Raw genomic sequence first — 57671 nt, forward strand, 5'->3', positions numbered from 1 at the left:
ACCCGCTCGGGACTGGAAGGGTTCGGCCGCAGTTTGCGACGGACGGATGAGGTTGTCGTCGAGGCCACGGGCAACGCCATGGCGGTGGTGCGGGTTCTGTCGCTCTATGTCGGCCGGGTGATTGTCGCCAACCCGAGGCAGGTGAAGGCGATCGCTCATGCCAGGATCAAGACCGACAAGATCGATGCCGGCGTTCTGGCGCAGCTCCATGCCAGCGGCTTTCTGCTGGAGGTCTGGGTACCTGACGAGCGGACCGAGCGGCTTCGCCGCCTCGTCGCGCGGCGCAACCAGGTCGTTCGGCATCGCACGCGCGTGAAGAACGAGGTGCATGGCATCCTGCAGGCGCACCTCGTGCCGAAGTGCCCGCATGCCGATCTGTTCAACCGTCGGGGTCGCGCCTGGCTCGAGCGGCAGGTGCTTCCCGACCACGAGCGGGCCGCCATCGCCCGCCACATCCGCGAGATCGACCGCCTGGCCGAGGATCCGGCCGACCTCGATCGCGACATCGCCCGGGAAGCGGTTGATGATGTGCAAGTCCGGCGGCTTCAGACGATCACCGGCGTCAATGCCATCGTCGCGAGCGGTATCATCGCCGCCGTCGGCGATATCCACCGCTTCGGCGAACCGCAGAAGCTGGTGAGCTACTTCGGCCTCAACCGCGTGTGCGCCAATCCGGTCTTGGCTTGGCGCAATATGGCCGGATCAGCAAACATGGGCGTTCCCATGCCCGCGCCATGCTGGTCGAGGCCGCCTGGGCGGCGGCGAAGGCGCCCGGACCGCTCAGAGCCTTCTTCCTACGCATCCGCAACAAGCGTGGTCATCAGGTCGCAGCCGTGGCGGTCGCCCGTAAGCTCGCGGTGTTGATCTGGCATCTGCTGACAAAGGAGCAGGACTACTTCTGGGCTCGCCCGGCGCTGGTGGCGGCAAAGCAGGGGCGGCTCGCTCTCAAGGCCGGCGCGCCGGGCGAGCGCGGTGTCGGTCGCCGCGGTTCGGCTTACGCCTACAACGTGAAGGAGTTGCGAAACAGCGAGAAAGCCGCGGCCGAGAATGCCGAACGTGCCTACGAGCTAATGGTTCGGCATTGGCGGTCACGCGGGCCGAAGCGGCGCACGGACGCCACAAACGAGGAACGACTATAACGGCTGCGTGGCGGCACTCTCATCCTCTCGCACCACTCTTTGCCACGTGGTCGTCCGTGCCGGACAAATATAGCACAAGGAAATCTGGCGGCACGACCTACGCCCTCGGTCCGCTCCAGAACGGCGCCGTGCTCGACGCCTCGCAGCCGGCCGTGGCGCCATCGCACCGGCCAGCCTTGACTGCGTCTCGACACGCTCGCATGGGAAATCCTGTGGGCCGGGACGAAGAAACAGGCTCACCTGAGCCGAACAAAGAAACGCAACAGGAATCGAAAAAGTCGAAATCAGGGTTGTCGATGTCATCCGTCGTGTAGATGATGCGGCGCACGCCCTCGGGAAATGCGAAGAACGGCACGACATGGAGCCAGTTGCGCCGCCAGCTTTGCGTTATCGCCGGATATTTCTGCCCCCAGTAGCCGGCTTCGAAGTCCTCAACGGCCTTCATGCCGGCTTGGGCGTCCTTGGCCCGGTAGATCGCGCGCAGCGCCGGCATGCGGTCCTTCCACGACACGAACTCCAGGGAATGACGGATCAGGTGCACGATGCAGGTTTGGACGACGGTCTGGGGAAAGACGGCGTTGATCGCCTCGGGAAAGCCTTTACAACCGGCACAGTAGCTTGGCGCGGACATCGGCCTCGGCCGCCGCGACCGCCGCAGCCTCATCGAGGAAATCACGAACCCCTCCGCCAGAGGCAAGCCGGAGTGCCCGGTTGCGCTGCGAGCGCGAATCCGTAGTTGTCGTGTAGCCCGCCGGCTCCCATGGTTGCTGACCCTGGAAAGGAGCCGGGAATGAGAGACAGCCACCGGGAGAACAGACTTCTGGTATTTAACAATGCCGACGGCAAAAAGGGCGCACGAGGCGCCCTTCGATCCAGCTCGGCAAGCCGCTTCGCGCTCGTTTTCAGAAGCGGTAGGTGACACCTGCCCCTATCAACCAGGGATCGAGCGCGGCCTTGCCTGTGAGCTTCGCGCCGGCCACCGTGACGTCGAAGTCTGGCTTCAGGAAAAGCTTCTTCACGTCGAAGTTGACGCCCCAGTGCTGATCCACCATGTAGTCGAACCCGACCTGGAGCGCGGTGCCGAACGTGTTCTTAACCTTGAGAGCATCGGCGCTGCCGGCATCCTGGTTATAGAAGATCGTGTAGTTCACGCCGGCGCCGATATAGGGCTTGAAGGCGCCGAAATTGGTAAAATGATACTGCAATGTGAGCGTGGGCGGTAGCAGCCAAACCTTGCCGATATTGCCCAGCCCGCCGATCGTTCCCTGGCCCTCGATGTTGGCATAGGTGGTGCCGAGGATAAGCTCGGCGGCGATGTTGTCCGTGAAGAAATACGAGATATCGAGTTCCGGCGTCACCGTGTCCGAATAGGAAAGACCTGAGCCGGGCACCGCATTGACGTAGCCAGAATCCTCAGTGATGACTCCCAGCGCACGCAGGCGGATTTGCCAAGGGCTTGGCCATTCCGTGACCGAGGCTCCTGCCTGCGGGACGCTCGCCGCTTGCGCAAGGTCCGCCGCGACGGCCTGCTGTCCCATCACGATGAGGACAACGGCCGCTGTTACTCCCCGTGCCGCGCGCATTTGGTTTCTCGCCATGATATTTTCTCCTTGCTGTTTAGAAATGATGCACTGAACAACGAAAAGTCTTGCTCGAATTGCATGAGATTGGCGGAGCGCTCAGCGCAGTTTGCGTGGGACCGCGCACACATTATTTGCGCCGTGCTCGCAATCATCGACCTGTACTCACTGATTGAAACGTTGCTCTTTGTCTGGGTCCCGCCCACCTATCGAACGCCATCAGCTTGCCAGCCGATCGCACTGCGAGGGAAATTGGTGCCCAAGGCAATGAATGCGGCCCGCTCCCGATTGTTCTTGCCGTAGCCGTGCCCGCCCGCGCCGGGCTCATAGAAGTAAGCGGAATAGCCAAGAGCCTGCAGCTTTGCGGCCATCTTACGCGCGTGGCCCGGGTGGACGCGGTAGTCCCGCTTCGTGGTGGCGAGCAGGACCGGCGGATAGGGCTGTCCCGGCGTTGCGGCGTGATAGGCGGAGATTTCCTTTAGGAAAATCCATTCCTCCGGCTTGTCGGGATCGCCATATTCGTCAATCCAGCTCGCGCCCGCCAAAAGCTTGGTGTAGCGGCGCATGTCGACAAGCGGCATTGTGCAGAACAGCGCGCCGCAACGCTCTGGATAGCGGGTAAGCATATTGGCGATCAGAAGGTCGCCATTTGAGCCACCCTCGGCGGCAATCCGCCTCGGCAGCGTAATGCCCCTTCGCACGAGGTCGGCGGCAACTGCGGCGAAATCGTCATGGGCGAGACGCTTGCCCGCCCTGCGCCCCGCCTCGTGCCAACGGGTGCCGAACTCGCCGCCGCCCCGTTCGAGGCACAGCTTGCCGAGCGAGGAGTTGTAGTGGGGCATGACCGATTTGCCGCACCCGCCGTAGGCGGTGAGGTGAACCGGGGCATCCCCGTTCCCGTTCGCCGGACCGACCTGCGTATAGGGGATCATCTCACGACCGGTCGAGACTGCCTCGTGGCGCGTGACCACCAGCCCGGATGCGTCGAAATTCTCCGAGTTGCGCTTAAGGATTACTGGAGCGCCGAGAGGCGGCGCGGCATTGAGGTCTAATAGGAGAAGCTTCCGCGGCGTGATCGGGTCCTGAGCCGAAATGAGGACCTCTCCATTGGTCTCGTGACGTTCCGCATTGAGCGACCGAAGGTGAACAGTCCCTTCGGCGGGCACGGTGTCCAGCGCTGGGCGCGTCCATTCCTGGCGGTCGGGGGTGAACATCTCGAAACGCGGATCGAGGTTGACGAGGTAGGAGATAATGCGCTTCCCGTTATTCCAGAAGAATGACTGCAGGGAGCGCCTGTCGCCTGGTTCAAAGAGGATGGCAAAACTGCGCTCGCCGGCGATGAAGGAGGAAAGCGAGATGCCGATCAGCGCGTCCGCGGCATGGGTCATCCCTCCCACTGCCCATGGCTTGCGCGGCTTTTCCGCCAGCCAGTCGCCGAAGCCGCTCCATGAAGCGTCCGGAGGAAGGTCGATCCGCATCTTCGGCCCGCTCCTGTCACCGATTCGGCCGATCTTCTCAAAGAAGGTCGACTGCTCGATGAACCAGAGGCGCTCGCTCTCGGCGGTGCGGTCCAGACGGCCGGACACGCCGAGGGATTCGGAACCGGTCTCGAAGATTACCGGCGCGGTGAGCGGATCCGCGCCACGCTTCCACAGCCGCACGGTGCGCGCGTAGCCGGAGCGGGTGGCCATGCCATCACCAAACGCACTGGAAAGCAGAAGCGTGTCAGGGTTGAGCCAATTAACCCCGCCCTTGGCCTCGGCGAGGTTGAAACCGTCGGCGACGAAGCTAAGAGACTCCAGATCGAATTCGCGATGCACGACCGCCTCGCTGCCGCCGCGCGACAGGCCCAGAACGGCTCTTTCCCGTCTCTCCGGCTCAAGGGATGCGCCGCGCCAGATCCAGTCCTCTCCGTCGCTAGCGGCGAGGGCGCCCAGATCGAGCAGTAGCTCCCAATGGGGATCCTTCTTCATGTAGGCGGCAAGGGTGGTCCGGCGCCACAGTCCGCGCGGATTTCCGGCATCTTGCCAGAAATTGTAGAGGTACGGGCCGCGGCGGGTGATCAAGGGAATCTTGTCAGGACGGTCGAACATCGCTGTCAGCGCGTCGCGGTCGCGATCGAACTGCGTTACACCGAAGTGCCCCAGGGTTCTGGCCGACTGGCTGGCGGCCCAGTCAAGTGCCCGTTCGCCCTCTACATCTTCGAGCCACAGATAGGGATCATCGTCGGGAGCATTCAGCGTTGGCCGGAAATCGAATACGGTCATGTTCGGATAACGTGAAGAATGATGTCGACTGGAAACAGCCGCAACGTCCTGTCGGCTCGGAAAGGCCCAGTTTTCGCGGCTGCGACCGCATGTTCGGCGAGCTTGATCATGGCATGATTTCTCCTCAGTCCTTGCCGCAGCGCGTTTGCAGATAGCCTCGCACGTGTCGTGCCAAACGAGAAAATCATTTCACAACAATGACATGGCTCTGATTGCGGTGTGTCTCATGTCCGACTTTGTCGAAGACCCGACAACGAATGCAGCCGTGACCGCCTGATAGAACCTCCTGTGCCAGCTCGGTGGGCACTGCGGAATAAGCAGTGAAGCTCACCGCGAAACTGGCCGAGCTTCGGACCGACATCGGCGACGGGGCGATCGACGACCGCTACGTCGCCGGTGTCGGGCGCGGCACAGCCTGAGGACCCGCGGCGGCGATCATCGAATAACTGTGTTTACGATGGCTACATCCTGGCCCACCGGTCGGCGGGCAAAAGACTGCTTTGCGGCCTTATCCCTCCGCCTGGATTGAGTCGCAGGGACCGAATGGCGCACGTGCTTTTGGAACCGGCAGAGTGGTCATAACGCAATTCTCTTCCGGCTATCTTTACAGAGGTTCGACAATCCAGTTGGTGAAGGTCCCAGATCGCGCAATCAATTGAGCGCTCAGGTCTGGGCATGCGCCCATCCGCAACCATTTCATCAAGAGCATCGATCCGACACCAACATAGAGAATTGCTTCCCCATGAGAGAGGCGTCGCGGCGGACATGAGATTGCGTCACTCTTCATGGTCGCGGCCTCCGACGATGTCGGGATCGAGCCGGTGCAACGGCACGATAGGGCGAAGAATCTGGCAGCTCTTGAAACTGCCGACCTCGATGGGAGAAGGCATATCGCGATCTGGCCGGCAGAGACACCAGGTTCTGCACTGTCCGTTCATGAAGACTTCGTGCTGGTCTCCATAAGAGAAGTATTCTGGTGCAGAAGGTGCCCGATTAGCTAAAAGGCGACATCGACGTGCAAATCGGGCGCCGACGTGAGGCGTCCCCCTCAATGTCGGATTTCCGACCGGATCGCAAATCCGCCAACCCATTATTTAGTAAGACATTCCTTCTCTGGCACGGCACATGCATGGGATTCTGCGAACGCATCAGCGAGAGGTCCTCCATGATCATGCGCACCGAAAATGCCGTCGCCGCAGTGAAAACCGCGCTCTCGCATGCCATCAAGCCGCCCAAAGGCCGGCGCGTCATGGTCGAGACGGGCGACTCGGCCGGCTTCAAACACCTAATGGCCTGGAAAGCGTCTCGCGTAATGGCGACGCGGTCATCGAGGCGGGCGGAAAGGATATACGTTGATGCCCCCAACCCACGTCGCCGGCATGACCCGTCGATTGTCACCGCTCTGGAATGCTCGGGTCTACATTCGACAACCCGAACGCGCAGGACAATTCTCGCAAATCCGGTCGGCACCGGGGCTCGAAAACGCCCGCGAGGGGGAGCCCAATCGCTGTGGCCGATATTCGCCGCGAACAACCCGCCGAGTGGGAAAAAACCTAAAGGAGCAAAGCAAGTGGAGCTATCTTGCATTGGAGTCGGTGCTGGGCCGTCTAATTTGAGTCTTGCGTGTCAGATACACGAGCAAATTGGGCAAGGGGCGCTGTTCCTGGATCGGCAAGTCGCCTTCCGTTGGCATCCAGGCATCGCTTTTGATTTCTCAGAGCTCCAGGTGAGCCACTTCAAGGATCTGGTCACGCTGGTGAATCCGCGATCAGCCTACACTTTCGTAAACTACCTGTACGAGAACGGACGTCTGTACCACTTCCTGAACGCACAGTTCGAGGCTGTGTTCAGAGCTGAGTTTGAGCAGTACCTGAACTGGGCCTTCCACAGGAACCCACTTGTCCGTGGCGGCGAGACCGTGCACGAAATCCGCTTTGACGGCGAGTTTCGGGTGCGGACGGATAAGGCGGTTCTCGGCGCCAGAAACGTCGTGGTCGGCATTGGCAAGCAGGCGCAAATTCCGCCTCAGTTTCAGGGCTGGACTGGACGCAACCTGTTCCACTCATCTGTTTTACTGCACATCCATCCCGAGGTGCGGAGAAAGCATGTCTGCGTGGTTGGCGGAGGCCAGTCGGGAGCCGAGGTGATGTTGCACCTTGTCGGCCTGCCGAAAGAACGGCGGCCTGCCTCGATCACTTGGGTCTCGCAGCGTGAGAACTACCTGCCTCTCGACAACAGCCCGTTCACAAACGAGTTGTTCATGCCCTGCTTTTCGGATCGTTTCGCGGCGATGAGCGAGTCGCAGCGCAAGCTGCTCCTGCGGCGTTTCGTGCTTGCCTCGGACGGCATTTCGGAAAGCACGTTGCGCGCGATCTATCAGGCGCTATACCGCCACGCATTTTTCGAGCTAAACCGATGCGACATCACACTGCGGCCAGGCTGCACCGTCTCGCACTGCATCAACGCCGGCGCGGGTCACAGGCTGACCCTGCAGCACAGCATGGACGAAGTCGAAGAAGTCACGGCTGACATCGTCATCCTGGCCACCGGCTACGAGAACGCGGTGCCAGACTTCTTGGAACCCATCGCACACCGGCTGGAGCAGATCGACAATGAATTAGCTATTCGCGAAGATTTTTCGGTGAGCTGGGACGGACCGCGTGACAGACGCATCTTCGTACAAAACGCGAGCCTCGGGCAGCGCGGCCTGGCCGATCCGAACCTAAGCCTGCTGGCCTGGCGCGCGCGCCGCATCCTCGATAGCCTTCTTGGGCGCGCGCCATGCGCGAACCCCGAGCATCCTGGCTTCATCAGCCATACCTCGATCGAGAGCTGGCCCGCCTCCGCAGCCGAAGAAATGGGCAGCGGGATATGACTCGTAGACTTTTGATCATCGGCGGTGGCATCCTAGGAATGATGTCCGCCTCCGCTGCGGCGAAGGCCGGAGGCTTCTCCGAAATCATCGTGACCGAACAAGCCCTTGGACCAAGCGGCGCATCGCATTATTCTGGGGGCGTGCATTTCCCCTACGGTTGTCAAGACCGTACCAGGTCGCTCACTCGAAAGAGCGCCGTGGTCTTGGCGGCCATGGCTGGGTCGGCGGTCAGCGGATGGTGCCGGCCTTTAGCGATGCGTGTCGTGGCTGGACCGGGTGAAGCGATTGATCCGGCCCAGTTTACGGAACCCCTGGACCCGGCTGAGCCTGACATAGGCAGTCTCGCGCCGAGCTTCTGCGGACAATATCCGCCGGAGCGGAACGCACTTAGCATCGCCCTCCCACATGACGTGAGTCCGTATCCGTGGACCCGCAACTTGACCAGCGCCCGACTGCCCTAATCGGGATGTCCGACCAACCAGTCTTTCCAACAGGAGGCTTTTCGCATGTTGACTGATGCACAAAGAGAAAAGTGGCAGAAAGACGGATACGTCAGGCTCGAAAGGTTCTTCGCTCCAGCGGCTCAGGAAGATATCTCTAGTTTTGTCGAAGATATGTCACGCTGGGATGTCAGCGATGATAAATGGCTCATGTGGTTCGAGAAGACGACGGACAATCGAAAGATCATCTCCAAGATCGAGAATTTTCTCGACTTCCATGATCCATTGCGTCGTTTGCTCTTAGAAGATCAGCGCATAAAGTCAGCGGTCGAGGATTTGCTTGGCGAAGATTCGCGCAGGCTCAAGGAGTTGCTGATTTTCCACTACCCCGACAGCGGCGGCTATCTCCCGCATCAGGACATTTATCACATTCCACACAAACTCCCCGACCGGATGGTCCATGCGGTGGTTGCCATAGGCATCGACGACTCCGACCCGGAAAACGGCGGGCTTTTCTTCAGCCCCGGCAACCACAAAAAGGGGGTGTTTCCCATGGATGCCGGTGGGGTGATCGATCCTCAAGTCGCCGAAATGTTCTCGTGGGAACCCGTAGTATGGAAGGCTGGCGACATCTTCATCTTCGACGATTACGCACCGCACTACTCACGACCGAACAAAAGCAATCGTTCGCGGCGGACACTCTACTTGGTATTCCAGCGTGCTTCAACCGGTGGACCGACCCGCGCTGAATATAACGTGCTTAAGCGTGCCCTTAACCCGCCCGAGGGCAAAGTGGCCGATCTCGACAAACTCAAGCCCCCAAATGGCATTTTCTATCGCGATTGAGCTCACGCAGCCAGGCGGAGGCATGCCACACGAAACTGATCGACCGCTCAAAAATGCGCGGAGAGTATGGCGTTCTGATTTGCGGGCTCGCGGAGCATCGACCGCAGCCCGTTACGACGCTTCGGCACGTGGATTGTGGAGGTGGTCGCAGGGCGGTCCTCTATGACGCCTACAGCCCGACTGGCGCCCCCCTCGTCGCCCGCCTGGCGGCCCAGAGCCGCATTATTCTGGCCGAGGCCGCCAACGGGTTGGGCTGCCGCTTCTCTGCGCAACTTGCACAAGAGGCTGTTGCGTTGGCAGCCGAAGATCCCACGGCTTCAACAGCTTAGGTTCGTTGTCATGCGCAAATACACGTTTTCTCGAACGGAGCTGTCGCGGGCGTTCGGTATCGACATGGCCACGTTTGGAACGGGAAGCGTCGGCACGGGTTTTTCGTTCGGTAGGCTGGCACCGGGCGTTACATCCGAGCCCCATCGGCACGACGAAATCGAGGCCTTCGTGGTCCTGTCTGGCGCGGGCAAGGTCACGACCGACCGTGGGGAAATCTCGGTCGAGGCGGGCGATGTCGTTCTGTTCCACCCTTTTGAAGCGCATGTGCTGCGCAACGACGGAAACGAAGACCTAGATTTCGTCGATGTCTACTGGCGAGACGGCGAGGCCGCCCTTGATGCCGCTGCAAAGACCACGGCTCCACGCGGGCCGATCTTCGTCTTCTCCACGCCGCCGACGCCTAATGGCGATCTGCATTTAGGGCATCTTTCTGGCCCTTATTTTGGCGCTGATGTCTACACGCGTTTCCTGCGCATGAAAGGGGTCGAGGCCTACCACCTGACAGGAAGCGACGATTACCAGAGTTACGTCGCCACTCGTGCCGACGCCGATCAATCGACGCCCGCAGAGGTAGCGCGCCACTACGCGGACGAGATTCGCGCCACGCTTGCACTTTTTGACTGCGAGATCCACAGCTTCCTACACACGATGGGTGATGCCGCTTATTGCGAATTTCAAGCCGCGTGTTTCCGTAGTCTTCTGAGCAGCACGGCGGTAGATCTGCGCCAGAGCCCTGCACTTTTCGATGCTGTGACAGGCCACTATCTTTACGAGCCGGATGTTAGCGGCCTCTGCCCCGATTGCGGCGGCTCCGCCGGTGGCAACATCTGCGAGGAATGCGGCGCCCCAAACCTTTGCCACGACTTGGGTGCAGCCCGGTCACGGCAGTCTGCCGAGGCGCCGCTGGTCGGCTCCGTCCGCCGCCCGGAACTTGCCTTGGACCGATGCTACGACAATATCGACCGGCATCTAAGGGCGTCGGGCGTCCCGCTACGGATCTTGGATCTCTTCGCGCGCCTACGCCGACGCGGCAACTTTTCAGTGCCCATTATTCACCCCTCGGACTGGGGCCTGCCGGCCAAAGGGTTCCCGGGGCAAGTGATCTGGGTGTGGCCGGAGATGGCATTCGGTTTTCTTTATCACATCCAGGCGCTCGGCCGCTCGCTGGGCTGCGACTGGAAGGCGGCCATGCCCGGCAACGACTGGCAGATTGTCCATTTCTTCGGCTTCGACAATTCCTTCTACCACGCGCTACTCTATCCCGCTCTTTACGCCGAGGTCTTCTCCCACTGGACGCCACGCATCCACTATCACGTCAACGAGTTCTACCTGCTCGACGGCAAGAAGTTCTCAACCAGCTGCCGCCATGCGGTGTGGGGCAAGGAGGTTCTTAGCCCAAAGACAGTCGACGTCGTGCGCCTCCATTTGGGCCTGACACGCCCGGAAGGTGAGCGGACGAATTTCACGCTGGACGCGCTGCGCCGCACCGAGAACGAGGTGTTCCAAGGGATTTGGCTGAACTGGCTTGATGCGTTGAACCAGGAAATCAAGCAGGATTTTGCCGGCCGTGTACCCGATGCAGGCGACTGGAGCCCGGTCGACCGCGCCTTCTTTGCTCGGATAGAGATCTATCGCGCGGCGATGGAGCGCGCCTATTCGGACGAAGGCTTCTCGGTCCGGCGCGCGGCCGCTCAGGTCTGCGATTTCGTGCGCGATTGCGTGATCTACCGTCGGGCGCAAGACTATGCAGCGGCGCGACGTTTCTATCCCGCCCGCAATCGGACTTCGCTAGCCCTTCAGACGACGGCCGCTGCGATCCTGGCACCGACACTCGCTCCGCTGATGCCCCGATTCGCCAGAACGCTGGCGCGAGGCATCGATGGCGTCTCAACCGAAACATGGCCCCGGTCCGTCCAGCGCCTTGCGCCCGGGACGCGCTTTGATCTCGGACCCGTGTTGGTGTTCTACGCCAAATCCGACAATCCTCATCTCGATGAGGAGGAAGCACTATGAGCCCAAAGGTGCACCAGTGAGCTATCCCAATCTCGACCAGATCTGCGCGGCAATCAAAGCCGATGATGCCAAATATCTTTACTCGCTGTCACTGGCGACCGAAGCCGCTATCAGACGGTAGAGACCAGATTGGCGGACCTGAACCGACGCATCGTCGACACCCTGGCCCGCGCCTTCGAGGACCGCTCGGCCGATCGCTTCCCAGCCCTTGCTGTTTCGTGCCGCAAATGCCGTGTGGGCTCGACTGCGCTGACCAACCTCTTCGGCATCGCGGGATTTCCGTCCTCCAGCCGGTCAAGACTGTCATGCGGTTCGAGGCGCTTGGTCAACATGGCGCGCCCTGGATCGTGCGCCGATCACCGGAATGTCGAATGCGAATGCCTGCCTGATGGTATCTTCGATTCTGGCCGAGCCTGTACCGGCGCGGCAGTCGGCCGAAGAACAACTGAGCTACTGACAATCGGAAGGTAGCAGGTTCAAAATTCTGCCCCAGAAACCGGATATTGCGCACAGCCAGCGTTCACGATCGCGATGGTGAACAAGCTTCCAACCAGACCCGCGCAACGACAGCCCGTCGCCTGAAGATAGTCGGCGAGGGCCGGCAAATCCCTCGCAAGCGTATCCTCCGTCACATGCACGCCGTCTTCGCCGACAAAGCAGACGCTTGTCTCGTCGAGAGATAAGTCCAGCCCGGGTGCTCCTTCAGGATTGCGTGTTTGCTCGGGTACGGAGCCGCCCCTCAGTTCCCAATCGAGGAGCGATCCTACAATTCACATATTTGGAGATCGCTCGCTAGGTTACCCGGCTGTGAACCCTGCAAGCCGAAAATTCAGATGCCGCCCATGCAGAGATATTTCATTTCGAGGTAGTCCTCGAGGCCATGGCGGGATCCCTCCCGCCCGATGCCGGACTGTTTTATCCCACCGAACGGCGCCGCTTCTGAAGACATCCGGCCGGTATTTACCCCGACCATTCCATATTCCAAGGCCTCGGCCACACGCCAGACACGCTTCAGGTTGGAGGCATAAAAGTAGGCCGCGAGGCCGTAGATCGTGTCGTTGGCCTCACGCACGACCTGATCCGCATCTTTGAAGCGAATAATCGGGGCTAGCGGCCCGAATGTCTCTTCTTGCGCGACGGTCATCTCGCTGGAGACACCGGTCAGGACTGTCGGTTGGAAAAACGTGCCATTCGTGCCGATGCGTTTGCCCCCGCAGCGAATTGCGCCGCCTTTGGCGACGGCATCGGCAATATGGGATTCGATCTTGGCCAATGCGTGCTTGTCGATGAGCGGTCCGATGTCCACTCCGGGAGCGAAACCATCACCAACTTGAAGTTGGCGAGCCCGTTGCACGAATTTCTCGACGAACTCGTCGTGAACGCCCGACTGGACGTAAAGGCGGTTCGCCGAAACGCAGGTCTGGCCGGCATTGCGGAACTTCGCCTGGATCGCACCGTCAACCGCGGCATCGATATCGGCATCATCGAAGACGATGAAAGGTGCATTGCCGCCGAGCTCAAGGCTGACTTTTTTGATCTGGTCCGAGCACTGGCGCATGAGCAGGCGCCCGATCTCAGTCGACCCGGTGAAGCTGATCTTGCGGACCTTGGGATTGGTACAAAGTTCGCGGCCGACCGCGTCACCTTCGGACGCATAGATCAGGTTGACGACGCCTTCGGGAAAGCCAGCCTGATGGGCGAGGGCGAACATTGCTCCCGCCACGAGCGGCGTCTGTTCAGCGGGCTTGAGGACGATCGTGCAGCCCGCCGCCAAGGCTGGCGAGATTTTGCGCGCCACCATCGAGGCCGGGAAATTCCATGGCGTTATCGTGCCAACAACTCCGATGGGCTGCTTGATTACCAGCATTCGGCGGTCCATCGATGGTGCGGAGATCGTCTCGCCATAGACGCGATTGGCCTCCTCGGCGTACCATTGCAGATACGCCGCAGCATGCGATATCTCCGACTTGGCTTCTGCAAGCGGCTTGCCCATCTCCGCGGTGAGAATCTCGGCGAGATCGTCGGCGTGGTCGATGATCAACTGATGCCATCGCCATAGAACGTCGCTGCGCTCACGTGCGGTCAACCCTGCCCATCCAGGCTGAGCGACATAGGCCTTGTCGATCGCAGCGCATGTCTCCTCGACACCCATGTCGGGTAGTTCTGCCAGCACTTCGCCAGTCGACGGGTTGAGGACCTCGAATGTCCGCTCGCTAGTCCGCATGCCAAGTGCCGGCAGGCGATCAATGGGTCCAAACAGGTCAGGGGATCTCAGGTGACGGATCATCGGCAGGCACAGGGGCAATACCGGATTCCTCCTCAACGCAGCAGGTATATATAGCAGGTGCGGTGTGTACTCCGCGACGTCCGGGTTCCTTATAGGGCCTCGGCCAGACAGCTGATAGACCACGGTACCCAACTGGAAAGGGAGAATACCTGAATACGCTAGAAGATGCCTCGCGGTTCTACTAGTCGAACGATTGAACAACGGACATCGGCTTCGCCAGCCGCGCGGAGTGGATGCTGGTGGCCTGCGCCTAAAATCTGCGGACCACGAATCGGCGACTCGATCGACTCGAAGAGAGGCTGGCCTGAGGAGGAGCGCACCCCAATAATGACGCCTGAACCGGCAAATGCCTGGCAAGGCCCGCGAAAACCGCTTCTCGCGGCTTTAGACAGATCCCGTTTACCCGGCGAGCGCCCGCAAGATGAGAAAGAGGATGGAGAGGAACAGGGTGGCGAAGGCGCGCCGAGGGAAGACCGGCCGGCGCATTTGCATGGGGATGGAGCTCATGATCAATTCCCCGCCTGTTGCTGCGGCAAAAGATAGCCTGTCGTCGAATGGTCGAGCACCAGATAACGCGCGGCGACCGCCTTGACCTCGTCGGTGGTGACCTTGCGGACGCGGTCCGGCCTCTCGAGCACGTCCTTCACACTGCCACCGGTGGTGAGCGTCTTGCCATAAATGTTGGCGATGTGGTCCAGCTCGTCGTGCGCAAAAATCACCGAGCGGATATAGCGGTCTTTGGCCTTGTCCAGCTCGTCGCTGGTGACGCCATCCTTGGCGATCCGGGCGACTTCGGCAACGGCCGCCGCTTCGAGATCGACGAGCTTTGCATCGCCGCGCGGCGAGCCGGAGATGATGAAATTGGTGTCGTCTAGCATGGTGCCCTGGAAGGAGGCGCCGGCCGCCGAGGCTATGCCTTGCTTGACGACAAGCTCCTGATATAGCCGGCTACGGTTACCGCCGCCGAGGATCTCGGCCAGCAGGTCGAGCGCCTCGGCCTCGCCGGGCTCTGCCGTATGATAGGACGGCACCACCCATTGAGTGGAAAAGCTCGGCACCGATACGCGCGCATCGGTCATCGTCACTGTGCGCCTGGTGTTCTGCTCCGGCTCGACCGGGCGGTTGCGCGGGGGCAGGTCCGGCCCGCGCACAACCTTGCCATAGGTTGTCTCGGCCAGCGCCTTCACCGTCTCAGGCTCTACGTCGCCGGCCACCACCAGCACGGCGTTGTTCGGTCGGTAGTATTTGTTGTAGATGGTGAATGCGTCGGTGCCGTTCAGCTTCTCCATCTCCTGCATCCAGCCGATGACCGGAATGCGGTAGGGCTGGTTCTGCCGCAACGTCGCGTTGACCTGCTCGTCCAGCAGAGCATGCGGGTTCGTCTCTCTGCGCCAACGGCGCTCCTCCAGGATCACGTCGCGCTCGGTCTTGATATCATCCTCGTTGAGGATGAGGTTGAACATGCGATCGGCCTCGAAGCCCATCATCTCACCCAACGCCGAGGGCGCCACCGTCTCGAGGAAGGTGGTGTAGTCATAGGCGGTGAAGGCGTTATTATAGCCGCCGATGGCTGAGACGGCTCGGTCGAACTCGCCGGCGGCGTGGTTGGTCGTCGCCTTGAACATCAGATGCTTGAGGAAATGGGCAAGGCCTGATTTGCCGGGTGGCTCGTCGGCGCTGCCGATCTTGTACCAGACCATATGAGTGACGATCGGCGCGCGGTGATCGGGGATGACCACCACTTCCATGCCGTTGTCGAGCAGGAAATCCGTCACCTCGCCGCCGGCGGTGGCGGCCAGAGCCGGAGCGGTCGTCACCAGGGCCAGCGCGGTGGCAATGAACGCGTTGCGCAGCCAGGCGGACGATCGATGGCTCCGGTTGTGGTGGCTGGTCGAAAGGCAAGGTTCGAGGCAAAGTGATTTGTTCCTCATTTTGATGAAGGCGCCGCGTCCCCGTCTCCCCGCGTGGGAGGATCGGCGGGCAGCGCCGAGCCAGATGAATAAGCCCTTCATGGGGCCAGGCCTTACTCGAGCCTCATCTTTGGATGGACCCAGGAGACCTGCGGCGGTATTTCTTGGTGAGGTGATCATGGGACGGATTCTCCTTGGTCCGCGACGCCTTGCGGATGACCAAGCATGCACCGTGCCAGATCAGAAAACCGTTCGAGGCAGTGGGCAAATCGGGCTCTGCCATGTTGCGCATCCGACATTGTCGGACATCGGACAGGGCCGAACGCGACTCGCGCGGCTGAGAATATCTTCTTCGTTCGGAACACGATTGGGCGCGCTGCCGGGGAGGGGTATAGGATGCGCTTCGAATGGCCGCTGCGCTGCCGGTGAGAATGGAGATGTTGGTCGCCCCAGCGGAACCCTGTCCTCGACAGCCAGACCGGGTCGATGCTGAACGGCATAGGCGCGAGGAGCGTAGCGAACTCGAGCGCGGAGCCTGCTCGCGCGCGAAGACGGATCTGATCAAAGATCGACGAGTTGGACGATATCCGCTAGGCGCTGGAAAACGAAGATCGTAGGACTCGGGCGGGAAAAAACGATGCGGTCGCGCGCTTCTGGCGTAATGCGCCTGCCGCGAGGCCGTTGAGCCTGATGAGTTGCTGCGGGAAAGGGGAGTGTTTGCGCGGGACCTTGGTCAAACGTAAGAAACAACCGTCGAGCTCGCCGTGGATGGGGGCATGCAGGCACGTTTGTCGCTGGAGGACAGCAGCACGGAAGCTGTCTGCGCTTGCCGTCGTCGCTGGGTACCAAACAGGAGAATTTGGCGGTCGCGATCGAATTCATCTGCGTAAATACCGCCTGGCTGTGCTCGGTTTGCCGGCGAACAGATTTTGCCTTCTTTGCGGCTGCAAACGCATCCCTGGCGGCGTGGTCCCTAAGGTCAAGAGCATCGGGTGAGTTGCAGCCTGATCCTGCTCAATCTGATGCGCGCCAACCGCCTCGCCGGATTGTGGAACCGCTCGCGGGTAGCTTCTACCACAAACAGCAAGGTCATGAAATCAAGTAGGAAGTCGTCGATCGCCTTGGGCGATTGTTTCTGACTTGCCCTTGAACTGGTCCAGCAAAACGCGCGCGTTATCGATCGCTTCCACGCTGGTGGCATCGATCAACCCCTCGACCCTCTTGAAACAATCCAATTCGAAACTCCTGCAAGCGCTTTCCAAGCCGTTATGCACGAAGGTAGCTCCGTGAACTACCCGGCCTTTGACCTGGCGGCACGAGCAGCGGTCGGCCTTACGTCCCGTGCCTCCAAGCACCAGCCGTAGACGTGGGGCTGAGGAGCGTTGGAAGGATCGGGCGCTTCCGGCCATGCTCGAGCGGTAGTGTAGGACAGTGCTTGCTGGCGACTTCGGCCAAAATGGAGTGCGCCAGCTGATCGGGGTTTAACAATTTTTCGCTTTTTGCTGCGCCCAAGTCTCGGCTATGAGTCGGGCAGGCCTGATGGCCTGCCCACGTTGCAATTGTTAAGGAGGAACACGTATATGCCGACTGGAACGGTAAAGTGGTTCAACAGCACCAAGGGGTTTGGATTTATCCAGCCCGACAATGGCGGTCCGGATGTTTTCGTCCACATTTCCGCTGTCGAACGCGCGGGCCTCTCGACCCTCGCTGACGGCCAGAAGATCAACTATGAGATCGAGCAGGATCGCCGCACCGGCAAATCCTCCGCTGGCAGCCTCAGCAAAGCTGGTTGAAATTTCTCCTGCGTCCTGGCAAGAGTGGGCGCGTAGGTCCGGAGGTCCTCACGGCCGCTCGATAGGAGCGAGCAAAACTGAGGGCAGCAGATTGCTGCAGGCGTCGCGAATTCCTCATGAAACAAAGTTTTTTGAAAGGAAGGCGGGGTTGGCCCCGCCTTTTTATATGACGAGCAGATTAAGCCGATGGCTGCAACGCTCCAGAACGAATCTCGATTGCCGAAATCAAGCCGCGACCTTCTTGCGGGTTCGCTTCGTCGGCGCCGGCTCCGGCGCTTCCGGCGCTTTCGGTTTGCGGCCGAGCCCCATCGTCTTGGCCAATGAAGAGCGCGCCGCGGCGTAGTTCGGCGCGACCATCGGATAATCCGCCGGCAGGCCCCATTTGGCCCGATATCCATCTGGCGTCAGCCCATAGTGGGTCGACAGATGGCGCTTTAGCGATTTGAATTTCTTCCCGTCCTCAAGGGAGATGAGGTAGTCCGGTGTCACCGACTTCCTGATCGGGACTGCAGGCGTAAGGGCAACCGGCTCTTCTGTAGAGACACCTCGGGCCGTCCCTTTCAGAGCCGCGTGCACTTGGCCGATGAGGGCAGGGAGATCCCCCACCGGGATCGGATTGTTGGAGACATAGGCTGAGACGACATCGGCCGTGAGCTCGATGAGGGTGTCGATGTTTTTTTCGGCTTCTTCTGTCATGAAACTCTCCAGGCGGCGTGAAACACAGTCGGCGAAGCGTCGCTTCATAGTGGCGGTCGCCGCTGAAAGCAACAAAGGTCTCGACAGGATTGTTGCGATGTTCGTCCAGCAAGATCTACGGCGCGGTATCCCGCCGTCGTGACCGTTGATCCGTCCGTTGTTGGCGAGCTGCCGCGGTGCTTGCGCATTTTCAGGCGCGTCTCGGCCGTAAGCTTTGCGCCGAAATGACCAGTAATCTCGAAACGAAGCGGGCTATTTCTGTTTCGCCATCCTCTCTTTGGCTGTGAAATCGGTGGCAGAGCAGTGGCCGCTTCCTGATGGCGCGTGGAGGAACTATCAAGCGTTGATTCGCAATGGTCGAAACGATGTAGATTCATCCGGTGAGCCGCTCTCGCAGCAGGATATTAGGGTTTGGCCCGCTGGTAAACCGAGGACATCACGCCGCTGCTTTGCTATTGAACCGCTATCGCTGTGACAACACATTCCGCAATGGTGGCGGGTGTAGAGGAGGCGCCTGTTCAACAAACTAGCGGTTCAGCAGGTCGGGAGGAACGAATGAGCTCAGGGACTTTCAGCAGCCCACTTTCGTAAGGCGGGCAGCGCACATCGTGCAAGAGATTGCCAGTCCTGCGGCGCGCAAGACTTTTTTCCGCTTTGGGGAACAGGTCGCCATATTACAAGATGCAACGTCCGCGATGCAATGGCTCGCTGCCTGCATGTCGGGCAGTGGAACAGCGCAAGTATAGGCGTCGCAGTCGTATCTGAAGCCGGAGCGGGAACGCCGACGAGGTTATTGTATCGAGATTTCGCCGGCATCTGGAGCGTACTATAGCGAACAAACAATATTTTGCGCGCTATGGCGATGTTAATCATCTTGTTGTAAACCAGCTTCTCGCGACAGGACTGCAACGCTTCCGGTGTGAAAATCACTGCGTGGGACTTGGTTCTCTCGAATTCATGACGGTAAATTGCCCTGTAATTATAGCAAGCAGTTGGCCCATTGAAGCTGATAAAACGAAGCCAAAATTGTGCTCCGTCGTCTGCCAATATTCGCTCGATGGAGGCTATAGGCCTCACAAGCCAATCAAAACAGCTACTCGGGCGCCCTTTGAAATTCGTGTAATTTTGCTCACCCCAAACGGCCCTCTACAGTCGAAATAAGATCGTCCCGCAAAGGTGCTACAAGACACTATCGCGGATCGATTTGGGCCAAGGTCGATCTGGCGAAGGCAGGCGGAAGTCGAGCAGGACCTGCTGCGGAACAGATAACCGGCCCCAAACCGAATCCGACACGGTGGCCCCGATTTCTTCATAGTTGAAGGCGCAGAGAGAACCGGAGCACGGCTCCGGCGCCGCCGCTTGCCGAGCAGCGATCCTCCGCCTCCCAAAATCCAATCGAGAAGAGCGTTCAATTCCGGGACGGTCCAAGCTCTGCCGCAAAAACAGGTGTCAGACCCCCGGTCCTCTCCCGCAACTGATCTAGCGCAGGGCGTTCATGAGCCGCATATCCCAGAGTGGCTGCGTGCACGACGCAGCGAGATCATTTATGAAAATCCTATTCAGTACGATGGCTGTCCCCTTGCTGACGGCCACCGCCTTTGCTGCGGATTCGATCCCCGCAGACCTCAGAGAAACGGCAATGGCCACTTTCAAGGCTTTGCCATCCACCACGCCGGCAGTCGCCAACAACCCGATCACCCCGGAAAAGATCGCTCTCGGCAAGGCACTGTTCTTCGATCCACGCGTCTCTGCGTCAGGCGTCTTGTCGTGCAACTCGTGCCACAACCTGGCCACCGGCGGCGACGACAATCACGAAACCTCGATCGGCCATGGTTGGCAGAAGGGACAGCGCAACGCGCCGACTGTACTGAACGCTGTCTTCAACATCGCCCAGTTCTGGGATGGTCGTGCCGAAGACCTGAAGGCTCAGGCGAAGGGACCGGTCCAAGCCGGGATCGAAATGGCCAATACACCGGGCCAAGTCATCACCACGCTCAAGTCCATGCCGCAGTATGTCGAGTGGTTCGATGCAGCTTTTCCGGCTGAAGCCGATCGGGTCACCTTCGACAACCTCGCCAAGGCAATCGAAGCCTTCGAGGCGACACTGGTCACGCCGGCCCCCTTCGACAGTTTCCTGAATGGCGATGACGCCGCCATGACTTCCGAACAGAAACAGGGCCTGGCGCTTTTCATGGACAAAGGCTGCTCGTCCTGCCATGGCGGTATCAACGTTGGTGGGCAAGCCTATTACCCATTCGGCCTCGTGGAACAGCCCAGCGCCGAGGTCCTGCCGGAAAAAGACAAGGGCCGATTTGCGGTCACCAATGCAGCCGACGATTCCTATGTTTTCCGCGTGGCGCCGCTGCGCAACGTTGCACTCACCGCGCCATACTTTCATTCGGGCAAGGTTTGGGATCTGAAACAGGCCGTTGCCATCATGGGAACCACCCAGCTTGGCGTGGTACTGGCGGACGAAGAAGTCGACCTGCTTGTTGCCTTCCTCAACTCGCTGACCGGAAAGGCACCCGAGGTCGCCTATCCCATCTTACCCGCCGAAACGGCGACAACACCCCGGCCTATAACGCAGATCTTAGGAAAATAGACGGCCAGCTGACTGCGGAACATCGCAATTGACAATGATTGCGACTTTTACTGGACGAGACGAGTCGCGACGTCCATGAGAACGCAAATGGCTCGTTTCCAAAGTGCAGACACTGCTTCCGTCACCAGCTCGTTGCGATGGAATCATGTTTGGGATCTGGCGTGCGACATGCCAAGGAAGGCGTCTGACGCATGAGGCTTGCGCGCTGTCGATACCGCGCGGCGGCCGGCCATCGCGCTGGCGGCCGAATTGCCGCGCGCCGAAGTGATCGGCCCCCTTAGGGCGAAGGGGCAGCCACTCCGTCCTCCATGTCCAGCGATTCTTCGACTGCTTCCGGATTCCGGGCGATGGTCCAAAGGAGAGTATTCGCCGCTGCATCCGGTTTCGAGCGACCTTGCTCCCAGTTTCGAAGCGTTGCCAGATCGAGGCCATACCTCACGGAGAATGCCTCCTGAGAGAGCTTCGTGCGATCCCGGACTTCGCGAACACTTATCGGCCGCGGCGCATGAACCTTCGCGATCACGCCTGCGGACGACAGTGCATTCTTCAGTGCCAATAGGTCGTCGACGCAAGGAACCGTCACGAACGCCTTGCCGTGATCGACCATCTCCGTGAGTATCGCGTGGGCCGTCCTGAGCGGCAGCTGTCTCTTAACGAGAATCCGGGCGGCCTCAGGAGTATTCGCGCCGTGAAGAAAACTGAGGCTCAGTCGGACGGGAGAGCCTGACGACACCGGGACGACGTCCCGGGTTCGCACCCGTTGTCCGTACCGCTCCATGAATTTCGATGTAGTCGACATTAAGCTTCTCCGCGATCACTCGACCGAGCTTGCGCAATTTGGACCATCCCCACTGGATGCATCGCGATAAAAGTACGCCAAACAACGCTAAGGGAGAACAAGCAGTGATCTGATTTCGTTCGACGCTCGTTTTCGAGAGCCGTTCTGGGTCGTTCACAATCAACTGTGTAGGCCAGCGGAGCGAGCAAGGAGCGCCAGATCCGGACAGGGCTGAGTGGGGTGTTCCTCCGAAAGATGGGGCCATGCCCTAAGGAACACGAGATGTAGTGGACTCGTCGATTCGCGCTGTTTCGATTCGCGCACCCGGGCACAACGCTTGGATAAGTCCCATCAGATGCTCTCCGGTGGCCGTCATCTGTTTAGCTGACATTGGGCCGAGGGCTTCCAGCACGAGCCACATGGCGCGGGTATCGACCGTGACCATGGTGCGCCGCCCCTGCCGCCAGTTCCAGCGGCGGCACGTGACACCGGCATCATCGCACCAGATGACTTCGCCCGGTTCAGGATGCTCGGTTACCATTTCACCTTGCTGGATCGTGTCGAATGGCTCCGCTCCCTTCGCAATTAAAAGTCTCGGGACCCCCTGGTAGAGATCGAGATCCTCCCCGCCAATCGGAACGCCGTACAGCACGCTGACGGCATTGTAGGCATCAACCAGTGGGGATATCCGCGGGAGAGAGCCATCTTTCCGCACCCGCTTGAGAAGCGCGGCGGCCGAGCACGGCGTTCGATTGGCCTTTGTGCCGAAAGCCTCGTAGGCAACGGCCCACGCCGCAAGATGCGCGTCCCTTTGGGCGTCATCGCGAAGCGCCGCCTGTTCCGCCGCCGCAATCGTGTCGTTCAACGCCTGTGCATCCGGCACGTCGATTTCAGCGTTCCGCACCACAATGCTGATCAGATGAAAATCCGGGTAGCGGGCCTTGATCTCGGGGTCAATCAATGGCGTGAAAGACATGGGATGCTCTTTTCTCACGGGAGGCTTTGCGCTGCGGGTCGTTCGGGAAATGTTTGAAGAAAGGTGCTTGTCGAGCGTCCAGATCTTCTGGCATCGGCATGGTGCATGCCGCACCATGCGCTGGATAATTCCATCATTCGGCCGTGGACAAGGCTGGTAGAGATCGTCGATTATCTCTTGCGGGTGCTCGAGCCCGCCTCGGCCGGCAACAAGCTACGCCTCCGCCAGATCCTCCATTTCATAAAAGGCAGCGGGCGCGATATGGATGTGAAGCAGCTTTCCTTGCCGGTTATGCATCGCTCTCGGAAATTCGTCTCGCACGAAAATCTGCCGCCAAACTGGCCTGATCAACAGCGCCAGTTGCATGGCGTTTTCCCAGTCCAGTTGGCTTTGCACGAAATGCGGTTCAGCCCAAGGGTCGGTTTCCTCGCCAGCACGCCACGTCCCGCCGTTTTAGCCACCGTGTCCCGGCAACGCGTCTTGCACCTGCTTGACAACCGCTCGCAGGATCTCAACGCCCTTCTCGATCTGCCGAATGCTCAAGGCGGCATAGCCCATGACAAGCCCCACGCGATCGATGTGGCCTTCGTCCGATTGCCGCTCGTAAAGGGGCGAGATCAGGTGCAGCCCCAGGCCCGCGCCTCGGGCGGCTTCGACCAGGGTCGTTTCCCGCGATCGCGGCAGTTCGTCGAACCAAACGACGACGTGCAGACCGGCCTCTGCTCCCTGGACAGCGATGCGATCGCCGAAGCTGCGCCGCAAGGCGCCCAACAACGTCTCCCGACGCTCGCCGTTCAGCCTGCGCACGCGCCGCACATGGCTTTCGTAGCCGCCACTCTCGATTAAAGAGGCCAGAGCCTCCTGTTCAGCTACCGGCGAATGCCGGTCCGCGAATTGTTTGGCGGTTGCGAAGACCTCCTGCAATTCCGGCGGGACGACGAGGTAGCCGATACGCAGCATCGGCGAGAGCGTTTTGGAGATCGTGCCGAGGTAGATGACAGCCCCGTGGTCCTCGAGACTATGCAGCGGAGGGACCGGATTGATGTCGTAGCGATATTCGCTGTCGTAGTCGTCCTCGATCACGTAGGCATTGTTGTGCCGCGCCCATTCCAGAAGCTGGTGGCGGCGCGTGATCGGCATGACGCCGCCCAACGGAAACTGATGCGATGGCGTGACATAGGCCAGTCGTGCACCAATCCCCGCCAGCAACTCCGTCTTCATCCCGTCCTCGTCGACGGTGACGGGGACGGGCGAGGCGCCTGTGCTGGCAAAGACCTGACGCGCCATCCTGTAGCACGGGTCCTCGATGACGAAGCGGTCGGCGGGATCGAGAAGCAGGCGAGCGCACAGATCTAGGCCCTGCTGCGAACCGTTGACGATGATGATCTGCTCGAGGTCGCAGCTCAGGGTTCGGGCGCGCCAGAGATAGCCCTGGAGCGCCTGGCGCAGCCGGCGCGAGCCGCGAGGATCGTCATAGGCAAGACGCAACGGGCGCTGCCCCATCGCCTTGCTCATCGCACGTTTCCAGACCAATGCGGGGAAGTCTGACGGCGCCAGGTCGCCATAGCGGAAATCGACCTTCAGCCCAGTCGGCAGATAATCCGGCCAGGGCGGCGTGACGCGCAGTCGGCCCCCATAGGCGGACAGAAGAACCGAGCCGACCCGTTTCGCAGGCGTGCGGCTTGTCTCAGGACCGATCAACGAAGATGCAACGCGGGGTCGTGCGCCTTGACGGACGTCGATGAAACCTTCCGCGGCCAGTTGCTCATAGGCGACCGTCACCGTCGTTCGCGAAACCCCAAGGTCATTTGCGAGGCCTCGGGAGGAAGGCAGCTGACTGCCGGTTTCGTAGACACTTCCGAGGATCTGCTCGCGAAGAGCCTCGTAGATCTGGCGTGCACCCATCGCGTGCGAGCGACCTGCAGAACCGGCACTTGAAGACTGGACCATTTCATTCATCGCCAACTGGATATTTCACATTGGCCAGTTTGCCGTCAATCTTTCGGAAACCCAAGAAAGATCTTAGAGGCCGAATGACCCGTTCCTATCAATCGGAAACCGATGCTCTCACGCGGTCGCTCAACGACACCGGTCCCGGATTCGCCACTCGGGCGATCCATCATGGCTACGATCCGGCCGGCTTTTCCAATGCCGTTCAGCCGCCAGTCTTCTTGACCTCGACCTATGGATTCGAAAGCGTGGCAGCGAACGAGGCCGCCGCCGCGCTTGGCGGAAGGCTCTATGCGCGCGAATACAATCCGACGACGGAGATCCTCGAGCAACGGCTCGCCAATCTGGAAGGAGCCGAGGCAGGTTTGGTCGTTGCCTCGGGGATGGCGGCTTTCGGCACACTGATCTTGTCGGTCCTGTCCCAAGGCGATGAACTCATCGTCCACAAGACACTTTATGCGAACACGCTTGCCATGGTCGAACAGGCGGTCCCCCGCTTCGGCATCAAGGTCGTCGCGGTCGACCTGTCCGATCCTCACAATCTCGATGCCGCGATCACCGAGCGGACCCGGCTTGTTTTCTTCGAGACGCCGGTGAATCCGCTGAGCCGCATCCTTGATCTCGCTGCCATTGCCGAGCGCGCCCACGCGCGCGGTGTAAAGGTTGCAGTCGACAGCACCTTCGCCTCGCCCGCTCTCCAGCGGCCGCTCGAACATGGGGCCGACCTCGTGCTCCACTCCCTGACCAAATACATCAATGGGCATGGCGATGCCCTTGGCGGGGCGATTCTCGGCGACGCGCAAACGCTCCGCACGCTGCACGAGACGGGCCTGCGCTACATCACCGGCGCAGCGCTCTCGCCCATGTCAGCCTTCCTGATCCTGCGCGGTCTGAAGACGCTCACGCTACGCATGGAACGCCACAGCGCCACAGCCCTTGCGGTGGCTCAGGCACTTGAGGCGCACCCGGCGGTGGCATGGGTGAGTTATCCCTTCCTCGACTCGCACCCTGATCAGGTGACGGCGCGAAAGCAGATGTCCCAAGGGTCGGGCATGTTGGCCTTTGGCCTCCACGCCGGATTCGAGGGCGCGCGGCGGATGATGGACCGGCTCAACCTGATCACCCGGGCTGTCAGCCTCGGCGATGCCGACAGTCTCATCTATCATCCGGCAAGCCTGACCCGTGCTCGTCAGCCGATCCGCAAGGATGCGCATCTGGCCGATGGAGTCGGCGAGGACCTCATGCGTCTCTCGGTGGGTCTTGAAGACGCCGATGACCTAATCGCCGACCTGCGGCGGGCTCTGGACGCCTTGTGATGACTTGTCGTCCGGCCAGTCCTGCGCTCACGCACAAACCTGGAGCCTTGCCATGGCATTCCTGACCGGCCTTTCCGCGTTTCCCATCACGCCGACCGATCGTGACGGCCGTGTCGATACCGTTGCTCTGCGCAAGCTGATTGCCAGGCTTTGCGCCGCTCAGGTCGATTCCATCGGTCTTCTCGGCAGCACCGGCACATACATGTATCTGACGCGCGAGGAACGGCGACGGGCGCTCGCCGAGACCTTGGACGAAACCGGGGGACAAATGCCGGTCGTGGTGGGTGTGGGCGCGCTGCGCACCGACGAAGCAGTGAGGCTCGCGCAGGACGCTAAGGCCCTTGGGGCTGCCGCGGGGTTGCTTGCCGCCGCCTCTTACACCCCGCTCATTGAGGACGAGGTGTTCGAACATTTCTCCACGGTGGCGCGCGAAAGTGGCCTTCCGATCGTCATCTACGACAATCCAGGAACGACGCATTTCCGTTTCACCCCAGCACTCGTCAGCCGCCTGGCAAAGGTGCGGGGGATCGTCGCTATCAAGAATCCGACAGACAAGGGCGATGCGATCAAGAGCCATCTGGCCGACCAGAGGCGCACTGTGCCGGAAGGGTTCTCGATCGGCTACAGCGGCGACTGGAACGCCGCAGAGGCCATGATCGCCGGCGCCAACACATGGTACAGCGTCCTCGCCGGCATCCTGCCCGAGGTCTGCGTGAAGATCGTCACGGCGGCGCAACAGGGCGATGCGGCCGAAGCGCGACGGATCGATGCCACGCTTGCGCCGCTCTGGAGCCTCTTCAAGGAGTTCTCGAGCCTTCGCGTCGTCTATGCACTTGCCGAATTGCTCGACATTTGCCGTGCCGACCCCCCGCGTCCCATCCTGCCTCTGCCCTCAGCAGCGAAGCGCCAGATCGCCGCCGCGTTGGAACGCTTGCCATCGGATGCCAGCCGGTGAACAGCGAACCCGGCGGCCAGTGAAACGAACTGTCATGTATGTACCCGTTCATTTCGATGAACCGAGCCGAGAAGTCCTTTGCGAACTGATCGAGAAGAGCGCACTTGGCATGCTGATAACCCATGGCCGGAGCGGTCTCGACGCCAATCACATCCCCTTCGAACTCGACACGTCACAGGGAGAAAACGGTACCCTTTACTCCTGCGCGATTAGTACACGTGCCGAAGGAAAGTGCACTTTCTCGCTCGAGTGACTTATTTCAAAGGATGTGATCGCGTTTTGGCACATTCACGGCCCACATGCGGCAGCCGATAACTCACCACATGGTGAGCAACCAGGAAACCCTCCGGCCTACACTTTCTCCCGGAGCGCGCGTGCTGCAGCAACCATGTTCATGAGGGCAGGGTGGACCTCCTCCCATTTGCGTGTTTTGAGGCCACAGTCCGGGTTTACCCACAGTTGGGCATCCGACAGTCGCTCGCGGGCAAGCATGACGAGATCCGAAATCTCGCCGACTTCCGGGACGCGTGGTGAGTGAATGTCATAGACTCCGGGACCGATTTCGTTCGGATATTTGGAGCTCGTGAAAGCATCCAGCAGCTCCATTTTCGAGCGCGACGTCTCAATCGAAATGACATCCGCATCCATTTCAGCGATCGCGTCGATGATCTCGTTGAACTCCGAGTAGCACATGTGGGTATGGATTTGTGTCGAGTCCTTTACACCCGTTGAAGCGATCCGGAAGCATTCGACAGCCCAGTCGAGATAGTCTTTCCAGTCAGACTGGCGCAGTGGCAATCCTTCGCGAAACGCGGCCTCATCGATCTGGATCATCCTTGCGCCGGACCATTCGAGATCCGTCACCTCGTCGCGGATGGCGAGCGCGATCTGGCGGCATGCTTCGGAGCGGGGTACGTCGTCGCGAACAAAAGACCAGTTGAGAATGGTCACCGGGCCTGTGAGCATTCCCTTCACAGGGTTTTCCGTAAGCGACTGGGCGAATTGCCACCAGCGCAGCGTCATCGGCTTGGGCCTCGATACGTCGCCGAAGATGATGGGGGGGCGCACGTAACGCGACCCATAGCTCTGCACCCAGGCATGCTGGGTGAAGGCGAAGCCGGACAGCTGCTCGCCGAAATGCTGTACCATGTCGTTTCGTTCGAACTCACCGTGCACCAGCACGTCCAGCCCGATCTCTTCCTGCCAGCGAATTGCAGCCTCGATCTCCTTCTTCAGGAAGGTCTCGTAGTCGACATAGCTCAGCTGGCCCTTCGCATGAGCGGCCCGCGCCCTGCGTACCTGCGGCGTCTGCGGGAAGGACCCGATGGTCGTCGTCGGGAACGGCGGCAGCCCGAGCGTGCCGGCCTGGACTCTGGAGCGCTCGGCAAAAGCGCTCTCTCGTCGCTTCATGCTGTCGTCAATGCTGGCGATCCGCCCCTCAACCAGCGGGTCATGGATCTTCGTGGATGTCACGCGAGTGGCGGCAGCCTCGGCAGACGCTTTCAACGCGCCTGCCACCGCATCCCTGCCTTGGGACAGGGCCCGGGCAAGCAACACCAACTCGTCGGTCTTCTGGGCCGCGAAGGCGAGCCACGACCTGATGTCCGCGTCGAGTTCCGTCTCCATGCGGAGGTCGATCGGCACATGCAGCATCGAGCAAGAAGGCGCGATCTCGACGCGGTCCAAGGGCCAGCCGGCGACGATCGGTTTGATGCGGTCGAGAATGGCGGGCAGGTTCGCACGCCAGACGTTGCGGCCATCGATCAAGCCAAGCGAGAGCACCAGATCCTTCGGTGCGAGCCGACCCACCGTTTCCAGCTGCTCGGGAGCGCGCACGAGATCAATATGCAGCCCGGCCAGGGGCAGAGAAACCGCGGTTTCGAGATTGTCTCCCAGCGGCCCGAAATAGGTAGCCAGCATGATCTTCAGCTCGGGCGCGGCTTTCGACAGCTGGCCATAGGCGAATTCGAACGCAGCTCGTTCGTTCGGGTTCAGATCGAGGACAAGCGCTGGCTCATCGATCTGCACCCAGTCGGCTCCAGACAGCTTCAGCCTCTGCAGGAGTTGCTCGTAGACGGGCAGCAGCCGCGGCAGGAGCGCGATGGGATCGAATCCTTCGGCAGGCGATTTCGCCAGCTTGAGGAAGGTGATCGGTCCAAGGATGACTGGGCGTGTGTGAACGCCGAGAGCTTTAGCCTCGATGAAGTAATCGACCGGTTTCGTCGACGAGAGGGCGAACGTCTGATCATCGTTGAGTTCCGGCACAATGTAGTGATAGTTGGTGTCAAACCACTTGGTCATTTCCATCGCGGTTACATCAGACCGATGAGCCGCCTGCTGGTGACCAGCGTGTCGACAATCCTCCGTCTGACCCTGGTTGCCCCGCGCCATTGCGAAGTAGATGTCAAGTGGAACCTCGCCGCTATTCCAGCCGTAACGGGATGGAACGGCGCCGACCATGGCTGCGGTGTCGAGCACATGGTCGTAGAGCGAGAAGTCGTTCGACGGGATTTTCGACACGCCGCGATCGTGCTGCTCCTCCCAGCTAGCGGCACGGAGCGCCTTCGCGGTCGTGAGAAGGTCGGCAGCGGACGATTTTCCGGACCAGTAGCTTTCAAGCGCGAATTTCAGTTCTCGCCGACGACCGAAGCGGGGCACGCCGAGCGTTGCTACAGGAATTTGCTGAGAGACAGTCATGCCAGACCCCGATGGTTGGGGCGTCGGTGACAAGGAAGGCGCTAGCAGGCCGGCACGAACGCCAGGCTGCAGCGGCCACCGAGACACCCCGCCCGTGGACGTAATTCGCCGTGGCAGGTCTCCTGGCTCGCGGGGTCATAGCCTCTACCCGTCTTCCCAAGGCTATTCGCCTCAGTGACATGAGTGGGGTTGGCTCGCCGCTAACAGTTGCGGGGGCAGCGCCGGCATCGCACCGGCTTCCCTCTTAGCTCCGCTGCGGCAGCGCCGTACGGAGAACCACGACGCGGGAGACAATTACAGCAGTTCGCTTCTTTGTCAACGCCGCATAAAGAAATGTTTATGTCGTTATGTTAAATTTCCGTTGGCATGTTGCCAAAGGTCGCCTTGAAAGCGAAACTATGGAAGCCTTGAGCGGCCGGTAAATCAAAGCAATAACGCACAGCGGTCCAGGAGGATAGGAGTTCGTCGGCTGCTGGCAGCAAACATACCGGCAAGCGCCGTGGTGCTGCTTAGCGCATCATGCGAACCACCTCGGCGTCGAACTTCGGCTCCGAGGTTCCGACCGCTTCGTTGGTGATCTGCTCGCGACCATATTCGGCTCAATGGCGAGGCTGTTGCCCATGTGGAAGCTGTTGGCCGTGATGCCCTCGGTGATATGACACAACGATTTCGGGGGGAGCACACCGAGGCCAGGCGCAGCGGCGTGTTGCGAAGTGATCGAGGCCAATGTCTCGAACTGCTTGTTCGCAGCCCACCGGCTCAAGGTAACCCGGCTCAAACCACCGGGCCAGCTCAAGTCCTGTCCAAATGAGGCCTGGGCGGCAAATCGTCGTGCACGCGCACGGTTTGGCGTTCGATCTTGTGATGCGTCTTGGGCGGACAATCGCCACGGTGGAGCGCGCAGAAGCGGTCCCCAATTGGGAAGCCGAGGGCGGTGAGGACAAGCCAGCGCCACAGGCGGAAGGGGACTTGGACCTGTTTGCCCTGCTGGACCACAAGTTCGCGACACAGGGCCTCAAGGAGAAGACCAAGAGTGATTATGCGCGGGACCTCGCCAAATCATCGTAAGCGCTGTTGTGGGACCACCTTTCGGGAGTGGTCGCGATCTGTGAGGTTGCCGATCCTGTATTGGGATCGGAGATCGGCTTGTGTCTGGACTTGACCTTACGCTTGACCCGGAGCGGCAGCCTCGGCGTTTCGAGGTGATCAACGGTGCCGGCGGTCGGCGTCATTGGTCGGTGGATGACAAGGCGCGGATCATCGCGGAGACGCTGGAGCCGAACGCAGTCGTTTCCGAGGTCGCCCGCCGGTATGGCCTCAGGCCGCAGCAGGTCTTCGCCTGGCGCCGCGAAGCGCGCAAACAGGCCGCTTCGGTGCAGCAAAATTCTCCTGCCTTCGTGCCGGCGGTTGTGGCGGCGGCGGAGCCTGTAGCCAGCCGTTCACCGAAGCAGCAGAAACGGCAAGCCACTCGAGACGCCGGAGTGATCGAGCTTGAGATCGACGGCGTTGCGATGCGCGTCGGCCGGGGCGCCGATGCCAAGACGGTGGCCGCAGTGATCCGCGCGCTGAAGGCGACGTCGTGATCGGGCCGACGGGTGCGGTCAAGGTCATGGTGGCGACGAAGCCGGTCGACTTCCGCAAGGGTGCGGAGGGATTGGCTGCGCTGGTGCGAGAGACGATGGGAGCCGATCCGTTCAGCGGGGCCGTGTACGTCTTCCGGGCGAAGCGGACAGACCGGATCAAGCTGATCTTCTGGGACGGCACCGGCGTCTGCCTCTATGCCAAGCGTTTGGAGGATGGGGAGTTCCGCTGGCCGAAAGTACATGACGGCATGATGCGGCTGACGGCCGCGCAGCTCTCGGCGCTACTCGAAGGTCTCGACTGGCGGCGCGTCCATGAGGCGCGCCGGACCCGCGTTCCAGCCCAGGCCGGCTGACCCGCGACGAAGTGAATCAGCCTGGATTCCGCTGTCGCGGGCTGTCGGCGAATATGGTCTGATCCTGTCATGGCGATGACTGCTGACCAGCTTCCCGACGATCCGGACGCGCTGAAGGCGATGGTCCTGGCGCGCGACGTCGAGAACGCCCGGCTGATCCAGATCATCAAGGAATTGCAGCGCCACCGCTTCGGCCGTCGTGCTGAAACGCTCCCCGAGGATCAATTGCTGCTGGGGCTCGAAGAGGCCGAGCAGATCGAGGCCGCCGGCGAGGAAGCGAAGGAACAATCTGCTCTCGCCGAGCGCCAAGCAAAGGCCACGAAGCGCCGGGCGAACCGCGGTGCGTTGCCACCCCACCTGCCGCGCACGGAGATGGTCGTCGACATCGAGGACCATGCCTGCCCGTGCTGTCGCAATGGCCTGCACCGGATCGGCGAGGACGTGAGCGAGCGGCTCGACATCGTGCCGTCGCAGCTGCGCGTGATCGTGGTGCGGCGGCCCAAATATGCCTGCCGCGCCTGCGAGGACGTTGTCGTTCAGGCTGCCGCGCCGGCCCGGCTGATCGAGGGTGGTCTTCCGACCGAAGCGACGGTCGCCCAAGTCCTGGTCTCCAAATACGCCGATCACGTGCCGCTCTATCGTCAGGCGCAGATCTATGCCCGGCAAGGCATCAATCTCGATCGCTCCACGCTCGCCGACTGGGTCGGCCGCGCCGCCTGGCACCTGCGTCCGGTGCATGCGCGGCTGCTTGGCAAATTGAAGTCCTCGCCAAAACTCTTCGCCGACGAGACGACCGCGCCGGTGCTCGATCCCGGCCGAGGCAAGACCAAGACCGGGCAGCTCTGGGCCTATGCGCGTGACGATCGGCCATGGCAGGGAGCCGACCCGCCGGGCGTTGCCTATGTCTATGCACCCGACCGGAAGGCCGAGCGTCCGATCGCTCATCTCGCAGGCTTCACTGGAATCCTGCAGGTCGATGGCTATGGCGGCTATCGCGTGCTGGCCGACAAAAGCGGCGTCACGCTCGCCTTCTGCTGGGCACACGTGCGCCGACGCTTCTATGAACTGGCGGCAGCGGGTCCCGCGCCGATCGCCAGCGAGGCGCTGAGACGGATCGCCGAGCTCTACAGAATAGAGGACGATATCCGCGGCCGATCGGCCGATGAACGCCGTGCGATGCGTCAGGAAAATAGCCGCGCTATTGTCGCCGATCTCGAACCCTGGCTGCGCGAGAAGCTCGGCCTGATTAGCCAGAAGACAAAGCTCGCCGAGGCGATCCGCTACACGCTCTCGCGCTGGCAAGGCCTCTCGCGCTTCCTTGACGACGGCCGCATCGAGATCGACAGCAACACCGTCGAGCGCTCAATCCGTCCAATCGCGCTCAACCGCAAGAACGCGCTCTTCGCGGGCTCGGACGGCGGTGCCGAACACTGGGCAGTCATCGCATCGCTCATCGAAACCTGCAAACTCAACGGTGTCGAGCCGCTCGGCTATCTCGCCAACGTCCTCACCAGGATCGTCAACGGCCATCCGAACAGCCAGATCGACGACTTGCTGCCCTGGGCCTACATCCGGGCGCCTGAGCTCAAGGCCGTGGCCTGAGAACAGCGCTTACAAATCATCAAAAGCAGCGGGCAGTCAAAGTTCGGCGCCGATTGACATGGAGATAGCCATCGCGGCGGACCCCCAGGCGGACCGCAAGCCGGAATACAACCGGGTGCAGGCGGCCAAGCTCGTCCACAAGATGGCGTCGGGCACATACCGACGATGGGAGAGCGGACCGTGGAGTGCAGGAACTTCACGCATATCCACGCTCCCGTGGACGTGTCCTGCGGCACATCGGCAGCGATATTGAGGAGGCAGTTGAGCTTCTGGTCGAGCACTCTTACCTGCCACTACCTACGCTTAACGTCATCTCGTACTGAAAACGCACCACGCAAGGTCGAGATGTAACATGCGCCCTTCGTGGATGGTTCTAAGCTTCCTCGGGCGCGGTCAATCTGTGATAACGGTCGCTTGGAACCTCCATCACCGCGACGCGATCAAGGTTGGCGTATCGCGCTCGGTAGTAACCTTCTTCCTCCACTTCGGCGAAACTACACTGGGGAACGTCAAAGGTCGCAGCTTCCAATCCGAAGAAAGTCGTAGCGGTTTCTTCATCCAAGAAGTTCCACTCATCTTCTCCGTCGTCATATGTGACGCGAACATAGGAGGCCATGCGCACGGCTTCCTGATCACCCATCTCTGCGATGATGGCATCGCATTCTTTCTTCAGCTTTCCTGAAACCTCACCCTTATCCCAGTCATCCAAAGCCCGATAGATTTCTGGATGATAATACTCTGGCATCTCCTCTACATCTTCGCCGATAAGCTCAATGGTGCGGACATATTGCGGATTTATCAAGAGTATTTTGTTGTCAAGGCTCCAACAATACAGCCATGGCCTGCTTATGTTATTTCTACGAAGATTATGAAGTTCCTTCAACTGACGTAAAATCGATTCACGCGCCTTTTCATCGATAGGATATTGCCGGCTGCCAACAGTCGTCTTGATTCTGAGCGTGCCGTATCGCGTTTCGGCATCGGCAATTGCAAACGGGCTCGTGCGCCACTCCTCGACATCAATCTTCCAGCCCAGCAGCTCCTCGACCGTGCATTTCAACGTGAGACAAAGGTCCTTGATCTGCTCGACGTTCAACTGCGTTTTGCCTGTTTCCCAACGGGCCACAGTCTGTTGCGTCGTTGCCATCTGCTCTGCCAAATCTTTTTGAGTCATGCCCAGTCGAACCCTAAGCTCTTTCATGTTCATAACTCACCTCGCGTGTTCAACACACGCATTGTGGATGAATTGATCTAATCGTCAAGCGTGTTCAAAAATCGCAGCATGTGTTTTTAGGGCGTCATCGAGGCTCCGGCAGCCGTTCGTGACCACTTGCGCAAGACACAGGGCTGGTACACAGCACGAATGGACGATCAAAAATTACTGCTGAAATTCAGATAATTATTGTGGGCGAGTCTGGATCTCTCTGATCGACACGATAGTCGACCATCACCATGATCGGCCCGCTTCGTGGCCACAGGTCAAGTTGCAGCGTCGGTTCGCTGAACTTGTTGGTCGGATCCAGATTGAGGGTTTCAAAATCCGGCTGACGCAGAAGGATGCCCATCAGTCCCCCAATGACAAGAACCAGCTGGCGGACGAGCAAGGCTCCCGAAACACCTTGGACATCCGCCAGTTCGCCCCAAAGCCAGCTTCCCGCCGCCATGCCGCCGTATGTGGCCGTCTGATAGAGAGAGGGCGCGTCCAACCACCCACCGCGGCGCCGAAAGCTGCACTGTGACGTTAAACAGCGAGAATGATTGAATCCAGGCCGCACCGGCTGGCATGAGGTTGAGACAGCTCAGCCCAACGTGCTCGCTCCATGCCCGAAAGAAGCAGCTGATCGCCAATACAAAGAAAGCACCGCGAATGACCCATTCGTTGGAGAGAACTTCTCGGACCCGCCCGATGAGGAGCGCGCCGCAAATCGCTCCCAGGCCGAAGAAGCCGAGCATCACGCCGTAGGTGACTGCGGTCCCTTTGATCTGTTCGCGAGCGACCAACGGCAGGAGAGCCAAAATGACAACGGCGGTGAGGCCGAAAATGAAACTCCGGCACATCACCTTGAGAAGGTTCGGCGACAAGAGCACGTAACGGAAGCCCGCCGCCATCGCACTGCCGAAAGCCTCCCGCGGCAGCGCTTGTCGTGCCCGTTCGGCTTTCCATCGCAACAGCGCAGCGATCAGAGCGAAGTAGCAAAGGACGTTGAAGAGGAACGCGAAGGCCGCACCGGCTGTGGCCACGATTATGCCGCCAATCGCCGGCCCGATGCTGCGCATGAGATTGTAGCTCATGCCGTTGAGCGCAACCCCGCTTGGCAGGTGTTCGCGAGGCAGGATATCTCCCATGGAGGCTTGCCAAGAGGGATCGTGCAATGCCCAACCACAGCCGATTAGGAAGGTGAGACCCAGAAGGGTCCAGGGTGTCATTCCCCGCATAGGTCAGGAACGCCAGGAAGGCGGATACGCAGACCATCAGCAGTTGCGCAGTCAACATGATCCGGCGACGGTCAAACTTGTCCGCGAGCGCTCCCGCCGCGAGCGAGAAGATCATGTAGGGGAGGGTGGTCGATGACTGGACGAGCGCCACCATTCCATGGGAGGTGGCGATGCTCGTCATCAGCCAAGCTGCCGCCGCACCTTCCACTAGGGTGCCAAGGTTCGAAATGAGTGCAGCCGACCATAGCGAACGGAAGGTCTTGTGCTGAAAAGGAACCAGTGAAGATGTTCTCTTCGCCATTGTGGGAAGCTTCGGGATGGACCGCGGGGCTGGATTTGGTTCGCCTCACTCAACCATGGCCTCGCCATACAAGCCAAGCTGCCACAGTGGCGCGCCTGCTAACCCAGAAAACTTGGCGGCCTTAACTACCCCCTGAGGAGTGTCTCTCGACATTCCTCAGGGAACTCGACGCGAATGTCTGCAATATCCGCTAAGCGGGCAGAATTTCTGCGACAGCATTTGCTGAAACCCTACTTTACAACAGTGTGGCGCTTCCGGCCGAGCGAAAGCCGGATCGGGAGGTCTTGGGACGATATCATTGTATCAATCTCGACGACGTTGCCGTTGATCCGCACACCTCGTCCCGAGATCGCCCTTCGCGCTTCCCCTTTAGAGGAGGTCAATCCGGCGCGTACCAGCAAATCCACAAGGGCTACTCCGGCCAAGCCCTCGGCGTCATTTAGATGAAGCGTCGGTAGCCCCTCTGCGGCTTCGCCCTGCCCAAATGCTTGGCTAGCCGTGGCCTCCGCCTGTTTGGCGGCGTTAGTTCCATGTGCCAGGGCGGTAGCTTCGTTGGCCAGACGTTCTTTGACGGCGTTTAGCTCGGTTCCTTCAGCCTGTCCAAATCGCTCGATCTCGTCCATCGGCAGATCGGTGAAAAGCTTCAGGAACCGAACGACATCAGCGTCTTCCGTGTTACGCCAGAATTGCCAGTAATCGTATGGCGAAAGGCGATCTTCGTTGAGCCACACAGCTCCGGCAGCCGTCTTACCCATCTTGACACCTGAAGAAGTCGTCAGAAGCGGCGTAGTCACTCCGAAGACTTCCTTTCCATCCGTCCGCCGTATCAAGTCGATGCCATTGATGATGTTCCCCCACTGGTCGGCTCCACCCATCTGCAAACGGCAACCGGTCCGGCGGGATAGCTCAAGGAAGTCGAACGCTTGGAGAATCATGTAGTTGAATTCTAAGAAGCTCAGATTCTCCTGCTTTTCCAGCCGCGACTTCACACTGTCGAAAGAGAGCATCCGATTGACGGAGAAATGCCTGCCGACGTCTCTCAGCATGTCGATCCAACGAATGCTGTCCAGCCAGTCGGCATTGTTCACCATCACGGCATCCGTCGGACCGTCTCCGAAGACAAGGAGACGGTCAAAGACCTTTCTGATCCCTTCAATGTTGGCGGCGATCCGCTCGTCCGTCAGCATCGGCCGCGCCTCCGAACGGAAGCTGGGATCGCCGATGCGGGTGGTCCCACCCCCAATGAGAACGATGGGTTTATGGCCAGTCTGCTGAAGATGACGAAGCGCCATGATCAGAAGAAGATGGCCGACATGAAGACTGTCAGCCGTCGCATCAAAACCAGCGTAAGCGGGTACGACGCCTGCTTCAAAGGCGGCATCGACACCCGGCAGGTCGGTCCCTTGATTTACATAGCCGCGCTCAATGAGCGTCTTCAAAGCCGCCGAATATGGTTTGGAATGACCGGTTGATAAATCGGGAAGTGCCATAGGGAATCCTCCTGGTATTGCCGCCAGGGGGTCCTCTCAATGAACAAAGCCGCCTGACGGCGGCTTGTTTCAAGGCATGATCGAAACGCGCCGCTCCTTATGGAAGCGTCGCATAATAGATTGCAGCGATGAGCGCGGACTTGATCATGTGCCGATGCATAAAGGACGTTATCCGCACCTGCAAGCAATCTGAAATGGCTACTTCGGGGAGCTGCCGAGCCTCTGTCGCGACGATTTGCAACTGACTTTTGCACCTCGCAGAACTCAACTTTTGCGACAACATTTCCTGCTTCCCGCTTTCCTTCTGATGTCGAGCCCAGCGCGCTTCACCTGCGCTTCGCTGCAGCCGGTCAGCTTGCCGTCCTGCTGATACTGTTGCCGCCAGACCGGAAGACAATAATGCGTTCGTGTGTCACCAAGTCAGCTTGGCCTCCGGCGGGGCGGCTTATCCGGATGACTGCACGCGATCAGTTGCTGGTTCAAGACAGGGAAGAAGGCCTGCATCGCCTTTGCCGATGTTCAAGGTCAGTTCAATGTGGGTAATTTTCCGACGCCGTATTGCGCCACCGGCAAAAACGGCGTGAATCCTGAAACCTACGCCTGTAATTGGTGTGAAGCAGGCGAAAAGGGCTGCAGTGGCGGCGATTTCATCGAGGAAGGTTTGCGGCGGCGGCAGCGACACCGTTTTCTCGCGTCAGCAAATCCCGCCAAACCATTACCACCCCAATTGCGACCACGATATTCAGGGGCCGTACCGGAACCACGAGGGTCCTTACCAGGCGTGTCTCGCCACGCAAACCACCACCCACAATGGCATGGTGTTTGCCCTTAGAGCCTGACCCGAAACTCGGTTTTGGGGGTGGAAGCGGTTGAGTGGCCCCGTCCGTTGTGATTCGCTTGAGTTGTCTAGACTTGAACGGGATAACGACATGGGTTGGACGGAGACCACCCGCCGGCGATATTGCCGCGCGGGGCAGCGAGATGCAAACGCGTTGACGGACAGGGAATGGGCGTTGCTCGAGCCGTTCCTGCCGGGAACGAAGACAACGGGACGACCGCGGACGACAGAACTTCGGGCGGTCGTGGACGTGCTCCTCTACATCGCCTGGACCGGCTGCCAATGGCGGGCATTGCCGGATCGGTTCCCGCCGGTCTCGACGGTTCAACGCTATTTCTATGCCTGGCGGGACAACGGGCTGTGGAAGACCATCAACTTCCACTTGGTGGCTGCGGCACGCCTGGCGCTTGGTCGCGAGGCGAGCCCGAGCGCCGGTGTCATCGACAGCCAATCGGCAAAGACCACGGACGTTGCCGGTTTGCGTGGTTACGACGTCGGCAAGAAGGTCAAAGGCCGCAAGCGCCATATCATTACTGCCACCGAGGGACACTTGGTCGGGCTGACGGTGCACACGGCCGACATCCAGGAAGGCAGTCGGCGTCATCGCCTCCATTCGACGGCTTTCTCCCTGGTTGCGGCATCTGTTCGCCGACGGCGGCTATGCCGGAGAAAAACTGTCGCAGGCACTGGCCAATCTCGGCACATGGACCATCGAAATCATCAAGCGCTCCGACGCGGCCAAGGGCTTTGAGGTGCTGCCACGACGATGGGTCCTCGAGCGAACTTTCGCCTGGCTGGGACGTTGTCGCCGGCTCGCCAAAGACTTCGAGGCGACCATCGCCAGCGCCGAGGCGTGGATCTTCATCGCCTCGATCCGCCTCATGCTTCGCCGCATGGCAGCTCCACGTCGTGCGTCGAGTTTCGAGTCAGGCTCTTACAGGCATGCGCAGGACGCGCGAAGCCGCTCAAATCTCCCCAGATGGGTCAGCCATCGAAGACCGGCATCACTTGCCCGTTGAGCGGCTATACGATAATGCTCCGCGCTAAGCAGCAAGCGCCAAAAATTCGAGCGGCGACTTCATTCTCCTATTCAGGAAGGAACTATGAGGCGGCAGACGCGACCATTCACCGTGGAAGTCAAACAAAAGCGCAATTATCAAAAATCCGCACGTTCCATCTGGGGCAATTTCGACATCGCCGCGGCGATGGCCGAGACAACAAAGGAAGTCGAGCCGTTAAATCGTCAGCTTGTTGACTCTACTGTAGTGGCCCTTGATGCTGAACCTTTGCAAAAACCGCGAGTGGAGCATTTCATGGCCAATCCCCTGGAAACCGAGTCAGCAGTAGTTCCTAGCGCACCGGCAGACAAAGCGGAAACGCCAAAACCGAAGACGAGAGCGCGGCGGTCGAGGAAGCCAGAAGCTGAGGCGAGCGCGCCTGCCCGCAAGGAGGGCGCCAAGCCGATATCCGCGACCACTGAAGCACCGCCGTCATCGCGAACAGGCCGAAAGAGCTACTCCGCGAAGGATCGTGCCCAGAAGCTGGCGCAGATCGAGACCTCGATCGGCGGCGGCGCTACTCTCAAGAGCGCGGTGAAGCAAGCCGGCATCTCGGAACAGACATATTATCTTTGGAAGAAGGCGGCGGCGCCGGCGGCGGACAGTGACGCGCTGAAGGATCTCGTCGCGCTCGAGGAAGAAAACAAGCGGCTAAAGAGCCTGCTTGCCGATCGTCTCCGCAAGGAGAATGCGGAACTGAAGAAAAGGCTCGGGCTGGATTAAGGAGGCTGGGCAGCTGGTTCTTGGCTCGCCACCTACAGCAATCCCACCTGCTCCGCCTCTCGGCGCAGATTTTGCCGTGGCCTTGGGCCGATTTGCTGGATGACCAGCCCGGCTGCCAGCGAGCCGAGATCGCCGCAATCCTTGAGGCTGCGGCCTTGCGTGTAGCCGTAGAGGAAGCCGGCGGCGTAGAGGTCGCCGGCGCCGGTGGTGTCGACCAGCTCGCGGATTCTGGTGGCATTGATGGTCACGGTCTCGTCGCCGCGCACGATGACCGAGCCCTTTTCCGAGCGGGTGACGGCGGCGATCTTGCAGTCCTTGCGGATCCGCGCCAGCGCCTCGTCGAATGACGCGGTCTGGTAGAGCGACTTGATCTCGTGGCTGTTGGCAAAGACGATGTCGACGGTGCCGGAGCGCATCAGATCGAGGAATTCGTCGCGGTAGCGGTCGACGCAGAACGAATCCGACAATGTCATCGACACTTCGCGCCCGGCGGCGTGGGCGAGCTTAGCCGTCTGCCTGATCGCCTCCTTGGCGCGCGGCGGGTCCCACAGATAGCCCTCGAAATAGGTGACGGCCGCGCCCGACGCCTTGTCGGCCTCGACGTCCTCCGGGCCGAGCTCGACGCAGGCGCCGAGATAGGTGTTCATCGAGCGCTCGCCGTCCGGCGTGACGAAGATCATCGAGCGCGCCGTCGGCGGTTCGCCGTTGAGCGGCCTGGTGTCGAAGGCGACGCCCTGGGCATGGATGTCATGCGCGTAGATTTCGCCGAGTGCGTCGTTCGAGACCTTGCCGAAGAAGGCGGCGCGGCCGCCGAAGCTGGCCACGCCCGCCGCCGTGTTGCCGGCGCTGCCGCCCGAGGCTTCGATGGCCGGGCCCATGCGGCTGTAGAGCAGTTCGGCGCGCCTCGTGTCGATCAAATTCATCGCGCCTTTGATGATGCCGTTGGTCTCCAGGAACGCCTCGTCACACTGGGCGATGATGTCGACGATGGCATTTCCGATACAAAGCACGTCATAGTCCGGCATCAATTCATGTCTCCGCCAAAAACCCACCGGCTTTCTGCCACGCCGGGCGCGGGCGGGTCTGGCCAGTGGGAATGGGCTTTGCGCTTGCCAATCCGTTCGGCGCCAGCGCTCACGGGGCGGCAAGTCCTGCCTCGCGACGCAATTCGTCGGCCCTGTCTGTCTTCTCCCAGGTGAAATCAGGCTCTTCACGGCCGAAATGGCCATAGGTCGCGGTCTTGCGGTATATAGGGCGTAAGAGATCAAGCATCTTGATAATGCCCTTCGGTCTGAGATCGAACAACTCAAGAATGAGGCGCTCCATCCTTCTTTCCTCAACCCTCGCTGTTCCGAACGTGTTGACCATGACAGAAACCGGACTGGCCACGCCGATTGCGTAAGCAAGCTGCACCTCGCAGACGTCCGCAAGTCCGCTAGCGACGATATTCTTTGCGACATACCGGGCCGCATAGGCAGCTGAGCGGTCAACCTTGGACGGGTCCTTGCCCGAAAAGGCGCCGCCGCCGTGACGACCCATCCCACCATAGGAATCGACGATGATCTTGCGTCCAGTGAGACCGCAGTCGCCGCGCGGCCCGCCGACTACGAACCTCCCCGTCGGGTTGACCAGAATTCTGATGCCTTCCGTCTCCAGGTGGGTCGGCAGGACAGGCTTTATGATTTCCTCAATGACGCCCTCGCGGACCGTCTCTTGCGAGACCTGCTCGTCATGTTGGGTCGATACGACGATGGTATCAAGGGCGACCGGGCGCAACCCCTCATAGCGCACTGAGACTTGGGATTTCATATCAGGACGCAACCAGCCAAGCTGTCGTGCTTTCCGGACATCTGCCTGTCGTTTCGTCAAGCGATGCGCGAGCTGGATCGGCAAAGGCATCAGGGTATCGGTTTCGCGGCATGCGTAGCCGAACATGAGGCCCTGATCTCCCGCTCCCTGCTGGAGGTCCTGCCCTCGTCCCTCGTCAACGCCCTGGCTAATGTCAGGCGATTGCTCGGTGAGTGCATGAACGACGGAGCAACGCCGGCCGTCAAAGCCGACAGCCTCATCGTCGTATCCAATATCGAGAATCGTATCGCGCGCAACTTGGCTATAATCCACCCGCGCATCGCTAGTAATCTCGCCAGCCACAACGACTATCCCTGATTTTACCAACGCTTCACAGGCGACGCGTGCCTTGGGATCGGTGCGGAGGATGGCGTCGAGGATGGCATCCGAGATGTTGTCGGCCAACTTATCCGGGTGTCCCGCGCCAACCGATTCGGAAGAGAACACGAACTGCCTAGCCATGAAATGCCTCGTTTCGGGTGTTGGAGTTGTATGGTGCATTTTGCTTAGCCCACCTTACCTGTTGGTGATGCCCGGGACCTCGAACGCAGCGCACAAATCGGCAACGTCTCTTCGCACGCAGGCATGGAGATCTTCGTCATCAGGCCGCCGGAGGACGCAGTCAATGAAGCCAGCAATTTGCACCATTTCCACATCGCGCATGCCCATTGACGTCACTGCTGGCGACCCCAGGCGAATTCCGCTTGTGACCGCCGGATCCCGCGGGTCGCCAGGCACCATATTAAAGTTTGTGATGATGCCTGCCTTTGCTAGCCGCTCGGCATAGGCCTTGCCCGATAGTGGTCGATCGCGCAGATCAAGGATCAGCATGTGATTGTCCGTCCCCCCGGTAACCAGGTCATACCCTCGCTCGATCAGTGCCTGTGCAAGAGCCTTGGCATTCTTGACGGTCTGTTGGCCGTAGCTTCGGAAGGACGGGTTCGCGGCTTCGTGCAAGGCAACTGCTAGCGCAGCGATGGCATTCATATGAGGCCCGCCTTGCAGGTGAGGAAAGACCGCCCGGTCTATTCGTCTGGCGAGATTGTATTTGCTCTTTGTATGATACAGGGCCTGATAGCGATCTTCGTTCCTGGACAAAATGAAACCACCGCGGGGACCGCGGATCGATTTGTGGGAGGTGCTGCTGACCACGTCGCAATGGCGCACGGGATTCGGGTGCGCTCCCGCGGCAATCAGTCCGCTGATGTGCGCAATGTCGGCTACGAGATAGGAGTTCGCTTCCAGGGCGATTTCTGCCATTGCCGCGTAGTCAAAGACACGCGGGTAAGCAGTTCCGCCGACCCAAATGAGCCGCGGCCGTTCCCGCTTGGCTGTCTCGCGCAAGCGGTCATAGTCAATCTGCTGTGTCTTTTCATCTAGTCCATAGGGGACGCGTTGATAGTCAGTTCCGGAAAAGTTGATGGCCCAACCATGAGTCAGATGGCCCCCTTCCGGGAGGGGCAAGCCCATGACTTTGTCACCGGGGCTCAAAAGCGCACGATAGACAGCCTGGTTGGCCGGCGAGCCGGAATAAGGCTGGACGTTGGCATGCTCGCTGCCAAATAGTGTTTTCAAGCGCTCAATGGCTAGATTCTCAAGCTCATCAACGATCTCATTTCCAGCGTAGTAGCGCGCACCGGGGTACCCCTCGGCGTACTTGTTCGTGAAAATCGAGCCGTTCGCTTCCAGCACGGCCGAGGACGCAAAGTTCTCTGAGGCGATGAGCTTAAGGGTCGTCCGCTCCTGCCGCTCCTGTCTCAGAAGCAGTTCGTGAACGCGGCAATCAACCGCGGCCAATCGAGACCGTCCGTAAGTGTCGCGCGGCGCGATGGCGCCGTCGGCGGAGTTGTCCATGGTGGTTTCGCGCTCCAATTGGACTGATCTATTTCACGGTCAAGCATGCGATCCCCTTCGACGGCGCGTCTTGTGTGGCTTCGAGCCGTTGAAGGTCTCGTTTGTGATAGCCACCGCCGTGGGGCAGGAGATCAACCAACAGTTGAACCAGCCCGCCGTCCTTACCTTCTGCTTTGAGATGGTACGAGCACCACGGACGTTGTTCGTTGCAGTAAAGAAAGTCGGCTCTGGCCAGCAGCCGGACGTGTCGTACAACGTGCTCACGACGCAGACCCAGAATCTCCGCTAGCTGGCAGACAGTTAGGTCCGCATGCGCGCAAAGGCCTAGGATTCGAAGGCGATCTAGATGCGCTGCCGTCCGAAGGCGACTGACCAGTGTCAGCATTGGTCAGGACCAAGCCACTTGGAAAGCCTGGGCACTCGTCCTACTGAATTTGTCATTTCGCGTTCTCCACAGATGTTGCAGCTTTCGAACGAAATAATATGGTTGCTTGTCCACCGACCGGACAATCTCGGTGGCCGTGAAGATACTGTTTTGAGCCAATATGGCTGTGTCGAACAAACAAGATGGGCGCTGTTCTTGCCATTGCCTTTAGCCGAAATTGCACGCAGTTCGGCGGGTCGGAGAATAAGCCACGGTTCGGACTCCACTGACTCAAACGTTGCAATAAGCCTACCATTCACAGCGAACCGGAGTTGCTAAGAGTCTATGAATTTCCTTGAAGGATTTGTTGCAACGTTTGCGCAGCCCGGTCTTGCTCCCGGCTTGCAGCGGTCAATCTCGTGCAGACTGACCGTGATGCAAAGATGACAAGGAAGGTTCGCTTTCAATCTGATCTTCTTCCTGGCCAAGTAGTTCGTAGTCTCATAACTGTGGCCTAGCAGGCTGTTGAAGAAGTCTGACGTATTGCCTTGAGGATGGCCTCGTCGCCGTTGTGGTAGGCGAATGTGATCTCGATCGAGCCGTCGTCGAGCAATTCGGCATAGCCGTCGCCTGTGACTTCATCCATCTCGTCACACCCGGCCCATGTGAAGTGAACTATCGAGGGGCTGTAGCTCAGTTCGAGACCGGCTTGCAGGGCGCCAAAGGCGATCTCGCCGTTGTTGTCGGGTCCGATGGCGATGGTTGCGGGTCCACCGAGGTTCAGGTAACCGCGATCCCACAGATCGGCTTCGATGATCCGCCAGCGGCCGATCAGTTGGCAGCCTGCGGGCACGGTCATTTCGACGCCGCCAAGAGCTTGGGCAGCCGCACCAGATTGTAGGCGGCGGCCGCGAAGGTGAAGGCCCACCCAACGCGGTCGCGGCCGCGCAATTTGGTCTTCTCCTGCCCAGCGACGGTTTTGATCCAGCCGAACGCCTCTTCGATGCGCTTTCTGATGCGCTGGCTGACGGCATAGCCACCGTGGCGCGTGGTGCGGCGATCGATCGCCGAACGACGGCCGCTGATATTCTGCGCTACATGCGGCGTCACCTTCATTGAGCGCAACTCGTTGATGAAGTCCTCAGCGTCGTAGGCCTTGTCGGCGCCGAGCGTGATCGCCTGCGGCGGGTCGGCGCAGGGTTCGATCATATGCAGTGCGGCCACTCGCTCGGCATGTCCGTCGGCCAGCGTCAGGCAGGCATCGACCAGCAGGCCGTGACGGTTCTCCATCAGCCCATACCCCATGAAGCACAGCTTGGCCTCCTTGTCTTGTCCCTTGCGATAGAGCCTGGCGTCGGGATCGGTGGTCGAGTGTGCGTCTCGTTCGATCGCCTCTCGCCGTGGAAGTCCGCTTCCGCATTGCGTCCGCCGCCGTCTGCCGGCGGTTCGCCATGACCGCCGCTTGGGCCGCCCTTTGGCTTGACGCTCTTCATCGAAGCCCAGGCCTCGATCAGCGTGCCGTCGACCGAGAAGTGATCCGTGGACAGGAGCTTCTTGACTTTGGGTTGCGCCAGCACGGCCGCCAGGAACTTCGCCGCGATATCGCCCTCCAGCAGCCGGTCACGGTTTTTGGAGAACACCTAATGGTCCCAGGCTGCGTCGTCGACGCCGATGCCGACGAACCAGCGGAACAGGAGGTCGTATTCCAACCCTTCCATCAAAAGCCGCTCCGAGCGGATCGAATAGAACGCCTGCAAAAGCATCGCCCTGAGCAGCTTCTCCGGCGGGATAGATGGCCGTCCGATCGGCGAATATAGCGCCGCGAACTCACGCTCCAGCCTCGACAGGGCTTCAGTCACGATCGTCCGGATCGCCCGCAATGGATGATTGCGCCGAACCCGGACCTCAAGGTCCACGTAGCTGAAAAGTTCGCCAGTTCGATCGTCGCCGCCGCGCACTCGCCACCTCCGAATCCCTTCGGAGCCAGTGAATCATTGCTGCGGTCCGGTGGCGAGGGCCTTTTTCAACAGCCTGCTAGACGAAAGCTGGGCTAATCAGCGAGGTATGATGTCGTTAGCGTGGTTGGGCCACCAGCAGGTCGACGCCAAGATCGACACGCGCAATTTCCCGCGCTACGAGAATGTCAGTGACTGCGCGCTCTTCCTCGGGCGGTCTGGCGGCGCCGTCTAGAATCTGAATGCGTCTCGCGCCGACCCGTTCAGCAATGAGCTGTTCGGCTTGCCGCATTGACGGCGAAGCAAGCTCAAGTACGTTTTCGCGCATCTCACGCGCCGCCTCGCCGACTTCCGCAAAACGCTTCTCGGCGAACTGCTCCTTAAAGAGCGCAGCGAGATCATCAAATGTTTGAACTTTGGTGGGCTTGGGTTTCGAGCAAAAATATCCAGTTGCCAGTCCAGGTTTATAGGCAAGGCTGTACGCTTTGTCGTCTGGCAAGGGCCCAATATCCCCTGGTGAGACGAAAATGGACTGCCGTGCTACGGTTGCTCCATTATAAGAGCGGTCGAAATCGCTGATGTTTGCAGTACAAGGAGCCGCATAGAAGACGTTTGACGGATAGCGCGCCTCAAGCCGAAGAAGCAGTTCATGCTGACGCGACACATCCCTGCGCATCATCGCAATCCGAAAAAATGGTATCGACAAACCGGGACAATGTCCGCTCGCAATCTCAAACGCAGTTCCTCGCTTCATCAGCTCCGGAAGCTTGTACTGGAAAAACAGCGGAACCCCTGGGAAATTGATGCGGATGTCAAAGCCAGAATGCCCCTCCTGTATGAGGTTTGGAAAGACCGGCGCGCCTACAGGTGCGGCTGACGATGACGGATAAGGTTTTCGGTGAAGGCATACCCAAATGAGAACTCCGTGTAGTCCACCTTCATTCAATTCTGCTTTCGTGCTGAAGTTTATCCGGGGCTCTTTGCCTGCAGCCAAGCAGACCATATACAGAAAAAACTATGTATACTTGCGATAGTCTGAGCTTATCGATTCCTCGGATAGATATTTCAAAAAGCTCACCCACTCTTCTGGCTGCTAGAATGGGAATGGGAAGCTTCTGATTGATCTGGGTCGAGTTCCAGTTGATTTTGGTAAGCGACAAAACCTCCTGCGCTATCTCAGCGATTCCCGGCGCAGATCGCCGATAAGTTTCGGGCTTCGCGAACAGCGCCAGAGTGCGTAGCCGATATCTTCAACCGGGGCGGCGGCTTCTCCCTCGCCAGTGCCGAGCGCGATCATATGCGTTGCGCATTCGGCCAGCGCGCCGTCAAGGCGCCCCGCTTCCGTCGCGCTGCCGTAAAGGTCCAGGAACCACGCCAGCGAATAAGACCAGTCGGTAGGCAAGTCCTGCCCATTGTGATCCCTTGCGACGACGGCCACGACGGCGTTGCGGCCTTCGGGCGTGCGGGGCTCTATCCCAAGGATCGGGTATAATTTCGGGTGTCGGCTGCTGAAGGATACGCGCCGGCACGAGCGACAGTGCTTTCTCCAGCGAGGGAGGAAAATCCTCCAGTTCTTCGGCCAGTTCGGCAGCTTCTCTCCTTCGTCCCTCGCGGCGCGCTTCTACATATTCTGCCGCAACCACGGCAACGGTGCGCTGCGCCCGTTCAGCGGTGCTGGTGGCAATCAGCTCGGCCGGAATGTCACCATCCTTGATCGCCCAGTGCGTACGGTGCTGTTTGAACTGTTGAATGCCCAGCCGGTCCGCAATTCTCAACACCGCTGACCGGTCGAGAAAGGCATGTTTCGGATCGGGCTCGAAGGTGAAGGCCAGTTCGTGTCCGCGCCGAACGATATTGCGTATGCGGCTGTGCCGGACCACGCGCGCGTGCGGGCCTCCCGCCCCGACTTCGTACATCAAAAGCGCCGGGATTTCCTCCAGCCGGCGCAATGTTTCAGGGCGCGAGGTCGATAGCCTCGGCCTCGGCGCCGCTAGATTCCTTGAACCGGTCAATGGTTGACGTGAACGGCGGCGTTTCCCACCACTCGCCGTGGCCCGAGACAAGCAAGTTAAACATGGCACACCACCGACCTCACGCCGCCTTCTCCATAGACCACTTCACCCGTTCGGCGAGAAAGGCGGCGAACGTTTTCACATTCATATTGCCGCTCGCCTCCTCCAGCCCTGCGAGGTAGGCCTTCCGGTCATCGACTCTGACGACTGTCCAGGGGTAACCGCCTGAAGCCAGCATCGCGTTCATGAGGAACCGCGCTATTCGTCCGTTGCCGTCCGGATAGGGGTGCACATAGCCCACAAGCCAATGCCCCAGCACGGCACGCACGGAGGCCTCCTTCTCCGCCTCCAGCAGGTCGAACAGCTCATTCATACCATCGGCCACCGCTTCGGTACGCGGCGGTACGTGCTGCGAGCCGCGCAGGTACACAGGGTGATTGCGATATCCCGCAAGCGCGCTGGCTTTGAGGATGCCGGCGGTCACTGACGGCGCGAACAGCTCCCGGTACCACTCCCGGTGAGTGTCCCGCGTCAACGCGCCGGCTGGCTTGCCGTTGATGATCGCGGCAACAGAGTCTTTGACCTTCTGGAATGCGAGGTAGTAGCCACGCGCGGCAAGCGCATCTCGGTTCTTGCGGTCCTCTTCATCAATCTCCGGATTCCAGCTCCCCTCGCGCACCCGGTCGATGAGTTCCGGGGTGACGCTGTACCCTTCTATCGACAGCGAATGGTAGGCGTCGCTTTCGTAGATATCCTCGACGAACTTCATATAGGCGTCTTTGTCGGACGGCAGTCCGGGTGCCTTCGGGAATATCTCGATGATGGCTTCGCGCTGCGATTGCCAGATCGCGCGCAGGCGGGCGACCAACGGCGGTACGCCCGCCGCAATAGTTGTCAGTCCAATTTGTCCCGCGAACGGATCGGATTCGCGCACGTCATAGCCGGCGGCTTTGAAGGCGGCCACGATTTCATCGGCAAAAGAGTCGCGTCCTACGCGACGGAAGGCCCCCGCAAGCCGTCCCGCCACGGCGGAATGGCCGCCATCAAGCAGCAGGGCCAGAACGGTTGATACGTCGCGCACCGACGCCATGGCGATCTGCATCTCGATAGGGGCGCGCTGGAAGAACGCTTCCGGCACCCGGGTAAGGGCGGCCTCGACAGTGAACACGCGCTGGCCGTTTTTCTCTGTCAGTTCGGCCGGCATCTCCTTGACCTTGAGGTCATAGAGCGAAGTGCCGAACAGCAGGTCGATTTTGTTATTCGTGCCTTTGGGGGTGTTCACCACCACCTGAGGCGGAATAGTGGGCGCTTCCGCGTGCAGAAGCAGCGACTGCTCCGGTGAGAGGAACCAGTCCTTGCCGAACCGGTCATTGCAGTAAAGGGAGCAGAACTCCCAGAAGCTCGCGTACCAAGGGGTGGTGTCTTGCTGCCGTGCCTGCGGGCCGGTCGACATGAGCCAGCCTTTGATAACATCGCGCAGGAACCCGTTCTGCAGCAGCCGCTCCCGGTGGACGCGGGTCAGCTCATCTGATTTGAATATGCGCCGCCCACCCTCCTGCAGCTCTTTGAGGACGGCCAGTGATACAGCGAGTTTTTCATGGGGCTTGGCCATGGCCGTGCCTTTGCAACTTTTTTAGAGCTGTGCGATTACAAGTATATAGTGCTGATAGGCGACAAGTCAATGATGCTGTGGAGTTGCAAGTTTTTTAAGTCGTGCGATAACAAGTTTTTTATGCGATAATCGGGAAATGCGATCGTTTCCATAGCCGCGCGAAGGATCGTTACCCGGATGGGCCGAGACCCAGCTCCCCCGCAGGCTACGCAGGGGCTCGGGGCGAGCCTAGAGCCTGGCCCTCCGAAGCGCTTCGAAGGAGGACGCGCCTCTTTGAAAAACTCGCCCGTTGTGCATCGTGGGTACCCGTAAACGCGAATTCTCAAAGGAAAGACGCTCCTTACCTCTCCCTCCCGCCACGATCATCACGGCCGCGCCCGCGCTCACTACGCCGCGACGCCCGCGAGATCGCTGCACGCATCTGATCGGCCACCAGACCGGGTTGCAGATGAAGGATGTCCGTGACGCTGTCGTGTGTTTGCACCGTCACCGCAGTGACGGCAAGGCAGCTGCGCACGCCCATGGAGGAGAGCGTCTCGATATCGCGCGCGATTCCGGCACCCCCACTGGAGTCCGATCCGCCGACGACAAGTACATGCGACGCCTGCCTCAGCGCCCTTTCATCCGTTAGAATGAGCGTTCGAAACGCAGGATTCCGCCGACACTGCTCTTCTTGTTGGCGTTGGTCCAGTTCACGTTGGAAGCGTCCACCTTGCCGACGGCGAAGTTGCCGTAGCGGCCATAGTCGAGTTCCGCCGTAACTGTGAAATCTGGAAGAAACGCATAGGCGACGTTTGCAGCGACACCATGGTTCTTGAGCTGATCACCGGAGAGCTGAAGGTTGAACGAAGTTGTCTCGTTGAGCTTGTAAGTGGCGCCAGCCCAGAAAGCCCAGTTCCCGCCCCAACTCTTATAGAAGCCGCGACCATGAGCGTCGATGGCGTTCGTGGAGTCGTCGTTGAGCTTGCCGTTGGAACCGTAGCCGAGCATTCCGAACAGCAACAGTTCGTTGGTGACATTGATGTCGACACGGACCTTGGCGGCCACCGATTCGTAGTTGCTATCATAAGCGGCAACGCCGGTGATCGCGCCCCAACCATGTGTGTATTTCAAGCCGCCGACTACGTGCGGTGCGTAGCTGTCGATTGTGCCGACCACGCCCGAGCCTTCTTCGAGCGAAACCACGGCCGAAAAGCCGTTCCCGGCGTCGAAGTAGTACTGAACCACATTGGTATCGAAAGCGCCGTACGGAACCGGCGTCTGGTTGAGTACGTCACCCGCGCCGCCAATAAACATGTCGAAGGCCGACCAGTCCTTACCAACTCGGAGGCCACCAAGCTGAATCCAGGCGAAAGTCAAGGTGCTGTCTCCGTTGAAGGCATGGGACCGAGAACTGTCCGAAACCGAAGTGTGGCGGTTGCCGAAGTTCATGCGGGTTTCGGTGTAGGTCTTCAACGTGCCGAGTTCGGTCTCCTGGCCGGTCCAAGTTTTCAATGTGAAGCGCGTGTTGTTTTGCCATGTGCCCTGATGCTCACCAGTCCTCACATCCGAGGTTCTTGCGTGATCAACCAATCCGACATGGCCCAAGCCGACGTCGTAACGGACATAGCCGCCGATGCGCACGCAGGTCTCAGTGCCTGAAATGTAGACGTAGCCCGAGCCGTAGACGTCGCAGACTTTAACGTACTCAGTCGGGTCAGGCTCGGCAACGGCGGTCACGGCGCGAGCGTCGGAAATGGCAATCAGTGCCGCAGTTGAGCCGAGGAGGAGGCTCCTAATGTTCATTGTTGATCTCCGTTCAAAGAGTAAAAGGAATGGACGTCAGTGATGAACTCTTGCTAAGGAAACAGTCGATAACGATGCGCATTGAGTTGAATTTGAGCAGTTTTGATGCGCTCGTCACGCCAGATATTCATCAGAAATTGAGAATATGATTGAGTGTTATTGTTACAAATATGAGATTGTTATTCCAAATATAATAATCGCCGAAACGACGCCATCCAACATTTCTGTACAAATCATCGCCGTCATCTCCGCTAGTTGTGGGCGGGCCGTCACAAAGGCTTCTACTGCAAATGACGTGCCATCCTGACGACGCAGCTGCGGCTTGAAGCTCAAGTGTGCCGGCGGACCTTGGTTCGCTCTTCCTTCCTTTTTGCCTTGCGGATCAACCCAAGCACGGACGGCAAACGTTTCGGCTACGGTTCGTCTGTTCGCTTCGCGACAGTTTCGTTCAATGGCGACAGCTTTGTTTGCTGTGAGCCCCGACGTTGAGACATCATGCGGCGGCACCGCTCGGTACGACGCCGTCATTTTGGCGAGCGCGATGATCGGTAATCACGCGCTGACGCGCAGCCTTGCCTCCACCACGGAGTCAGTAGGCGCGCCGGCCTTGGCATTGCGGCCGACCTGACGGTCGCGTCGAGCAGCCTCTCGTCCTGATAGACGGCGCGCCACAGCTAATGCTTCTTGCCAGCAATTCACACAACGAGCTCATCGAGATGCCAGAGATCACTATGGGGCTGCGCTAGCTGGCGAGCAAAGTCTGGTCCCAACGCCGTGTTATCTCGTTGGATGCGGCAGCCGCGCTCAGCAGAATCTACTCGACCAGGCGCAGGCTGAAGGGAAGGGATGGTGGAACCAAACGGTGCGCGTGAGGGTCGCGGCGGGAACAGCCATGGCCAGTCGCTGACCGTCCAGCCAAGACTGAACGGCCGCTATTGCTGAGAAATACAAGTTTCGAGCCCAAAGCGGAACGGACTGACATAGCGCAAAGACACAGGCGAGCGCAGCGGTAAGGTTGGCGGTTATCAGCATGGGACGGTAACTGTTGCAGACCACAAAATATCGCGAGGCCGGCCTGCCTTGGTACACTATCTATCCGACTGTGTCAGAGTTCTCTGGGGCGGTCGGCGCCGAGGCTTATGAGGAATGGCTCAGGAACCTGCCGGCTGACGATCCGGTGTCGCTCTATTTCCACGTTCCGTTCTGCCGATCAGCTTGCTGGTATTGTGGCTTCCCCACCACCATCACCCGCCATGATGCGCCGATCCTCAACTATCTGGCGGCCCTGCGTGACGAGATCCGTTTGGTCTCGGAGCGAGCGCCGCAGACGCTGCCCGTGAGCGACATGCATTTCGGCGGCGGAACGCCGTCTCTCATAGGACCAGCCGAGTTCCTGGCTCTAATGGAGTTCCTGCGACGCCGCTTCGCTCTCACGAAAACAGCTACGGTTGCCGTCGAGATTGATCCGCGCACGTTCACGGCCGAGATGGCCGAGGCCTTAGGAGCAGCCGGCGTGAACCGTGTGAGTCTCGGCGTGCAGAGCTTCGATCCCATTGTTCAAAAAGCAATCAACCGGGTTCAGAGTGAGGCGCAGACGTCGGCTGCCGTGGAAATGCTGCGCCGGCAGGGAGTAAGCCGCATCAACTTCGACCTCATCTTCGGTCTCCCGCATCAAACGGTGCAGTCCTGCGTCGAGACCGCGAGGGCGGCGGTCGCAATGCGCCCCGACCGGCTTGCGGTGTTCGGCTATGCGCACATCCCGTCGCTTATAAAGAATCAGCGCCTCATCGAGGAGGCAGTTCTTCCGGGCAGCGCTGCCCGCGCCGAACAGTATGCGGCCGTGGCCGCGACGCTGATTGCCGCCGGCTACCGCGAGATCGGGCTTGACCATTTCGCCTTGCCGGACGACGAGCTCGCGCTGGCACAGAAAACGGGTCGCCTGCGGCGTAACTCGCTGGGCTACTCGGCCACCACCTGCAGAACCCTGATCGGTTTCGGCGCGTCGGCTATCGGCCGCGTCGGCGAGGGGTACGTCCAAAACGAAGTTACACGGGATTCCTACATCCAGCACATCGCAGCTGGCCGTCTGGCGACGTCAAAGGGCTATCGCCTCACCGACGACGACCGCGTGCGAGCCGCAATTATCGAGCGACTAATGTGCGATCTCGAGGCCGATGTGCAGGCAATCTGTGCCGCCCACGGATCTGATCCGATCCGTCTTCTCGATTCAGCTGAACGCTTGGCGATGCTGGCCGAGGACGGGATAGTGGACTTCGAAAACGGTTTTGTCCGCGTACGGCGGGAGCATCGCTTTGTAATTCGCGCTGTCGCTGCCGCGTTCGATGCTTTTCTCGATCGGGATGGCCGTAAGCATCGCCACAGGTGAGGGCAAGCATCCAACCGGAAGCTAAACTCGACGCCCTTGGCCGAGGCCTGTCATGAAGCGCGCGTCAAGGATGCGAAAAGCAGAGCTGATCCGCCTATTTCATCTCATCTTCAATGACATCGACCTCGTGGCTGCCACCGAGGCGTTTCCATATTGATCGTGGTAGGTGCGGGACATCTGGGTGTTTCGCCGTCAGCGCATGAATATCCCCGCCATGTGATGGGTCAGGAAATCGCGGTGGCTGCAATCAGCCCGTCCATCGATGACAGACCGCGGCCACGCCGCTTCGCGAGGCCCGTCAGGTCGCCCCAGGCCAGGGCAACCAGTTCGTCCACGGGCCGGACTCTCGGCTCGAAGCGCTGCGGCAGTCCCGGGCGAGCCATCCGGCCAGTGCGTCACGTTTCCGACCTTTGTCTATGAGGGCAGCGCCGCGCCGGATCTCGGCGATTGACACAACCTGATAAATGAGCGGTCTTCATCGAGCCCGTCATCCATTCCAGCACGCGCGCGTCAGGGCTCGGCCTCGTCACCTCGGAGAGGCCATTAGTGTCGAGCAAGAGCCTCACAATGGCAGACCATGCGGTTCATCGCGTAGCCGCTCGATGTCCAGTTCGGCGTTGCGCAGCGGCGATGCGCAGCGAGTGCCCAGAAAACCGCAGCCAGCTCCCCTTCCGGAAGATCGGAGCGGACGCCACGCAAAAAGCGCCAAATCCTTGGCGCCGGCGGTCTGTGTGTTTGCGCGCTGGCGGCTTTGGTGTACTCCTGTGCCGTTTCGACGAGGCTTCCAGCCGGACCGGCAGGGGAGGAGGCTTTGGCGGCGCGGCCGGCACACGGCCCACCTCGAGGACGAGATCGACGATGTCGGGCAGATCCTCGGTCGCCTCACAAATCGGTGAGGTCGCCGGGACACCGTCTTCCACTTTTGTTGATCAGCCGCCTTCCTGGCCATGTTCCGAGACAATAAGGCGCCCGTGCGCCGCCGCCTCGATTAACCCAAGACGCGCAAGGATCTTTTGCCGGAGACAACGAGGTCACCATCCTGCGGTGCCGCGTTGCGTCACAGTCGGCATGAGATGTGCAAAGTGGACCGTCGTCAAACGTCAAACAGAGGCGTTGGTGACTGGACTGAACGACCAGAACGGGCTGCTTGCGCCCTTTCGGACTTCACAAAGTTCGAAAATGGCGTCGTTTCAGGGCATAATCGCCGCTTGTCAAAATATTTGCGACAAGTCCGGTGAAAGCCTACCGAGTATCTTGTGCTTGGGGGGCGGTTAGTTCCGATAAACTAAGCGGCATACACATGCTAATCTATTTGATTTACGGGCCGACCTGCAGCGGCAAAACAGACGCGGCAATCCAAATTGCACGAGAGACCGGATGGCCGGTCATTGCGCTGGATCGTGTACAATGCTGTCCTCAAATCGCCACCGGCAGCGGGCGTCCCTCGGATTCCGAACTGCAATCTACCCAGCGGATCTACTTGGATTCGCGCCCGCTAACCGCGGGCATCATTGACGCCGAGACCGCCCATCGTAAGCTGATAATGCAAGTGGATGAGCGTAGTTCCCAGCCGGGGCTCATCCTCGAAGGCGGTTCGATCTCCCTTCTCAATTTAATGGCGCGAAGTCAGCATTGGGATGGCGCTTTTCGGTGGCATGTAAGGCGGTTGCGGCTCGGCAACTCGGACGCCTTTCTGGAGAGAGCCAAGCGTCGGGTCACAGACATGTTTGTCACAAGAGAAGGACAACCTTCATTGCTGCAGGAACTTGCGGATCAGTGGAAGGAAGATGCAGTCCGTCCCACTTTGGAAGACGTTGACGGATATCGTTGCGCCATTCATTTTGCGAGAGAGCACAGCTTGGCAATCAGCGAAATGCCGTGCCTTCGCAAAGAGCTCCAACAAGATCTTGTAGAGGCGATTGCGAGAGAATATCTCGAATATGCGCGTTGGCAAGAACGCGACTTTCCAGAATGGCAAACTGAGTGAGCAAGCCTCCCCGGACCTCGCCTGCGGTGCGGGCACGGTAGCTCCTGAGAATTGCGCTAAGTGGTTTGCTGAAGCAAGCTAGTGCCAGGCGACATTAGGTCCGTGTGGCAGCGGAAGGATTGCTTTCGCCACGGTGACTGCGGAGGAGGCGACATGGCTGCACTGCTCATTTCAGGCATGGGACGGAATGTACTGATGACAAAGTGCTGCGCGGTTCGTAGCGACCGCTACCGTGGCTGACTCGCGAACTACTATCCGCCAGCCCAGTCTGTGGCGTCGTCTCGGCTTTCATCGCCACCGCCTTCGCCCAGGAAACGCCCGAGGCCGCAAGCGTCGCCTTGGCAGTGCGGCACCCGGCAAGATGGGCGGTCATCGGCCCTATCTGATCGACGGGAAGCACCGTGCTTTCGTCCTGGGCGAGGTTGAGCGAGATGCCAACATGACGCTTCATCAATTGACGGCGGCACTGGCTGAACGTGGTCTCCTGCGAGCGTCGGTCGCTTCCTGCACCGCGAGGGCAAGAGCTTCAAGAAAACCGTTCTGCCGGCCGAGCAGCTCAAGCCAAAGCTGATGCGCCGGCGTGCGTATGGATGCGCTATCAGACCCGCATTGACCCTACGCGCCTGGTCTCCCTGGATGAAACATGGGTCAAGACCAACATGGCGCCGTTGCGCGGCTGGGGTGTGCGCGGCAAGCGGCTGATGGCCCACGCACCATATGGCCATTGGAAGACGATGACCTTCATTACCGCGCTGCGGCATGATCGGGTGGAGGCGCCTTGGGTCATTGACGGATCCATCAATACGCAGGCCTTTCGCGTCTATGTCGAAACCGAACTCAACAAAACACTGAAGCCGGGCGACATCGTCATTCTCGACAATCCCGGTTCTCACGAGGGCCAAGCCGTCCGCGACATCGTCAGGGCTGCTGGCGCAAGGCGGGTCAAGCCCGCGAGAGCGGCAATTTTGTTCCGGCTATCACCCTCTCGTCGAGAACGGCGTGACGGAAGCGATAAAGTTGCGCCGGCCGGCCGCCGGTTTCCGCGGTTGTCTCACCGGTCTCCTCGACCAGCTCCTGCTGCTCGATCAGCCGGCGAAAGTTCGGCTTACGCACGAGCCTGCCGGCAAGCGCCTCCACGGTGCGCTGCAGCTGCAAAAGCGTGAAGACCGGCGGCATCAGTTCGAATACGACCGGCCGGTATTTGATCTTGGAGCGCAGCCGCGCAATGCCGGTCGCCAGGATGCGACGATGATCGGCGATCATCGATCTGCCCGACACCGAGGTGGGCGCAGCGGAATGTCCGGCGCGTATTGCTTCCTCCACCAGGGCGGCTTCGTAAAGCAGCTCATAACGTTGAAGCGCGAGTTCCTCGTTCCAATGGCGGTCGTCAAAGCCGAAGGCGATCGCCGCCCGCCGTCGTCGGTCGAGGCGTGTCGTACCGTCGTCAGTGCCATCCGCCCATTCCATCAGGCGCGGCCGCAATTCGTCCAACACGACCGCCGGTGTGCCGGAGCGGTGATCCTCCCACGGGAAATAGTCGTACCAGCTTCCCCAGTGTCGCCCGGCCGGGTCGCCAGCTTCGTCTTGGTGGGTGAGCGCCAGATAGCTGATAGAGACCACGCGGTCGTCAGCGCCAACCCTGTCGCGATCGGCGAAGGTGTAGAGCTGTTCGATATAGCCGAGCGGCTGGCCGGTCTGTTGTTCCACCCATCCCCTGAGGCCCGACTGCAGCGAACGGTGAGCAAGCTCGAACGGGCCCGAGGGCAGGGCGTTTGCCTGCGGGATGGTCAGAACGCAGGGGGCGCTGCTGTCCATGGCGACCACAACGGCGATTAAGTCCGCATTGACGTCGTTGGCCTTGCCTCCAGCTCCGCCTTTCCTAATCCCTTTTGCGCGATCGTCCATGGTCCCCGACGTTGTTGAGCAGAGCCCTGCCGCGTAGGCGGCTGAACCGATTGAATTCCGTTTTTGTCTGATAATTGTCGGCGCGTCAACACCACCCGTCGTGGCGATTTTAGCTGTTCGCAGCTGCAT

41 protein-coding genes, 8 pseudogenes and 1 riboswitch are annotated in these 57671 nt (G+C 60.0%); of the genes and pseudogenes, 19 read left to right on the top strand and 30 right to left on the bottom strand.

Going from position 1 to position 57671, the window contains the following annotated elements:
* Positions 1-78: 78 nt before the first annotated feature.
* Positions 79-731, top strand: a pseudogene (locus tag NKH93_RS34355) (IS110 family RNA-guided transposase); the annotation flags it as partial.
* A gap of 102 nt (positions 732-833) precedes the next feature.
* Complete coding sequence (locus NKH93_RS34360; RefSeq protein WP_502896498.1) at positions 834-1139, top strand: hypothetical protein; 306 nt, start codon at positions 834-836, stop codon at positions 1137-1139.
* Between the two features lie 292 nt (positions 1140-1431).
* Here NKH93_RS34360 and NKH93_RS25735 read toward each other — a convergent pair.
* The 3 genes and pseudogenes from NKH93_RS25735 to NKH93_RS25745 all read right to left on the bottom strand — a co-directional run.
* Positions 1432-1746 (bottom strand): annotated as a pseudogene (locus NKH93_RS25735) (transposase); the annotation flags it as partial.
* Positions 1747-2041: 295 nt separating this feature from the next.
* Positions 2042-2737, bottom strand: a complete 696-nt coding sequence (locus NKH93_RS25740) for an OmpW/AlkL family protein (RefSeq protein WP_502896496.1) — start codon at positions 2735-2737, stop codon at positions 2042-2044.
* Positions 2738-2925: 188 nt separating this feature from the next.
* A complete protein-coding gene (locus tag NKH93_RS25745; protein ID WP_352973183.1) occupies positions 2926-4986 on the bottom strand; it encodes a prolyl oligopeptidase family serine peptidase in 2061 nt (686 codons plus the stop codon).
* Between the two features lie 1165 nt (positions 4987-6151).
* Here NKH93_RS25745 and NKH93_RS25750 point away from each other — a divergent pair.
* From NKH93_RS25750 to NKH93_RS25760, 3 genes are all read left to right on the top strand, one after another.
* A complete protein-coding gene (locus NKH93_RS25750) occupies positions 6152-7861 on the top strand; it encodes a SidA/IucD/PvdA family monooxygenase (protein ID WP_352973186.1) in 1710 nt (569 codons plus the stop codon).
* Positions 7862-8367: 506 nt separating this feature from the next.
* Entirely contained in the window at positions 8368-9147 is a 780-nt protein-coding gene (locus NKH93_RS25755; RefSeq protein WP_352973188.1) for a phytanoyl-CoA dioxygenase family protein, read from the top strand.
* Between the two features lie 339 nt (positions 9148-9486).
* On the top strand, positions 9487-11490 hold the full coding sequence (locus tag NKH93_RS25760) for a class I tRNA ligase family protein (RefSeq protein ID WP_352973191.1): 2004 nt from the start codon (positions 9487-9489) through the stop codon (positions 11488-11490).
* A gap of 829 nt (positions 11491-12319) precedes the next feature.
* On the opposite strand, the gene NKH93_RS25765 is transcribed toward NKH93_RS25760, so the two are convergent.
* Positions 12320-13777: an NAD-dependent succinate-semialdehyde dehydrogenase gene (locus NKH93_RS25765; protein ID WP_352973354.1), complete on the bottom strand. Its 1458-nt coding sequence runs from the start codon at positions 13775-13777 to the stop codon at positions 12320-12322.
* A 509-nt stretch (positions 13778-14286) separates the two neighbouring features.
* Positions 14287-15708 carry a M16 family metallopeptidase gene (locus NKH93_RS25770; RefSeq protein ID WP_352973195.1) on the bottom strand — a complete coding sequence of 474 codons (1422 nt, stop codon included), beginning with the start codon at positions 15706-15708 and terminating at the stop codon, positions 14287-14289.
* Between the two features lie 1559 nt (positions 15709-17267).
* On the opposite strand from NKH93_RS25770, the gene NKH93_RS25775 reads away from it, so the two are divergent.
* Positions 17268-17480, top strand: coding sequence for a cold-shock protein (locus tag NKH93_RS25775; RefSeq protein ID WP_023679670.1), 213 nt, complete (start codon positions 17268-17270; stop codon positions 17478-17480).
* 225 nt (positions 17481-17705) lie between these two features.
* On the opposite strand, the gene NKH93_RS25780 is transcribed toward NKH93_RS25775, so the two are convergent.
* On the bottom strand, positions 17706-18176 hold the full coding sequence (locus NKH93_RS25780; protein WP_352615682.1) for a Ros/MucR family transcriptional regulator: 471 nt from the start codon (positions 18174-18176) through the stop codon (positions 17706-17708).
* Between the two features lie 1546 nt (positions 18177-19722).
* Between NKH93_RS25780 and NKH93_RS25785 the strand changes: the two genes are divergently transcribed.
* Positions 19723-20778, top strand: coding sequence for a cytochrome-c peroxidase (locus tag NKH93_RS25785; RefSeq protein WP_352973357.1), 1056 nt, complete (start codon positions 19723-19725; stop codon positions 20776-20778).
* Between the two features lie 277 nt (positions 20779-21055).
* Here NKH93_RS25785 and NKH93_RS25790 read toward each other — a convergent pair whose 3' ends face one another.
* The 4 genes from NKH93_RS25790 to pdxR all read right to left on the bottom strand — a co-directional run bounded on the left by NKH93_RS25790 (position 21056) and on the right by pdxR (position 24482).
* The gene (locus NKH93_RS25790; RefSeq protein ID WP_352973200.1) at positions 21056-21577 is read right to left on the bottom strand and encodes a helix-turn-helix domain-containing protein; all 522 of its coding nucleotides are present in this window, start codon (positions 21575-21577) and stop codon (positions 21056-21058) included.
* 247 nt (positions 21578-21824) lie between these two features.
* A complete protein-coding gene (locus tag NKH93_RS25795) occupies positions 21825-22532 on the bottom strand; it encodes a B3/B4 domain-containing protein (protein WP_352818152.1) in 708 nt (235 codons plus the stop codon).
* Positions 22533-22745: 213 nt separating this feature from the next.
* Entirely contained in the window at positions 22746-22898 is a 153-nt protein-coding gene (locus NKH93_RS25800; RefSeq protein ID WP_352650871.1) for a hypothetical protein, read from the bottom strand.
* A gap of 87 nt (positions 22899-22985) precedes the next feature.
* Positions 22986-24482 carry a MocR-like pyridoxine biosynthesis transcription factor PdxR gene (gene pdxR / locus NKH93_RS25805; protein ID WP_502896497.1) on the bottom strand — a complete coding sequence of 499 codons (1497 nt, stop codon included), beginning with the start codon at positions 24480-24482 and terminating at the stop codon, positions 22986-22988.
* Between the two features lie 83 nt (positions 24483-24565).
* Between pdxR and NKH93_RS25810 the strand changes: the two genes are divergently transcribed.
* Genes NKH93_RS25810 through NKH93_RS25820 form a run of 3 tightly spaced genes read left to right on the top strand, consistent with a single transcriptional unit; the run spans position 24566 to position 27006 of the window.
* Positions 24566-25798 (top strand): trans-sulfuration enzyme family protein, encoded by a 1233-nt coding sequence (locus NKH93_RS25810; protein WP_352493362.1) that lies wholly within the window; start codon positions 24566-24568, stop codon positions 25796-25798.
* A gap of 52 nt (positions 25799-25850) precedes the next feature.
* Positions 25851-26753, top strand: coding sequence for a dihydrodipicolinate synthase family protein (locus NKH93_RS25815; protein ID WP_352973206.1), 903 nt, complete (start codon positions 25851-25853; stop codon positions 26751-26753).
* A 34-nt stretch (positions 26754-26787) separates the two neighbouring features.
* Entirely contained in the window at positions 26788-27006 is a 219-nt protein-coding gene (locus NKH93_RS25820) for an FMN-binding negative transcriptional regulator (RefSeq protein ID WP_352493360.1), read from the top strand.
* Positions 27007-27104: 98 nt separating this feature from the next.
* On the opposite strand, the gene metE is transcribed toward NKH93_RS25820, so the two are convergent.
* On the bottom strand, positions 27105-29450 hold the full coding sequence (metE, locus tag NKH93_RS25825; RefSeq protein WP_352493359.1) for a 5-methyltetrahydropteroyltriglutamate--homocysteine S-methyltransferase: 2346 nt from the start codon (positions 29448-29450) through the stop codon (positions 27105-27107).
* 95 nt (positions 29451-29545) lie between these two features.
* A riboswitch (cobalamin riboswitch) is annotated at positions 29546-29746 on the bottom strand.
* A gap of 550 nt (positions 29747-30296) precedes the next feature.
* Here metE and NKH93_RS25830 point away from each other — a divergent pair.
* The 4 genes from NKH93_RS25830 (at position 30297) to tnpC (ending at position 32988) form a co-directional block, all read left to right on the top strand.
* Positions 30297-30518, top strand: coding sequence for a hypothetical protein (locus NKH93_RS25830; RefSeq protein WP_352973214.1), 222 nt, complete (start codon positions 30297-30299; stop codon positions 30516-30518).
* A gap of 80 nt (positions 30519-30598) precedes the next feature.
* Positions 30599-31033: an IS66-like element accessory protein TnpA gene (gene tnpA, locus NKH93_RS25835; protein WP_352750853.1), complete on the top strand. Its 435-nt coding sequence runs from the start codon at positions 30599-30601 to the stop codon at positions 31031-31033.
* Positions 31030-31386: an IS66 family insertion sequence element accessory protein TnpB gene (tnpB, locus tag NKH93_RS25840; protein ID WP_023709031.1), complete on the top strand. Its 357-nt coding sequence runs from the start codon at positions 31030-31032 to the stop codon at positions 31384-31386. The genes tnpA and tnpB overlap by 4 nt, the downstream gene beginning before the upstream one ends.
* Before the next feature lie 69 nt (positions 31387-31455).
* Complete coding sequence (tnpC, locus tag NKH93_RS25845) at positions 31456-32988, top strand: IS66 family transposase (RefSeq protein WP_352973225.1); 1533 nt, start codon at positions 31456-31458, stop codon at positions 32986-32988.
* 373 nt (positions 32989-33361) lie between these two features.
* On the opposite strand, the gene NKH93_RS25850 is transcribed toward tnpC, so the two are convergent.
* The 4 genes and pseudogenes from NKH93_RS25850 to NKH93_RS25865 all read right to left on the bottom strand — a co-directional run bounded on the left by NKH93_RS25850 (position 33362) and on the right by NKH93_RS25865 (position 37897).
* The gene (locus NKH93_RS25850; RefSeq protein WP_352973229.1) at positions 33362-34195 is read right to left on the bottom strand and encodes a helix-turn-helix transcriptional regulator; all 834 of its coding nucleotides are present in this window, start codon (positions 34193-34195) and stop codon (positions 33362-33364) included.
* Between the two features lie 211 nt (positions 34196-34406).
* Positions 34407-35725: pseudogene (locus tag NKH93_RS25855) on the bottom strand (MFS transporter); the annotation flags it as partial.
* 230 nt (positions 35726-35955) lie between these two features.
* Positions 35956-37215, bottom strand: coding sequence for a tyrosine--tRNA ligase (gene tyrS, locus NKH93_RS25860; protein WP_352943304.1), 1260 nt, complete (start codon positions 37213-37215; stop codon positions 35956-35958).
* Between the two features lie 445 nt (positions 37216-37660).
* Positions 37661-37897 carry a hypothetical protein gene (locus tag NKH93_RS25865; protein ID WP_352496314.1) on the bottom strand — a complete coding sequence of 79 codons (237 nt, stop codon included), beginning with the start codon at positions 37895-37897 and terminating at the stop codon, positions 37661-37663.
* Positions 37898-38144: 247 nt separating this feature from the next.
* Here NKH93_RS25865 and NKH93_RS25870 point away from each other — a divergent pair.
* Together NKH93_RS25870 and NKH93_RS25875 are read left to right on the top strand one after the other, a co-directional pair.
* Positions 38145-38952, top strand: a pseudogene (locus NKH93_RS25870) (IS5 family transposase); the annotation flags it as partial.
* A gap of 204 nt (positions 38953-39156) precedes the next feature.
* On the top strand, positions 39157-39834 hold the full coding sequence (locus NKH93_RS25875) for a transposase (RefSeq protein WP_352474791.1): 678 nt from the start codon (positions 39157-39159) through the stop codon (positions 39832-39834).
* Positions 39835-39866: 32 nt separating this feature from the next.
* Here NKH93_RS25875 and NKH93_RS25880 read toward each other — a convergent pair whose 3' ends face one another.
* From NKH93_RS25880 to NKH93_RS25935, 12 genes and pseudogenes are all read right to left on the bottom strand, one after another.
* Complete coding sequence (locus NKH93_RS25880) at positions 39867-40859, bottom strand: adenosine kinase (protein ID WP_352496316.1); 993 nt, start codon at positions 40857-40859, stop codon at positions 39867-39869.
* A gap of 109 nt (positions 40860-40968) precedes the next feature.
* Positions 40969-42144, bottom strand: coding sequence for a methionine adenosyltransferase (gene metK, locus NKH93_RS25885; protein ID WP_352973243.1), 1176 nt, complete (start codon positions 42142-42144; stop codon positions 40969-40971).
* Positions 42145-42198: 54 nt separating this feature from the next.
* A complete protein-coding gene (glyA, locus tag NKH93_RS25890) occupies positions 42199-43536 on the bottom strand; it encodes a serine hydroxymethyltransferase (RefSeq protein ID WP_352474792.1) in 1338 nt (445 codons plus the stop codon).
* Positions 43537-44414: 878 nt separating this feature from the next.
* Complete coding sequence (locus NKH93_RS25895) at positions 44415-44759, bottom strand: hypothetical protein (RefSeq protein WP_352622070.1); 345 nt, start codon at positions 44757-44759, stop codon at positions 44415-44417.
* Positions 44756-45858: pseudogene (locus NKH93_RS25900) on the bottom strand (IS5 family transposase). Before NKH93_RS25900 ends, NKH93_RS25895 begins: the two are co-directional and overlap by 4 nt.
* A 115-nt stretch (positions 45859-45973) precedes the next feature.
* Positions 45974-46849 carry a hypothetical protein gene (locus NKH93_RS25905; RefSeq protein ID WP_352973253.1) on the bottom strand — a complete coding sequence of 292 codons (876 nt, stop codon included), beginning with the start codon at positions 46847-46849 and terminating at the stop codon, positions 45974-45976.
* Between the two features lie 331 nt (positions 46850-47180).
* Positions 47181-47771: a hypothetical protein gene (locus tag NKH93_RS25910; RefSeq protein ID WP_352973262.1), complete on the bottom strand. Its 591-nt coding sequence runs from the start codon at positions 47769-47771 to the stop codon at positions 47181-47183.
* A gap of 37 nt (positions 47772-47808) precedes the next feature.
* Positions 47809-47931 (bottom strand): hypothetical protein, encoded by a 123-nt coding sequence (locus tag NKH93_RS25915; protein ID WP_023679689.1) that lies wholly within the window; start codon positions 47929-47931, stop codon positions 47809-47811.
* A gap of 15 nt (positions 47932-47946) precedes the next feature.
* On the bottom strand, positions 47947-49479 hold the full coding sequence (locus NKH93_RS25920) for a Fic family protein (protein WP_352973269.1): 1533 nt from the start codon (positions 49477-49479) through the stop codon (positions 47947-47949).
* A 403-nt stretch (positions 49480-49882) separates the two neighbouring features.
* Positions 49883-50092 (bottom strand): annotated as a pseudogene (locus NKH93_RS25925) (bifunctional hydroxymethylpyrimidine kinase/phosphomethylpyrimidine kinase); the annotation flags it as partial.
* Positions 50093-50106: 14 nt separating this feature from the next.
* Entirely contained in the window at positions 50107-51264 is a 1158-nt protein-coding gene (locus tag NKH93_RS25930; RefSeq protein WP_352973272.1) for a porin, read from the bottom strand.
* Between the two features lie 162 nt (positions 51265-51426).
* Positions 51427-51792 (bottom strand): hypothetical protein, encoded by a 366-nt coding sequence (locus NKH93_RS25935; RefSeq protein ID WP_352973275.1) that lies wholly within the window; start codon positions 51790-51792, stop codon positions 51427-51429.
* 517 nt (positions 51793-52309) lie between these two features.
* On the opposite strand from NKH93_RS25935, the gene hemN reads away from it, so the two are divergent.
* Entirely contained in the window at positions 52310-53650 is a 1341-nt protein-coding gene (gene hemN, locus NKH93_RS25940; protein ID WP_352973281.1) for an oxygen-independent coproporphyrinogen III oxidase, read from the top strand.
* Between the two features lie 227 nt (positions 53651-53877).
* On the opposite strand, the pseudogene NKH93_RS25945 reads toward hemN, so the two are convergent.
* Positions 53878-54216, bottom strand: a pseudogene (locus NKH93_RS25945) (PIN domain-containing protein); the annotation flags it as partial.
* A 734-nt stretch (positions 54217-54950) separates the two neighbouring features.
* Between NKH93_RS25945 and NKH93_RS25950 the strand changes: the two are divergent.
* Positions 54951-55637 carry an isopentenyl transferase family protein gene (locus NKH93_RS25950; protein WP_352474847.1) on the top strand — a complete coding sequence of 229 codons (687 nt, stop codon included), beginning with the start codon at positions 54951-54953 and terminating at the stop codon, positions 55635-55637.
* Positions 55638-55803: 166 nt separating this feature from the next.
* Here the strand turns inward: NKH93_RS25950 and NKH93_RS25955 are convergent, their stop codons facing one another.
* Entirely contained in the window at positions 55804-56088 is a 285-nt protein-coding gene (locus tag NKH93_RS25955; protein ID WP_352973285.1) for a hypothetical protein, read from the bottom strand.
* Positions 56089-56245: 157 nt separating this feature from the next.
* Here NKH93_RS25955 and NKH93_RS25960 point away from each other — a divergent pair.
* Positions 56246-56572: pseudogene (locus NKH93_RS25960) on the top strand (transposase); the annotation flags it as partial.
* Positions 56573-56579: 7 nt separating this feature from the next.
* On the opposite strand, the gene NKH93_RS25965 reads toward NKH93_RS25960, so the two are convergent.
* The gene (locus NKH93_RS25965; protein WP_352469024.1) at positions 56580-57542 is read right to left on the bottom strand and encodes an NUDIX hydrolase; all 963 of its coding nucleotides are present in this window, start codon (positions 57540-57542) and stop codon (positions 56580-56582) included.
* Positions 57543-57671: the final 129 nt, after the last annotated feature.

Source organism: Mesorhizobium sp. M0954, assembly GCF_040319155.1.
Classification (GTDB): Bacteria; Pseudomonadota; Alphaproteobacteria; order Rhizobiales; family Rhizobiaceae; genus Mesorhizobium.

Bases quoted from the DNA above. Each gene is read 5' to 3' on its own strand.
- NKH93_RS25920 (WP_352973269.1), bottom strand. From the start codon at position 49,479: ATGGCCAAGCCCCATGAAAAACTCGCTGTATCACTGGCCGTCCTCAAA.
- tyrS (WP_352943304.1), bottom strand. From the start codon at position 37,215: ATGGCACTTCCCGATTTATCAACCGGTCATTCCAAACCATATTCGGCG.
- metK (WP_352973243.1), bottom strand. From the start codon at position 42,144: ATGGCTAGGCAGTTCGTGTTCTCTTCCGAATCGGTTGGCGCGGGACAC.
- NKH93_RS25955 (WP_352973285.1), bottom strand. From the start codon at position 56,088: ATGAAGCGTCATGTTGGCATCTCGCTCAACCTCGCCCAGGACGAAAGC.
- NKH93_RS25780 (WP_352615682.1), bottom strand. From the start codon at position 18,176: ATGACAGAAGAAGCCGAAAAAAACATCGACACCCTCATCGAGCTCACG.
- NKH93_RS25765 (WP_352973354.1), bottom strand. From the start codon at position 13,777: ATGATCCGTCACCTGAGATCCCCTGACCTGTTTGGACCCATTGATCGC.
- NKH93_RS25775 (WP_023679670.1), top strand. From the start codon at position 17,268: ATGCCGACTGGAACGGTAAAGTGGTTCAACAGCACCAAGGGGTTTGGA.
- NKH93_RS25810 (WP_352493362.1), top strand. From the start codon at position 24,566: ATGACCCGTTCCTATCAATCGGAAACCGATGCTCTCACGCGGTCGCTC.
- NKH93_RS25795 (WP_352818152.1), bottom strand. From the start codon at position 22,532: ATGTCTTTCACGCCATTGATTGACCCCGAGATCAAGGCCCGCTACCCG.
- glyA (WP_352474792.1), bottom strand. From the start codon at position 43,536: ATGGACAACTCCGCCGACGGCGCCATCGCGCCGCGCGACACTTACGGA.
- NKH93_RS25910 (WP_352973262.1), bottom strand. From the start codon at position 47,771: ATGTACGAAGTCGGGGCGGGAGGCCCGCACGCGCGCGTGGTCCGGCAC.
- NKH93_RS25785 (WP_352973357.1), top strand. From the start codon at position 19,723: ATGAAAATCCTATTCAGTACGATGGCTGTCCCCTTGCTGACGGCCACC.
- tnpC (WP_352973225.1), top strand. From the start codon at position 31,456: ATGGCGATGACTGCTGACCAGCTTCCCGACGATCCGGACGCGCTGAAG.
- NKH93_RS25760 (WP_352973191.1), top strand. From the start codon at position 9,487: ATGCGCAAATACACGTTTTCTCGAACGGAGCTGTCGCGGGCGTTCGGT.
- NKH93_RS25935 (WP_352973275.1), bottom strand. From the start codon at position 51,792: ATGACGGCGTCGTACCGAGCGGTGCCGCCGCATGATGTCTCAACGTCG.
- NKH93_RS25755 (WP_352973188.1), top strand. From the start codon at position 8,368: ATGTTGACTGATGCACAAAGAGAAAAGTGGCAGAAAGACGGATACGTC.
- NKH93_RS25850 (WP_352973229.1), bottom strand. From the start codon at position 34,195: ATGAACATGAAAGAGCTTAGGGTTCGACTGGGCATGACTCAAAAAGAT.
- NKH93_RS25950 (WP_352474847.1), top strand. From the start codon at position 54,951: ATGCTAATCTATTTGATTTACGGGCCGACCTGCAGCGGCAAAACAGAC.
- NKH93_RS25800 (WP_352650871.1), bottom strand. From the start codon at position 22,898: ATGCAACTGGCGCTGTTGATCAGGCCAGTTTGGCGGCAGATTTTCGTG.
- NKH93_RS25915 (WP_023679689.1), bottom strand. From the start codon at position 47,931: ATGTTTAACTTGCTTGTCTCGGGCCACGGCGAGTGGTGGGAAACGCCG.
- NKH93_RS25965 (WP_352469024.1), bottom strand. From the start codon at position 57,542: ATGGACGATCGCGCAAAAGGGATTAGGAAAGGCGGAGCTGGAGGCAAG.
- NKH93_RS25790 (WP_352973200.1), bottom strand. From the start codon at position 21,577: ATGTCGACTACATCGAAATTCATGGAGCGGTACGGACAACGGGTGCGA.
- NKH93_RS25875 (WP_352474791.1), top strand. From the start codon at position 39,157: ATGAGGCGGCAGACGCGACCATTCACCGTGGAAGTCAAACAAAAGCGC.
- NKH93_RS25770 (WP_352973195.1), bottom strand. From the start codon at position 15,708: ATGAGGAACAAATCACTTTGCCTCGAACCTTGCCTTTCGACCAGCCAC.
- NKH93_RS25930 (WP_352973272.1), bottom strand. From the start codon at position 51,264: ATGAACATTAGGAGCCTCCTCCTCGGCTCAACTGCGGCACTGATTGCC.
- NKH93_RS25745 (WP_352973183.1), bottom strand. From the start codon at position 4,986: ATGACCGTATTCGATTTCCGGCCAACGCTGAATGCTCCCGACGATGAT.
- NKH93_RS25740 (WP_502896496.1), bottom strand. From the start codon at position 2,737: ATGGCGAGAAACCAAATGCGCGCGGCACGGGGAGTAACAGCGGCCGTT.
- NKH93_RS25750 (WP_352973186.1), top strand. From the start codon at position 6,152: ATGATCATGCGCACCGAAAATGCCGTCGCCGCAGTGAAAACCGCGCTC.
- pdxR (WP_502896497.1), bottom strand. From the start codon at position 24,482: ATGGTCCAGTCTTCAAGTGCCGGTTCTGCAGGTCGCTCGCACGCGATG.
- NKH93_RS25895 (WP_352622070.1), bottom strand. From the start codon at position 44,759: ATGACCGTGCCCGCAGGCTGCCAACTGATCGGCCGCTGGCGGATCATC.
- NKH93_RS25815 (WP_352973206.1), top strand. From the start codon at position 25,851: ATGGCATTCCTGACCGGCCTTTCCGCGTTTCCCATCACGCCGACCGAT.
- NKH93_RS25820 (WP_352493360.1), top strand. From the start codon at position 26,788: ATGTATGTACCCGTTCATTTCGATGAACCGAGCCGAGAAGTCCTTTGC.
- NKH93_RS25880 (WP_352496316.1), bottom strand. From the start codon at position 40,859: ATGCCGGACTATGACGTGCTTTGTATCGGAAATGCCATCGTCGACATC.
- metE (WP_352493359.1), bottom strand. From the start codon at position 29,450: ATGACTGTCTCTCAGCAAATTCCTGTAGCAACGCTCGGCGTGCCCCGC.